The following is a 56035-nucleotide window of genomic DNA, read 5'->3' on the forward strand; positions in this document are numbered from 1 at the left end:
CTGTTCGACGACCCCGGCGCCGCCGCACCCGGAGCCCCGCCCCGGTAGTGCGGCCGGCCCTCCGGGGGCCGGCCCGCCTGGCCGGTGCTCACTCAACCTCCCTGTCACAGCCAGCCGTTGCGCCGGAAGACCCGGTACAGCAGTCCCGACCCGAGCAGCATCACGCCCAGCGCGCACGGGTAGCCGTAGCGCCAGTCGAGCTCCGGCATGTGGGCGAAGTTCATGCCGTATATGCCGGCGACCACCGAGGGGACGGCGAAGATGGCCGCCCAGGCGCTGATGCGGCGCATGTCGTCGTTCTGCCAGACGCCCACCTTCGCGAGATGGGCGTCCAGGACGGAGCCGAGCAGATCGTCCAGGGCGCGGACCTCGGCGTCGGTCCGGGCGAGGTGGTCGGTGACGTCGCGGAAGTACGGCACCATCTGCCTCGGCCAGTCGTCCCGCGCCCTGGTGAAGGGTTCCATGACCGGCACCAGCGGCTGCACGGCGTCGCGGAACTCCACCACCTCGCGCTTGAGCGAGTAGATCCGCTCGGTCAGGTCCTCGCGGGCGGGCGAGAACACGCACCGCTCCAGTTCCGTCAGGTCCGTGCGCACCTGGACCGCTGCCTGGGCGTAGGCGTCGACGATCACATCGGTCACCGCGTGCAGGACGGCGGCGGGACCGAGCCGGGCCATCTCGGGCTGTTCCGCGAGCCGGCGCGCTGCCTCCACGGTCGGATCGTCCGCACCGTGCCGCACGGTCAGCGCGAAGGACGGCCCGAGGAAGATCATCACCTCGCCGGTCTCCACGTCCGCGGTCCGCTCGACGAACCACAACGTCTTCACGGCGACCGCCAGCACGTCGCCGTACCGCTCCTGCTTCGGCCGCTGTCGGGCCTGCACCGCGTCCTCGATGGCCAGTGGGTGCAGCGGCACGTACTTGCCCAGTCTGCGCAGCTCCTCCTCGCCGGGTTCGTCCATACGGATCCAGGCGAACTCGTCCGGCCTCAGCTCGGCCAGACGCTCCAGAGCGGCCTCGCCCCCGCCGGCCGCCCGCCCGCAGTCGATGTTCTCGCCCTCACCCGTCTTCTCCTGGTAGATCACGCACTCCATGCCCCATCGAGTGCTTCCGCCGCCGCATTCCATGCGCCCGGAGCGGAATCTGACTCAAGATCCTGTTGTCGTGCGGGAACGGGTTCGAACAGGCTCGCGGCCATGAGACCTCTTCGACACATCGCCCGGGGCGCAGGCCTGGCCACGGCCACGGTCGCCGCGCTGGCCACGCCCGCGTCCGCGGCCACGACCGACCTCGGCACCCTCCCCGGCGGGACGCAGAGCAGCGCCACCGGGGTCAACAGCGCGGGCCTGACGGTGGGCTGGGCCCGTCTTTCCGCCACCACCTACGCCACCCGGTGGAACGCGCAGGGCGCGATCACCCGGCTGACCGGCCCGCGGGGGAGCACCGGAAGCCAGGCGTTCGCCGTCAACGACGCCGGTGTCGTCGTCGGCGACGCGACCGGCGGCAACGGCAAGGTGCCGGTGCGCTGGAACACCGACGGCACGGTCACGGAGCTCGGGGCGCCACCGGGCGGCAAGGGCGGCGTGGCCCGGGCCGTCAGTGGCAACGGGGTGATCGTCGGCGAGACCTACGACGCGACGAGCGGTCTCACCCGGGCCGCGCGCTGGAACCCCGACGGAAGCAGCGCCGTCCTGCCCGCGCTGCCGGGCGACAGACAGGCATGGGCCCTCGGCGTCAACGGCTCGGGCGTGGCCGTGGGCGTCTCCTTCAGCCCCGACCTCCGCCTGCGAGCGGTGCGGTGGGATCCCGACGGCACGGTGCGCGAGTTACCCCCACTGCCCGGCGACACGGCCGGCCGGGCAGGCGGCATCAACGACGACGGGGAGATCGTCGGCATGTCCGGGCTCAGCACCCCGATGGGACCGACCCGGCGGACCCCGGTGCGGTGGAAGGCAGACGGAACGGTCACCGCCCTGCCGGTGCTCAGCGGCGACGACGGCGGCGAGGCACACGCCGTCGACGACCTCGGAGCCGTCGTCGGCGAGTCCACGAGCGGCGGTCTCCACCCACGTGCCGTGCGATGGAGTTCCGGCGGCACCGCGACTTCTCTCGGCGCGCCGGCCAACAGCAAGAACGCGTGCGTACCGGCCGCGGTCGATGCGGGCGGCGGCACGGTCGGCCAGTGCGGCGTCAACGACCCCGAGGACGCGAGCCTGTTCCACGCCGTCCGCTGGAACTGACGGCGCACGCGGCGCACCGCTCGGCGTCTCCCCGAGCGGTGCGCCACGAAGGTCCCCCGCCTCCCTGAGCTGCTGACCCAGCTTCTCCGGTGGCGCGCCCTCACCGTACGCGTCTTGGGCGGCGCCATCCGCCGTGAGACCGAGGCAGGAGCGCGCCGGCCCGACCGCTCGGGACAGCGGCGCTCTAGCTCCTCCACACCGTGGCCCCGCCGGCGAGCCTTCTGGATGACGGATACACCGCCGTCCTCATGCTGTGCGCCCTGGCTCAACGCCTGTGCCTGAGCCGCTCCAGCGTGCAACCTTCGATGTCCTCGACGTCCTCGTGTGAGGCGAGCGGCCCACGCTGATCCCCGCTGTGGCGTGAGCCCCGCCTACGAGCCGCGCCCGCGGGCGTAGCTCCCGCTCGACCACCGGCACGCAGCAGGTGGCGTAGGTCGTCCCCCTGGCTTCGAGGGCCGGGCCGGTGCGAGGCTGCGCGGGACCCCTCGTTGGTGTGATCAGCTCGCAGATGCTGCCGTCGAGTCAGCACTTCCAGCCGTGGTCGCGTCACTCTGCTGGGCTTGCCGGCGGGCCTCTGCGAGGCGATAGCGCAGTTGGATCTCGATCACGCGCTCGCCCACCAGCATCCACGGTGCGTTCATCAGCCGGTACATGGGGAACGAGGCGACAGCGACAGCGCCCGCTCCAACGACGAACAGGCAGGCACTTGCATGTCCTGGGTCCGCTGGGCGCTTCGGGTCCGCAAGCCACGCCAGACAGATGATCGTGACCGCCGCCTGAGCCACCATGATCGCCGCCCAGAGGAAGCCGGCCGCCCATCGGACCGCCACTTTCATCATTCCGAGTCCGATGCCTACGGCGTGGGTCTCCACCACCCTTCGTATCGTCGCTCGACGGTCGTCGACGGAGAGATCCAGCAACGGCAGCAGTTCCGGCTCAAGTTCCCGCACCAAGTGCGCGACCCACCCCTGAATGGCTCTCTGGTAGGCGGTGACCTCCAGGGCTGCGGCGATCAGGATCACGGGAGCTACGGCGGCGGTTGTCGTGGCGAACGGCTCAGTCATCTGCACGCCGCTGATCCTGCTCGTCACCACCGGATGGACCAGCGGTCTTTACGAAAGGCTGACCGTCCGGGCTGTGGGTCGATCACGGCCCCACGGACGACCGATATGGGGCGCCCCGCTGCATCGGTGCCTGTTCGGCGTCTTGGCCGGCTACAGCTCGAACTCCAGGTTGAGGAGATCTGTGAGTTCGACTTCGAGGCCGTGGGCGCGGCGGCCGTTGTCGCGGAAGTAGACCTCGCCGAGGGCTTCGGCGGCGATCTGGCGGAGCTGGTCCTCGGTGGATCCGGCTTCCCGGGCTTGAAAGAGGCGTGCGGCGTGATCGGGTGGCAGCGCGAGGGTGAGGTGCCGTACGCGCGCGTCGTCGGTGCTGCCGGGAGCGGCGGTGTAACCGAATCGGGCGCGCACGTCGATCATGATGCCGGCGGTGGTGGCCGCGGTCTTCTTCGCCTTGGCCCGAATCTGCGGCTGCCAGCGTGAGCGGACCTCACGCTCGAGGCGGTCGGCGAGTTCAGGGCGGGGCCTTTTGAGCTGGTTCTTCATGTAGCGTTCGACGGTCCGCTGGCTGATGCCGAGCAGCTCGGCCACGCGCCGAGTGCTGCGCTGATGCTGCTTGACCAGGTAGCGCATCTGCGCTCCTGCGGTCTTCGGGATGGGGCGCGTGAACGCGCCCTGGACCGCCTTGTCGAGTCCTTCGCCGATCGTGGCCATCGCCGTACTGCCCTATTCTCCGGTGTCCTTGGCGGTGATCTCGCCGGTCTTGATGTAGCGAGCGAGGTTGGCGACGTGGCCGTCGCCGGCCAGCTCCTCGAGCACGTTGGCTCCCCACAGCACGCTCTGGGTGCCCTCGTGCTTGACCATGCCGGGGGAGACGCCGAGCCGGAAGGAACCGGGCACAGTCTTGCCGGCGGCGTCGTAGGGCAGGACATCCAGCGGGCTGGGGCCGTCGGCGGCGTACACGGCGCAGTCCGAGAGGACCGCGACCGGATACCGTCCGGTGGCCGCGGCCAGATTCAGCATCTTGCGGTGCATGTTGATCCGGGCCCGGGAGATGACGGTGGCGCGGATGTCGGGACGCCACGTCGGCCGTGCGAGGGCGGGCCACGCCTGTCCGGGCTTCCATCCGCCGCCGCGTGCCTTCTCCTGCAGCTTGCCGATGCCGCCCTTGACGGTCATCTTGACGGCGCTGAGAACGAGCGCCAACTCCGGATCACGGGTCTTGTAGCCGTCCATCGCCTCCAAGAAGTCGGCGGGAGACAGCTTCTCCGAGACACCCAAATCCGCCATGGTCGCGACGTAGGCGTCCCGTAGCCGCGTGTACCAGCCGTCCAGGAACCGGCCGCTCTCGCGGCGCACCCATGCCTCGAGCGGAGCGACGTCGTAGCCCAGCTCGAGGGCATAGGCCACGGTGGGGGTGGCGTACCAGGCGGGGCCCTCGGGCGACTGGCCGGTCGGTGTGAACGGGCTGGGCAGCAGATCACCGTCGAGGTCGCGCCACTGCTTGCCGACCTTCACCCGGCCCAGGTCGACGTGGGAGAGGTCGACCAGCCACGAGCCGGGCAGCGCCGCATCGAAGGTCGGGTTGGTGACGTGCACGGGCGGCGACGCGAGGCCGACGACGGCGCCGTTGGCGGCCGCGCCGAAGGCGAGATTGACGTCGATGCCGACCAGGTGGCTTTTCATGCACTCCTCGTCGGTCAGGTCCCTGGCCCAGTCATAGGCCTCCTCGAACAGGCGCTCGCCGGGGCCCCGCACATGGAACCGCGGAAGGCCCGCGAGGACGGGGTGCCCGTCGGTTGCCTCGCACGGTGCCGGGTCCAGAGGCTCCGTACCCAGCGAGCCGGGCCGGTGCTCGCGGTGCCGCTTGCCGTCGGCGTCCGGTTGGCTGGCGCGGGTCGGCGGGTTGAGCGCGGTCATCAGCTGCAAGCCCGTCACCGCGGTGGACCCGACCGGCGTCATGACCCTGGCCGCGTAGACGCCCAGCACCCGGGCGAGCTCCGCGGGCTCCAACTGCGCGGCATGCCCCCAGGCGCGGTCGTCCAGGGCGTGCCAGGAGGGGATGCACAGCTGCACGCACCGTCGACGACCCCCTTGAACGGGCCGGTAGATCCGCGCCCACGGCCCCAGCCCCCGCTTGGTCAGCTGCCAATCCGCCCGTTGAAGCTGCTTGACGACCTTGTGCCCCTCCGGGAGTCGCCCGGCGAGCCGCTCCTCGTGCGACAGCGACGCAGGCAGACCGTAGCGTTCACACGCCGCCGCGGTGAGCACCAGCAGCGGATCGGCGTCCTTGCCCGAGCCGTGCAGCCGCTCCGCCCCGAGTTGCGCCTCGGTCAGCGTCCACTCAAGCAGGGCGGACAGGGACTTGGCGGGCACGTCCACGGTAAGGCCGCCGACACCGTAGCCGGTCACATTGCGCTCGGCGTCGGCGTCCAGAACCAGCAGCGGACCGTGCGCATACGCGCTGCCGGCCGCCGGCGAGTTCACCGGGGCCGCCTTCTTCGCGCCCGGGCGGCGCGACGTCGTCGACGGCCGGGCGGCAGGCGCCGGACGGGAGGTGGCTGCCCGGGCTGCATCGGACGCGGTCGGGGCCGCGGCCAAGGGCTCTGGGCCTGTCAGCGCGGTCGGAGCCTTCGACACTGCGCGGGGTGCGGTTGGCGCGGCAGCGGTGTCTTCCTGAGGTGCACCAGCGGGATAGAGCTGTGTGAGTTGCTCGAGCAGGCGCGCGTACGCCTCCCGCTGCGGGGGCCGAGGCTCCGTCTTGCCCGCCTCCCAGTCGCCGACGGTCGCGCGTCGCACGCCCAGGGCGGCGGCCACTTCATCAAGGGTGAGCGCGTGAGCCTGACGCAGCCGCCTACGCTCTGCCGGCGGCGGCAGCGGCGACCGAGACGCCACCAGTGCGTCCACCGCGTCGAACAACTCGGACATGAAGCACCTCCGGGCCCCACCTTAGACCTGGAACAGTCATCATGCGTCCATTCAGCGTACGAACACCGTGCATACGTGGTCGGCGGGCCGGACCGCAGCAGGGGACGGTCCGCGACGGTAGGAGCATGATGGCAACCGCCGCCCACACAGCCCCGCCGGCAGCTGCGACGTTGACGACTGAACCGGCGCTCTGCGTAACCGGTGCTCCGCGAGGCTGATCGGGTCGAGGAGCGGCTACGGTGGCCGGCCCCGCGCCACCGAGGCGGCCGCATGGACGAGCGGCCGTACGGCGCCGACGCCGACTATGACGCCCCGCGCATGGTCAGCGCGGTCCGCGCCAGCCCGCGCAGCCAGGCGTGGGCGAGGTCGGTGTCGTAGCGCTGATGCCACGACAGATAGACCGGTGCGAGAGGTAGTTCGAGCGGCAGGGGGAGCACGGCCAGGCCGAGGTCCGCGACCGTGGATCGCGTGGTGGCTTCGGGGACGCTGATCAGGAGATCGGAACCGCGCGCGAACTCCAGCGCGGCCGCTTCCGTGGGCGCGGTCGCCACCACCCGGCGGGTGAGGCCGAGCCGCTCGAGGGCGTCATCCAGGGCATTGCCGAGGTTTCCCCGCCGCGAAACGGTGACGTGCTCGGCGGCGGCGTACTGCCGGGCGGTGACGGTCCTGCCGCAGGTGAGGGGATGCCCCTGCCGCACGACGATCACGAGGGGGGACTCGCCCACCTTCTCGGCGCGGATGTCCGGTGCGCTCGGCCGGTTGGCGTTCGCCTCCAGGTCCACCTCACCGCGCCGCAACTCCGGGGTGTCCGTGCTCGACTCCGCGACGAAGCGCAACCGCGCGCCCGGCGCCTCCGCACGTACGGCCGCGAGCAGTGCGGGGCCGCTCAAGGCGACCAGGGAATCGTGCCAGCGGAGAGTGAAAGTGCGCTCCAGTGTCGCCAGATCGAGTTCACGGCTCGGCGCCAACACTCCCTGGACCTGGTGGAGCAGCTCGTGCACCTGCTCCCGGACGGAGATCGCGTACGGCGTCGGGGTCATCGTGCGGCCGGTGCGCACCAGGATCTGATCTCCCGTGGTACGCCGGATGCGGCCCAGGCTCCGACTCATCGCGGGGGCGGTGACATGGAGGCGTGCGGCCGCCCCGGCCACACTGCCTTCCTCCAGCAGCGCGTCGAGCGCGGCCAGCAGGTTCAAATCCAATTGCATGCGAGTAATCCTAGCCGTGCTTTACATGCATTTGCGGTTAATCAAGGGGCTGGATACCGTCGAGACCAGAGCGCAGAACAGCGCCCACCGCACGACCCGAACGACCTCATCACCCCCTGCTCACAAAGGAGTTCACCATGCCCGAAACACTTCGGACCGCAAACATCACCGCCACCGACGCCGACCTGCTGGACCAGACGGCGATCGCCGTGCGCACGGCCGGATCGGCGCTGCGCGAGCGCTTCGGGGAGGTGGTCAGCCACCAGAGTCGCGAGGAGTTGATGCGCGCGCTCGCCGCCAATGACGACACGGCCCTCGCCATCCTGCACCCCCGCCTCACGCACCTGCGCCCGGACGCCGGGTGGGTGGAGGACGAGCTGGACGGCGGGGCGCTGCCGCCCGGCGAATGGTGGGTTGTGGACCCGGCCGAAGGCAACGTCAACCACCTGCACGGCCTGCCGGAGTGGGCGGTGACCGCCACCCTCGTGCGCGACAACCAGCCGGTGCTCACCGCGGTCCACCTGCCGTTGACCGGCGAGACCTACACCGCGCTCACTGGCGCGGGCGCCTACTTGGACGGCCGGCCGCTGCGCGTCTCCCGGACCGCGGACCTCGCCCTGAGCATCGTGGCCACCAGCCAGGCCCGGCCCGACGAGGACGACGACGTCGTACGGCGTGTCGGCTCCTCGATCACCGCGATGCTCTTCGACGCACTCGTCGTCCGCACCTCCGTGCCCGCTACCCTGCACCTGCTGAACGTGGCCGCCGGCCGGATCGACGCCTTCTGGCAGTTCGCCGGTGCCCGCGCGGACCTGCTGCCCGGGGCGCTGCTCGTCACCGAGGCCGGCGGACAGATCTCCGACGCCGAGGGCCGCCCCTGGACCCCGCGCAGCGACAGCTTCCTGGCGGCCGCGCCCGGCGTCCATGCCGGGGCCGTCGCCACCCTCTCCCGCTGACCGCACCATGACCGCACGTTCGAAGGGACCAGACCGCCATGCGCACGATCGCAGTTCTCGGAAAGGGCCGCGTCGGCGGCAACCTCGCCGCAGCCCTCACCCGGGCAGGGCACGAGGTTGCAGTGGCGGACCGTACGCAGGGCGCCGCCGCCGACGCCACCCGCACGGCCCAGATCGTCATCAACGCAACCCCCGGCGCCGGCTCGCTGGACCGGCTCACCGCCCTGCGCGAGGAACTGCGCGGCAAGATCCTCGTCGACGTCTCCAACGCCACCCTCGACGGACCGGACGGACTGCCCGCAGACCTGCTCTACCCCGGCTCGAGTCTCGCCGAGCAACTTCAGGAAGCGCTCCCCGGAACACGCGTCGTCAAGACACTCAACACCATGCTCTTTCCGGTGATGACCGCACCGGCCACACTGACCCGGTCGCCCGACGCCTTCCTTTCCGGCGAGGACCCCCGGGCCAAGCAGGCCGTCCGCGAACTCCTCGTGAGCCTCGGCTGGCGCACGGAGTGGATCACCGATCTCGGCGGCATCCGGACCGCCCGCGCCACGGAGGCCGCGATCCTGTTCGTACCGCACGTGATCCGAGCCGGCGGATTCGCGCCTTTCGCGATCTCGATCGCCCGCTGATCCGCACGCAGGGCACCGCCCTCCAACCGCCGGGCCGGTCATGTGAGTTGTCGCCGCGACGAATTCCGGGCGACAGCCTTCCGTCCCAACCCCGTGCCACCGTGCCGAGTTCCTGCGGGAGCGAGGGACTCCCCGGCACCCGGCGCCGCGCCGCCCGGCGTTCACCGGGGCACGCGGTCCTGCGGTCGCCGCGACAGCCGGCGGCCTCGGGCGATGCCCCGGCCAAGCCCGCATGCATCCCGCTCCGTGGGCACAATGTCAGGAAAACACCAGTGCCCTCGGTCTCCGTACCGTCGCGATCAACGCGCTCACGGACGCAGGGACAGTGGTCGGCTGTCTTGATCGACGGCCCGGCCGGGTTTCACGCCTGGAACTCGGTGAGATCGATGGCGTGAACGCGCAGCGGGTAGCCGTACACCGGGTGTGCCGTCTCCCGCTCGGGGACCATGCCGAGCTTGCGGATGACGTTCTCGGAGGCGTTGTCACCCACCCGGTTGATGCTGATGACGCGGTCCAGGCCGCGGTCCTGGAGAGCGAACTCCAGCGTGGCGTGGGCGGCTTCGGAGGCGTACCCCTGGCCCCAGAACTGTGACCCGATCCGCCAGCTGATCGCCACAGCGGGCATCACCTCCGGCAGGAACTCGGGCACGGACAGTCCCGTGAAGCCGATCAGCTCGCCCGAGGCCAGCAGCTCGACGGCGAAGAGTCCGAAACCCTCCTCGTCCCACTCCTCCTCCCATCGCTCAATGTCCTCGGCCGTGTGGTCCAGGTCGCGCACCGAGCCGTCGTCGATCCAGCGCATGACCCGGAGGTCCGCGTTGATGTCCGCCATCGGCGCGAGGTCGTCGTCGTGCCAGCTACGGAGGAGGAGACGGGGTGTGCGGATCTCGGTCATGCGCCCATCCTGCCCAAGGCAAGCGCCCCACCGGTAATCCGGCGCTCACCCGCGCTGCCGCTTACACCCTCGACACGTTCAGCAAGCACACCCGGGGCAAGGAGATGCCAAGCTGACCACCGGCAAGGACGCACCGCCACACCCGCAGCCCAGACCGCCGTCACCCTCGCCGGCACCAAGACCCCCGCCCGCCCGCCGGCCACCGCACCGCCGCCCCCGGCCACGCCCCGCCGGCCGGTCACACCGACCGCGCAGCTCGGCCACACCGGCTCTCTGAACTCAGGAGGCGAGGCGCTCCCCGTGGCCGACTTCGTCACCCACGCCGGTGCGATGGTCCTGATCTGTCACCTTGCGTCGCCACTGCGGCCCGCACCCGCTGCTCCTCGCGAGCAGAGCCGACGTCCCGTTCCAGGGGGGTGCGGCTCACGGCTGTCGAGAGGTTGTCCAGGGCCCGTTTCTGCAGTTCCGCTTCGCGCCGCAGGACCGGGCTCCCGTTGCCGGCCGCGGCGTCCTCCCACGCGCGGAGCGCCTCCTCAACGCGTCCCCAGTCCGGATTCCTGTGCTCGCGCACGGCGACTGCTGCCTTCGCGGTGTCCGTCTCCAGGGCCTCGGCGAATCGTTCCGCTCCGGGGACGAAACGGCTGTCGGCCCGCGGGACGTGGCTCTCCATGAGCATCGCTGCCCGGCCGAACCCCTTGAGCGCCTCCTGCGCCTCCTGCGCCTCGCGCGACGTCAGACCCCTGGGGCGGACCGGTTCCTGCCTTGCCCGGTCGTATGCCTCCTGCCAGGCGGCACGTGCCTCCCTGCTCTCCAGCAGTGCCCTGCGCATGCCGGCGTGATGCTCCCGAGTCGGTTTGGCGTAGTTGCGGAGCACTGCGGCCGCGTAGCGGCCGTTGGCGGCGAGCCAGTCCGCAAGCCGACTCGGCAGTCGGGGTGTCTCCCATGCGGGGAACACCACGTACGCCAGCATTGCCAGGGCCCCGCCGAGCAGGGTGAGTACCACCCGCTCCGGGACCGTCTGCTCCCATGCCTGGCCGCCCATGCCGAGCAGGAAGACGACGTACGCGGCGGTGAAGCACTGGGAGTAGGCGTAGCCGGTACGGTTGAGCGTGTACGACAGGCCCGCCGAGACCACCGCCAGCGCGCCGGACACGTGGGCATCCGTGCCCAGGGCCCGCACCGTGCCGGTGGCGAGTGCGACCCCCGCCAGGGTCCCGGCGAAACGCGCCACTGCACGCGCGTACGTCCGGTGAAAGTCCGGCCGCATCACCATCACCGAGGCGATGGGCGCCCAGTAGCCGTGGCCCAGGGGTAGCCGGGCGGCGATCAGATAGCCGAGCGTGGCCACCGCCGCCAGGCGGACAGCGTGCCGGAACACGGGCGAGTCCCGGCGGAGCTCACGGCGGACCGCCCGGACGACGACCGGGACCAGCCGGAGCAGCGTCGGGCGCACCAGGAACTGGGCGTCGGCGGGGCCGGGCGGCGTGGCCGTCCTCCCGTGCGCGCAGCCGCTCCCGGCGATCTCCAACGCCTCGCCGAGCAGTTCCACGAGCCGCTCGGCGGCTTGCCGCGCGGGGCCCTCCAGCACCTCGTGTTCCTGGTCGACGCGCAGGACGTCCATGCTCTCGGGCCGTACCTCGGCGGGCGTGCCGCGTCGGATCGAACGAGCGGCCGCATCCAGGACGTCGGCGGCCGCGTCGAGCAACTCTCGCGCGCGGTCCCGCCCGGGTCCCTCCGCCGGGGCGCCCACGTCCGGGTCGGCGAGCGCCGCGACCACCGGCCGAATGCGCTCGGCGAGTCCCCGAGGGCCGTGCAGGACGGGGGGACGGGTGCGGGCCTGGGACGGCGTCACCGCAGCCGCGTCCCGGGCCGTCATCAACGGCTCCGGGTCGAACGGGGCGGTCGGGTCGTGCCGCAACCGGCGGGCGTAGTCCGCAACGGCGGCCAGGGCGTCGGCGAGCGCGTCACGATGCGCCCCCCAACGCCGGATCGGGAACAGCAAGATCAGCACGGCCTGCGTCACGCCCCCGAGTGCGATGACCCCGGCGTGCTCCAGTGCTCGCCCGACGCTCGTGGGCAAGGTGATGGTCACCAGCATGCTGCCCACGGTCGTCGCCGCGACGATCCCGGCGGTCGATCCGACGGCCCACGCCATTCCCGCGGCGAAGGCCCAAACGGCCAGCAGCGGCAGGAACGTCACGAGTCGCCCCGCCGCCAGGTAGCCCACGAAGGTGCTGAGCGCCAGACCCGCGCCCGCGCCGAGCGCGACCACCTTGCGCGGACGCCAGCTGCGCTGGAAGGTGGCTCCACCCGCGGAGTAGGCGCCGAGGGCGGCGGACGCGGCATACGCGGGGGAGATGAGCCACAGCGTCGGTCCGATGACGATCGCCACCCCAGCGGCCGTGCGCAGCGCGAGCAGGGGCTCCAGCCGCGTCTCCTCGATGGTGAGCGCGGATCGTACGACCTCCCCGAAGGTCCGCAGCCACGTCACGGGTGTCCGCCTGGCCGGACCGCTCTGCCGGGTTGCGTCGGCCTGGTTGAGGTGCGGCTACCGTCGGGCAAGGCAGGCTCCCACACGGCCCGCTCGCTGGCCGGCGGCCGCAGCCGTTGGAAGGGGGCTGCCATTGCGGACGCTGCTGAACGTCCACCGTCTGTCGTCCAGGCCTGAGCGCGGGCCCTCGTTGTTGGTTCAGGTCCGGCTGGAGTGCGGCGACTGCTCCAGCTCCGTCAGGGGACGGGTGGATTGCCACCCGTCCCCCAGACCGGACCAGGGGAAACAAGGGGCACGGCGGCCCCGGGTTTCTTACCGCTTGTGGCCGTTGCCGTGTCCGTCGGGATGCAGGACGACCTTGGTCCAGCCGTCGTCACGGGCGTCGAAGTGCTCGTAGGCGGTGGGGGCCTGGTCCAGGCTGAGTTCGTGGGAGACGACGAAGCTCGGCTTCGCCTTTCCGCCGGCGATCAGATCCCGCAGCGCCCGGTTGTACCTCTTCACCGGCGCCTGCCCGGTCCCCATGCGCTGGCCCTTGAACCACATCATGCCGAAGTCGATCGGGACCTTGCCCTGAGCCTCCAGCTCGCCCTGGGCCTCCGCGCCGCCGGGGTCCTGGGGCAGGAACACGCCCACCACACCGATATCGCCCGTGAACCGGACCGAGTCGATCAGACCGTTGAGCGTCAGGCTGGCGTCCTCGTGTCCCTGGGGATCGTGCGCCTGGTAGCCGACGCATTCGCAGCCGTTGTCGGCGCCCAGACCGAGGGTGGCCTCCTTGACGACCTCCGCCGGGTTCTGCTCGGCGGTGTTGATCGGGATGGCGCCGATCTCCTCCGCCTTGCGCAGCCGGTCGGGCTGGTGGTCGGCCGTCCAGACGCGCCCGGCGCCCTTGAGGAGGGCCGAGTAGGTCGCCATCAGCCCGACGGGACCGGCCCCGAAGACGATCGTCTGGTCACCCGGCTTGACGTGCGCCATCTCGGTGGCGTGATAGCCGGTCGGGAAGATGTCGGCGAGCATCACGTAGTCGGTCTGCCGCTCGGCGGCGTCCTCGCCCAGACGCAGCGCGTTGAAGTCGCCGTAGGGCACGCGCAGCAGCTCCGCCTGGCCGCCCTGGTAGGGGCCCATGTCGGCGAATCCGTAGGCGGCTCCCGCGAGGGCCGGCTCCGGCTGCATGGTCAGGCAGTAGTTGGTCAGACCCTGCTCGCACTGCTTGCAGAAACCACAGGCGATGTTGAAGGGCAGCACCACGTACTCGCCGACCTGGACCTTGCGGACGGCCGAGCCGACCTCCACCACCTGGCCCAGGTTCTCGTGTCCCAGGGTGCGGCCGGACTCGAACGAGGTGCGGCCCTCGTACATGTGCAGGTCCGAGCCGCAGATGTTGGTGGTGGTGATCCTCACGATGATGTCGCAGGGGTGTTCGATCTTCGCGTCCGGTACGTCCTTCACGGTGACCGTTCGCGGTCCTTCGTATACCGCTGCTTTCATGATGTCTTCTCTCGGTGCCACGGCGTGAGCGCGGCACGGCGCTGATGAGACGGCGCAACGAGCCTGTCTCTCGGAAGGTTGCGATGGCGGGGTCCGTGGCTCCGGCGCACTGCTGCGGGCCGTTCACCCGGATCAGGTGCAACGGTGCTTCCGCCGCCGACCTGCTCGGCGGAACTTCGGCACTCCGGCGGCGTGCGGTGCGGGTCCCCGTCGGCATGCCACCCGAAACGACCCTCAGCGATCGATCAGCGCGGAGCCTCCGGACCCGGACGACGCCCGAACGACGGCACATCCCCCACCGAGGTCATCAGCTAGTCGCCGCGGTCGTCCTGCAGCATGGTGCGACGCTCCTGTTCGCGCTTGGAATAGGCGGCCGCCCGGATCGCCTCGTCGCTCTCCAGGCCCGATCCCAGCGCGCCGCCCACCGTGGCGACGGAGGCGACGAACCAAGACAGCGTCCAGTACTCCGTGGCGTGCAGCGGGGCTCGTGTCGTGGAAGCGAACAGCCGGTCGTTGAGGATGAAGAGCGCCCACAGCAGGTTGATGACCACCAAACCCACGTAGCAGACGATCACCCCGATACCCAGGGTCACGACCGTCGAGGCGTTGTAGAGAGTCGCCCTCTTCCTCGCCTCCGGCGAAACCTCATCCGCTCGATGCCATAGGTTCGCGTCCACGATCAGCCAGCCGATCATGAGCACGACCGAGCCGACCGTGGCGATCACCAGGCGTGGGGTGCTCAGGGAGGTGGCCAGGTTCCAGATGGTGGAGTTCACGGTGGCGACCGCTCCCGTGGCGAGCGCGGCCGCCAACGCCTTGGACAGACCCGGCACCAACCGCCACGGCCGGTTGGCGCGGACCATACCGAGGAGCACCCTCAGGTAACCGCGCGGCCCACTGACGACGTATCGCATATCGGCGATCTCGTCCTCACCGACCTGGCCCGGATGGATGGGCGCGAGACGACGGATGAACGGCCCCTGCAGCGGCTGACTTCCCGCAGGCGGCCCCTCAGACCCAGTGGTCTTCGGGCCCGCCAAGCTGAGCACGGCTTCTTCCACGGCCTGCTGGGCCCTGGTCTGTAGCCGGAAGCCCCCCAGCGTGGGAAGGGACAGCAGTGCAATGCCGTGTTCGTGACTCAGATCCACCACGAGCTTGCGCCCGTGCGAGTGCAGCGGCAGGTCGGTGAGGGCCACGACGACGTCCCAGTTCCCCTCACTTCCGCGGTCCATGATCCGGCGCGTCAATGTGGACAGGTCCTCGGTTCCTGCGGTGAAGGGCTCAGTGACCACCTCGACGTCGAACCGTCGTCCCTGGTCCGACCTGTCGGTGAGCCGATCAGGAAGTTTCCGGGCCATGCGCTGCGCGATCTCCGTGGGCGCGTCCGGATCCGCCAGAAGAGCCACGACCGTAACGTCCTGAGACGACACCCGTATGACTCCCTCTCGTCGGCTACCCCGCGATCGCGAGTGCCCACAGGATGCCCCCGATGTGACGCCGACGCTGCGAGACACGCTGGCCCCTGCCAGCAGGTGAAGGGGTGCGCCACCGCGAACACCAGTTCCGCGCCAACCCGGGCGCCACCCGGGTTCGGGCAGGACGATCACCTCCTGCCGGGCGGGATCTCTCCCGGCCAAGACCGGCCGACCGGGGGAAATGGGGCGGGTGAAGGAGGTGAGTGAGTGGCTCCTGCCGGTTACCCGGGTGCCTCAGGATTTCCGGCCGATGGGGGAGAAGGGGCCATGACTCACAGTACGAGCGCCCGGGACGTCGTGGAGGCCATCAAGGATGTCGACTTCCCCGCGGGCAAGGACGAGCTGATTGAAGCGGCGAGCCGGTCGGGCGCCGCGCCGGATGTCGTCAAGGCGCTGCGTGGCATCCCGGCCGAGCAGTACGCCAACCGCGAGGAGGTGGCTCGGTCGGTCCGCGTGGACCCCGACTCCGACCTCGGGCTGAGCCCGGCACAGCGAGCCGAGCAGGCCCGGGAGGGCGGCAGGCCGGGACAGTCCCAGCATCTGCGCGAGGTGCCGAAACCACCGATCGAGGAGGAGCTGGACAGCTGACGGTCGCGCCCCTCAGCGGGCGTGCCGCGTCGCCGCCCGGTCGGCGTCGCCGCCGGCGCCGGGCGGCCCGGCCGGAGCGAGCTCCTCCGGCGCCCGCTCGCCGTAGCTGTGCAGCCCCGCGACGGTTTGACCGCAGGGGTGGCGGAAGGTGTTGACGGATGGAAAACGGTGCCTGCCTCGCGCCCCTGTTCCGAGGCGCCTGGCAGCCGGCCACACACCCCCTCGCTGTTCACCGGTCCTTCATCAGCGCACGCCCACTGAGATGGTCACAAAAGCGCTGCTGGAGTACTGAGAACTCTCGGACCTGAGACCACATCAGCCGCCGTGGCTTCAAGCCGCACTTCATGACAGCGGCCCACCCACCATGCCGTGCCGACGCGGAGGCTCGCGCGGTGACACGGTGACACGCCGCACTCAGGGCAAGCCGGGAAGTGATCGTCCTGTCCGCTGACTGGCGTCAACGAGATGGCCCGGGAGAAGGAACCGGCGAAACCGCCACCCGCTGGGGCGGGCGCGCCGCGGAATGGGCGTTTACCGTCGAGCGCGGAAGGCAAGGCATCCTCGGAATTCCCGTCATCATCCCCCCGCTCGTCATACCGCGGCCGAGTGGGAGGCCGCCCGTGGCAGCATCTTCGGCACCGTGTGCACCTTCTAGGCGCACCGCAGCAACCACGATCCGGCGGCGCCGCGTCCCGCCGGGCCTCCGCGTCCGGGGGCCCGTCTGCGCGCTCGCCTGCGCACTCCCGTCCGCCGCGCCGGGTCGACCTTCGTGCTCCGCACCCGTCGGAGCCAGAAAGAGAATCCATGGTGCTGCCTGCCCTGCTAACAGCCGCCGACCCGCCACAACTCCTCCCCGCGCGTGAGCAGATGGCGTTCACACTGGGCTTCCACATCATCCTGGTGCCCTTCGGCCTCGCATTCACCTTCATGATGTTGGTCTGCCACTACCGGGCGCTGCGCCGCGGCGATCAGCAGGCGTTGGTCCTGGCGCAGCGATGGTCCAAGGTGGCCGCCGTGCTGTTCGCGGTGGGGGCCGTGTCCGGCACCGTGCTGACGTTCGAGCTGGGGCTGCTCTGGCCTGGGCTCATGGGCAAGTACGGGCCGGCTTTCGGGTTCCCGTTCGCTGTCGAAGGTCTCTTCTTCTTCCTCGAAGCAATCTTCGTGGCCATCTACATCTACGGTTGGAAGAGGCTGCCCCCGTGGCCGCACTTCTTTACCGGCGTCGTGGTCACTCTGGCGGGCGTCGGCGGAACGGCCTCCGTCATTGCGGCCAACAGTTGGATGAACCAGCCCGCGGGAATCGCGGTGCGGAACGGGCGTGTGGTGGGCGTGATCCCGTCCCAGGTCTTCTTCAACGGCGCGTTCTGGTGGGAGATGGTGCACATGCTCCTCGCGGCGTACATCGTCGCGGGGTTCATGGTCGCGGGCGTGTACGCGTGGGGCATGCTCAAGGGGCGCCGGGACCACTACCAGCGGCTGGGGTTCGCCGTGCCGTTCACGGTCGCCGCGATCGCCATGCCGCTGCAGTTCCTCGTCGGGGACACGATCGCCCGCCAGGTCTACGAAAGGGAGCCGGCGAAGTTCTCCGCCATCGAACTCGTACCGACCACCGGTGATCACGTCCCGGAGACCGTCGGCGGCATCTTCGTCGACGGCAAGGTGCGCTACGGCATCCAGCTTCCCGACGTGGCCTCGATCCTCGCTGGTTTCACCCCGTCCACCACGATCAAGGGCTTCGATGCGATTCCCGCAGCGGTACGCCCCACGGACTCGGTCGTCAGCATCGTGCATCTCGCCTTCGACGTCATGGTGGCAACCGCATCGCTGCTGCTCCTGCTGGCACTCTGGTTCGCCTGGCTGTGGTGGCGACGGCGCGAGGTGTCGACCAACCGCTGGTTCCTGCGAAGCTCCGCGGTCTCCGGACTGGTCGCGCTCGTCTCCCTGGAGAGCGGCTGGGTGGTGACCGAGGTCGGCCGCCAGCCCTGGACTGTCGTGGGACTGCTGCTGACGAAGAACGCCGTCGCCACGCAGGGGAACCTGTGGCCCCTGTTCGCCACGGTCCTCGTGATCTACGCGTGCGTCGCCGTCGGCGCCCTGTACGTCCTGCGCACCTTGCGCCGCCGCTGGTCGGAGGAGGGCGCGGAGGCCGCCGTGGTCCCGTACGGCCCCCGGCCGGCGCCGGCCACGAACGGACGCCCCCTCCGAGGAGATGACGCATGAGCGATGTCATCGCCGTGGTCCTGTTCATCGGGGTGATCGCCTACGCCCTCTTCGGCGGCGCCGACTACGGGGCCGGCTTCTGGGATCTGACAGCCGGCGGCGCCGCGCGTGGACGTCCCGCACGGGAGCTGATCAACGTCTCCATCAGCTCGGTGTGGGAGGCCAACCACACATGGCTGATCTTCTGCTTCGTCACGATCTGGACAGCCTTCCCCCAGGCGTTCACCGCCATGACCACCACTCTGTACATCCCCCTGGGCCTGGCGGCGCTGGGGATCGTGGCCAGGGGCTCGGGCTTCGCCTTCCGGCACGCGCTGGCCCGAGGGCGGGGAGAATGGATCAGCGGCGTCGCCTTCGCCTGTTCGTCGGTGCTGACCCCGTTCTTCTTCGGCACCGTCGCGGGCGGGATCGCCTCCGGTCGCGTCCCCTCGGCCGGGCACGGCGACCCGCTGTCCAGCTGGCTCAATCCGACATCCGTTCTCGGCGGCGCTCTCGCGGTCACCGTCTGCGCCTACCTCGCCGCCGTGTTCCTCACCGGACAGGCCCAGCGCCGAGCGGACACCCTCCTGGAGGGGGCGTTCAGCCACCGGGCCTTCGGGGCGGGCATCATTGCGGGACTGGTGGCGCTCGTGGGCGTGTTCGTACTGCGTGCCGACTCCCCGCGCCTGTTCCACCAGCTGAGCACGGTGGGTGCACCGCTCCTGGTCGTCTCAGGTCTGTGCGGCCTGGCCGCGCTGCTCCTGCTGCGCAGGGGCAGCCCTCCTGTCGTGCGCACCCTGGCGGCCATCGCGATCACCACCGTCGTCGGGGGATGGGGAGTGGCTCAGTACCCGTACCTCCTGGGCACCCACCTGACCATCCACCAGGCGGCAGCTCCGACGGCCACCTTGTGGGTGCTGATCGCGGTGTCCTTTGTCGCGGTCATCCTGATCGTCCCCTCGCTCCTTCTGCTGTACAGCCTGCAACTGCGACGCAAGCTCGGCTGACGAGGAACTGCCGCCACCGGAACGCCGCGCGCGGCGTCGTCCCGGGGTCACCCTCCGTCGCGGAGGCGGTGAGGTGGTGCGACAGGATCCGTCTCGACCTGCACGGTCACCACCGTCCCCCGAGACGGCGCACATCGTCACCGCCGATGCCGACCCGGTGCATCATGGAGCCGCTGGATGCGCCCTTCCCCGACGATCCCGCCGGACACGCCATGGCATCGCCGGCGCAGCGGCTCAGCCGACTGTGGTGGCCAGTGCCTTCTCGGCTTGGCGGACGCGCCACTCCTCGATTTTTTCCTGCTGTCGCCGGGCTCGTTCGAGCAGCGTGTCGAGCCGGGCAGGGTCCAGGCGCTCGTCGGCGGCGCTGAGGCGGCGGAGGACCTGCCACCCGGCCGCCTTTCCCTCGACCCCCAGCCGTAGGGCCTCCAGATCCAGCATGGTGCCGAGCGGGGACGGGCGTAGCAGGTGGCCGTTGGGCTTCAGCCGTCCCAGCTTCTCGCCCGCCCAGCCCGCGCACACCTTGTAGCGGCGGACGGAAACGCTGAGATCCCCCATGATGTCCAGCAGTGCTGCCCGGTCCTGGGCGATCTCGGCTGCTACGGGCTCGATCGCGCGGCCGAGCGCGGACCCACGGGCGGCGCGTGCCAGGCGGGTGGCGCGTTCGGTCCCGGCCGTGGCGCCGGCGAGGTGGTCGTTGAGATAGATGCCGAGCAGCCTCATGTCGACACCTGGTCCCGTTCGGCGGCTCTGGGTCGCGGTGGAATGCGGAAGGGCGTTCATCTGCGGCCTCCGTCTTCGAAGTGTGCGTCGACATCGGTCCGGCGTCCCTCGGCCGGAGTTTCCGCGTGGCCCGCACCCAACCCTCGGACTGCGCACCATTTACGCCGGCATTCCGTTCACCGTTTCGGGCAATGCATGCGCGGTACCTGTGACACGTTGCAGGATTGGAGACGCCATGGACAGCGACGAGTTCATCCGGCTGGTCAGCCGGCGGGCCCACGTGCCCGAGGAGCAGGCTGGAGAGCTGACCCGGGCCACGATGCTGACGCTGGGCGAGCGCATCACCGGCGGCGAGGCCAGGCACTTGGCCGGCGTCCTGCCCGCCGAGATCGCCCCGCCGCTGATCCCACCGGAGGATGTCGCCGAGAAATTCGGCGTTGACGAGTTCGTCCGGCGAGTGAGTGAGCGTGTAGACGTCAGTGAGACCGTGGCGCGCCGGGGCGTTGCTGCGGTTTTCATGACTCTGGGAGAGGCCGTTCCCGGTGCCGAGTTCCAGGATGTGATGGCGCAACTGCCGAACGAGTTCCAGAACATCTAGCTCGCACACCCCCACGCCCCCCGGAGCGCCCGACGGTTCTGGACCGTTGCCCCGCACCGCCGGGCTCCTCGGCTCAATGATCGCCGCTCTCGTTGCTCTCGGTGATCCCATGTGGCGGGGTTTGGTGGCCTCCGCCTTGCGGACGGTGACCGTGAGCCCAACCAGCGGGGCTGACCACGCGGCAGGGGCCGCACCGGGTGGCTACGGGGGGCTGCTGGCGTTGCGCACGGAGAGTCTCGAGCACTCCCCAGGGTGACGAATCGGGTGGCTCCACGCCTACGTCTGGCGAGTAAGGAATGCACTGGTTCCGCTCGCCCCAGGAGCACGGGAGAAGCAATCCATATATTTCGGGTTTGCCGGCCCGGGAGCGGGTACGCGACACGCCGCTCGGCTCCTGAAGGCCTCGAGGGACGGAGTGATCCATGGTCGGCAGTCGGGCGCACAGCCTGTACCACCACAGCGCCGGGCGCCACCCCGTGGTCGCACGCAGAGGGCCCCGTCGGCCCGCTCGCCCCCCGGCCGACCATGCCCTCCACGAACTGATCGCGCTCTCCCGCACCCTGTTCGGCACTCCGGACGAAGTCGAGATTCTCCGCCTGGCCATGGATCACATAGCCGCCGCAGGACCCTACAGCGCGGAGGCCGGATACCTGAAGGTGGGCGGCGACCTGGTCCCCAGCCCGAGGAACGGGCAGATGCATGCCTTGGCCGTGAGCCGGAGGGTGCGGGAGCTGGCCGGGCAGGACGGTAACGTGACCGTACCCGGCAGGCCCTGGGGCCGGGCCCTGGGGCTACGCGGACCTGGGGGACTTTACGGCTACCTTGTCGTGACCTCCCGCTCCCGGCCCACCAAGGCCGAGCGATCTCTGCTGGCCACGTTCGTCCGGCACACCGCTGCCGCACTGTCAGTCGCCTTCGCAGAACGCCGCCGACGCGAGGACGCGCTGGAGCTGCGCCGACTGAGGGACGACCGCACAGCCCTCCAGCTGCAGCTGATCTCCGTGGTGGCTGAGCTGGGCTACGAGCGAGCCGTTCACGCTCTCATGGCCGACGTCGCTGCCTCGGGTGGCGGCGAGGAAGCTGTCACCCGCGCACTCCACCGAATCACTGGACTTCCCGCGCTGGTCGAGGACCGCTTCGGTCGGCTGAGGACTTGGACCGGCCCCGGCCGCCCCGACCCCTATCCCGAACCGGACCCCTTCCGTCAGGACGAAATGCTGCACGCCGTCGCGAGAGAGGCCGGGCCGGTGCGGATAAAGGACCGGCTGATCACCCTCGTCCGCCCGCACGGTGACATCCTGGGCGTGCTGGCGCTGGTCGATACCCGGGACGAGACCGACGAGCACACCGTACTCGCGCTCGGACACGCCGCCACGTCGCTCGCCTTGGAGCTGGCGCACCTGCGCAATCTGGCCGAAGTGGAGCTGAGGCTGCACCGTGAGCTGGCCGACGACCTTTTGGCGGGGACGGACGACGCGAGCGCCTACGCCCGGGCCGAGGCAATCGGACACGACCTGCACCGCAGCCACTACATCGCCGTGGTGCAGTGGTCGAACCGGGCTGCGGACAAATCCTTCACGCAGACCGTGGGTCGGGCGGCCTCTGCGGTGGGCATGCGCTCGCTGCTGACCCGCCGCTCCGACCACGTCGTCCTCATCGCCGACGACAGGCCGCATGCCCGCGCGTTGTACGAGGCGCTCGCCCGCGAGACCGGGACACGGTCCGGGACGATCGGGGTGAGCGGCCCTTGCGACTCCGTGGACGACATCCCCCACCGCTACCAGGAGGCGCTACGCGCCCTGGAAGCGCGCCACCATTCCCGCGAGCGCTACGGCACGTCGTTCTTCGACGAGCTCGGCCTCTATCGCATCCTGGGACCCGGCAGCGGTCGCCGGGAACTGGAGACGTTCGTCCAGGAGTGGCTCGGGCAGCTCATCGACTACGACTCCCGGCACCACGCGACCATGGTGGAGACCCTGTCCCAGTACTTCGACTTCGGCGGCAACTACGACGAGACGGCAGAATCCCTCGGCATCCACCGCAGCACGCTGCGCTATCGGCTTCAGCGTATCCGCGACATCAGCGGCAACGACCTCGCGAACGTGGAAGACCGGCTGAACCTCCAGGTGGCTACCCGAGTGTGGAAGATCATGCTGGGCGGGCCCGGCTGACGCCGGGGTCCGTCGCAACACAGCAGCGAAGGAGGACGACGCATGGATGAGCAGGAATTCGTACGTACCGTCGCCGAGCGCACCGGGTTGAGCCGGCAGGAGGCGGCGGACCTGACCCGGGCCACGCTCGAGACGCTGGCCCACAGGCTGAGCGCCGGGGAGGCCAGGGACCTGATCACCGAGCTCCCCGAGGGCCTCGCGGAGGCGGTGCGCCGGGGAGCCACGGACCGCATCGAGCGCTTCGGGCACCAGGACGGCGTGCGGCGCGTGGCCGAACGCACCATGCTCAAGGAGGAGGAAGCCGACCGGGGTGTAAGGACCGTACTGACCGTGCTCCGGGAGGCGATCAGCGAGAAGGAGTTCAACGACCTGATGTCGCAGCTCGGAACGGACTTCTCGCAGGCCATCGAATCCGCCGGGTGACCCCGGGCCCACCCGCGCGATCGCCATGTGGTCATGACGGCAGGCGTGACCGAGACGTCCTCCGGCAGAGCCGCGTGTTGTCCTGCGGCGTCTCCGACCGCGGTCCGCCGTCGGAGACGCCCGGACGTCACAGGCGGATGGCGTGCAGGTCCACCAGGTCGAGCAGCGCTCCCAGGGCCGAGGTGGGCCGCCGGGTCGACGACGTGCCGAGATGCATGCTCCAGCGGAGCGCGGTGCCGCGCACGTCCAGGACGTGCAGGCCGGGGGTGCGGGCCACGGCGAACTCGGGCAGGAAGGCGATGCCCAGTCCGTGCCGGACAAGTGCCGCCCCCATGTCGATGTCGGGCACTTCCAGTGCCACCCGGCGTACGACGCCCGCTGCCGCGAACGCCCGGTCGACCACCTCGCGGTTGCCGTAGCCCGGCGGGAAGTCCACGAAAGGCTCCCCCGCGAGGTCCGCGAGTGCCACCCTTTCCCGCTGCGCGAGCGGATGGCCGGCGCTGACCACCAGGACGAGCGGCACAGTGGTCAGCTCCCGTGCGTCGATCCCGGCAGGCTTGCGTTCGGGCAGCGACAGGAAGGCCACGTCAAGGTCCCCGCTGAGCAGCGCGTGCGCCAGTCCCGCCGAGCCGGTCGTCGCCAGCCGCAGCCGGACGTCGATCGCGGGATGCCGTGCGTGCAGCTGCCCCAGGAGCGCGGGCAGGTCCACCACCTCGACCGAGGCCATGGCGCCCACGTTCACCGTGCCGCGCAGCGTGTCCTGTGCGGCGCGCACGGCGTCCTGGGCCGCCTGGGCGGCGTGCAGGGTGGCCCGGGCCTCCGGCAGCAGCGCCGCGCCCGCCCCAGTGAGCCGGACCTGCTGCGACGTGCGCTCGAACAGCGCGCAGCCGAGCTCGCGCTCCAGGGAGCGGATCGCGGCGGACACCCCCGACTGCACCACATGCAGCCGACGGGCGGCACGCGTGAAACTCAGCTCCTCGGCGACCGCGATGAAGTGCTCCAACTGACGTAGCTCCACACCACAAGTATCACTCGCATTGCTGGAGACGAGCAAAAACATTCGTTGGCGCTGATTCTGGCTGGTGAGGAGGATGGAGGAACGCCATCCGCTTCCGCTCGAGGAGGGGTACTCCTGCCTGCCGTACCGACGCCGTTGAGCCGTCCCACAGCCGACGCTCCCGACAACCCGACCCACCGAATCCAAGCGCCCGCTCCCGACGGCCTGCCGCCGCGCGCCCCCGCCCGGCGCCGTGCCACGCACACGACCGGTTTCTGGTTCGTGGCGGTGGCCTTCACCGTGCTGATGGCCTTCGGCACCGCGCCTACCCCTCTGTGGCCGCTGTACGAGGCCCGGGACCACTTCGGCGCCACCACGGTCACGGTGGCGTACGCCTCGATGGTCGTGGGCGCAGCGGCCGCCTTCCTAGGACTGGGACACCTGTCGGACCGGCTCGGCCGGCGGCGCATCATCGTCCCGGCGCTGCTCGTCGGTATCGTCGCGTCGGTCGTACTGATGGTGTGGCGGGACCTGCCGGGGCTGATAGCGGGCAGAATCCTGAACGGTGCCGGACTGGGGCTCATGGCCTCGACCGCGACGACGTACCTGCACGACCTCCACCACGAGGCCCGTCCGGACCGGACGGGTTCGGTGCTGCCCGGCATCGTGGCCACCGCCGCCAACCTCGGCGGCTTGGCCTCAGGGCCCCTGGTCGCCGGAGCCGCCGCCGAATGGCTTCCCACCCCCCTGGTCACCGCCCAGGCGATCTTCACGCTCGCCATGGCAGTGTGCCTGGCGCTGGTGCTGTGCACCCCGGAGACCGTGGACCGGGAGCTGCCCGCGGCCGAACCGCCCACCCGGTTCGTCCTGCGCCCCGGCGCCCGGCGGGCCTTCGGCGCGGCCGGCGCGCTGGGTGCCTTCGCCTTCGCGATCCTTGGCCTGATCTCCTCCCTCGGGGCGAGCGTGCTCCACGGCACCCTGCACACCGACTCTCCCCTCATGGTCGGCCTGGCGGCCTTCCTCATGTTCGGTTCCGCGGCGGCCGCCCAGCTGGTGCTGGGACGCCTCCCGCTGCCTCGGGTCCTGACGGTGGGGGCAGTGGTCTTTCCGGTCGGCCTGGTCCTGTGCGCCGTCGCCCTCTACCACCCCGCGCTCTGGCTCTACCTGGTCGCCGTGTCTCTCTCGGGAGCCGGCTCCGGGCTGCTGTTCAAGGGAGGAGTCGAACGTGCCGGTTCAGTGGCCGAGCCCGCCTCACGCGCGGGGGTCCTCGCCGTGTTCTTCGTCGTCGCGTACCTCGGAATGGGCCTGCCCTCCGTCCTGTTCAGCATCGCCCTGCGGCACTTCGCCGTGCAGACCGCGATGATCGGCTTCGCGACGGTCCTCTCCTGCGGCGCCGTTGTGTCGGTGACCGTCGCGTTGCGCGATCGCCCACCGGGTCCCGGCGAGCTCTCGGCGCAGTCCGCTCGCCCCTCCTGACCTCCGTGTGGCGGATGCGGCACGGCTGTCTGGGAGGCGCGGACCTGGGCACTCGGTGCGGGTGCGCGTGACACGCATCCGCGGCGGACGGGAGGCCCGGGATGTCTGCGGAATCGGCCAGAACGATTGCGCTCCCCTCCGGTGAGGAGATCGCGGCGCTCGGGCAGGGCACCTGGTACCTGGGCGAGGACCCGGCCCGGCGTGAACAGGAGATCGCCGCGCTGCGGCTGGGCGTGGACCTGGGCATGACCGTCGTCGACACGGCTGAGATGTACGGCGACGGCGCAGCCGAGGAGCTTGTCGGGGAAGCCCTCGGGGGACACCGGGAAGAGGTCTTCCTCGTCAGCAAGGTGCTGCCCGGCCACGCCGACCGGAAGGGCACCGTCGCCGCCTGCGAGCGCAGCCTGCGGCGGCTCCGTACGGAACGGCTGGATCTGTACCTGCTGCACTGGCGGGGACGGTGGCCGCTCGAGGAGACCCTTGCGGGATTCACCGACCTGATGGAGGAGGGGAAGATCCGTTCCTGGGGCGTGAGCAATCTGGACGTCGCCGACATGGTCGAGCTGACCGCTCTCCCCGGTGGGGACGGCGCGGCCGTCGACCAGGTGCTGTACAACCTCTCCCGGCGCGGCATCGAGTGGGATCTGCTTCCCTGGTGCCGCGAGGCCGGGGTGACGGTCATGGCCTACTCTCCCATCGAGCAGGCCCGACTCGTGAAGGTCGAGGCACTGGGTGCCGTGGCCCGGGCCCTCGGAGCAACGCCGGCCCAGGTGGCACTCGCCTGGGTGCTGGAGCAGGGGATGGCCGCGATCCCGCGTTCCGGATCGCCCGGCCACGTTCGGGAGAACCGCGGCGCGGTGGACCTCCACCTTCCCACCGAGGCGCTCGACGCCCTCGACGAGGCGTTCCCGCCGCCCGGCGGGCCCACGCCCCTGGAGATGCTCTGAAGGAGTTGACAGGATGGCGCGCCCACTCGTCGTCGGAATGGGAGGTTCGTTGCGTACCCCGTCGACCAGCCTCACCGCACTGTGTGTTGCGGTCGAGGGGGCGGCCGCTGCGGGCGCCGACACCCAGGTGATCGACCTCAAGCGGCTGAATGTCCCGTTCTACACGTCCGAGCACGGGATCCCTCCGTCCGCCCGCCGGCTTGCGGACACCGTTCAGGCCGCCGACGCCCTGCTGTGGAGCAGCCCGACCTACCACGGGTCGGTCAGCGGCGCGTTCAAGAACGCGGTGGACTGGCTCGCCCTCCTGGCCGACAACGACCCGCCCTACCTCAGCAACAAACCTGTGGGGATGCTGACAACCGCCGGTGGAGTGCAGGGCCTGCAGGCGATCAACGCGATGGAGTTCATCGTGCGGTCGCTGCGCGGCTGGGCCGTGCCGCTGGTGTTCGCAGTCCCGCGGTCCTCCCGGGCCTTCGACGGCGACGGACGTCTCACCGACCAGGCGGTCGCGGATCAATTGCGCGGCCTCGGCGCGGAGGTGACCAGCGCGGCCCTGCAGTTCCGGGCGGAGGGCACGTGCGACTACGCGCAGGAGCGGCCGGCCGGGGCCGTCCGGGACTGAGTACACAGGGGGTGCGGGGTCGTGCTTGCTCAGGGTCCGGTTCGCTCCACGGGCCGCCGGTGCTCGCCGCGCGCGCCCAAATGCCCGGGCGGGAAGTGCGGAAGCACGTGTTCGGCCAGTTCGTCGATCACTTCGGCGACCGGACGTCGGCTGTGCTTGAAATTGATCATCAGCTGGTCGATGCCGATGTCCTGCCAGGCCCGCATCATCGCCAGGAACGACACCCGGCCCACCGAAAAGCCCTGGTGGATGCGCCGGGGCAGGGTCAGCGGGTCCTCGGTCAGGTCCAGATAGGTGGCCTGTGCGTACGGCTTGAACCCACCGCCGTCGCCTTCGGTCAGCTCTCGCCACCGCTGGATGTTCTCGGCCTGCTGCTGGAGCGGCGGGGTGTAGTACAGCCAGCCGTCCGTGTTGTCGGCGATCCACCGGACGTCCTGCCTGCCGCGTCCCGTCATCAGTACGGGGATCCGCCGGTACACCGGCTTGGGCAGCAGATCGGTGCCGCGCATCCGGCCGAGCGGCGATTCCACGTGCGGGAAACGGTGCTCGAGGACGACACGGAAGTACTCCAGCGACCGCCGGAACCTCTCGGCCCGGTCGCCCAGGTCCTGACCGACGGCCGGGAACTCCACGGGTCGGTCACCGGTGGCCACCCCGAGCAGGAGCCGGCCGCCTGACAGCTGGTCCACCGAGGCGGCCGCCTTCGCGGTGTGCAGTGGATGCCGCAGCGGCATGACGATGCTGGCGGTCCCCAGTGTGATCGAGGTGGTGCGGGCACTGAGCTGCCCCAGGTACACCCACGGGTCGAAGACCTGCCCGGCGTCCCCGAAGCTCGGGTCCAACAGCGGCACGTCGCGAACCCACACCGACGCGAAGCCGGCCCGCTCGGCCTGCTGGATCCGCTCGATGTGCCCGGCCAGGGACGGCACGGGCCCGTCGAATCCCTCCAGGGGCGTAATGGCGCCCACGGTCATCCTGCCGCCGGGATACGCCCTGGCCATAGCTGCGTGCTCGGAGAACGGCCGCTGCGTCGCGCCTTCGACGTCCACGGGTGCGTTGGCTGAGGGAACTGTCGGTTCTGTCATGCGAACCTCCGGTGAATCGGCCGTGTCCGGGTCCTTGTCCCGCCTCATCCGCCGCCACCGGCATGGGCGGCGCGCACCGCGGCAAGGATGGTGTGCGGGTTGGCCGGCACCGGTACGCCTTGGACCGCCACGGTCGGCGTTCCCCCTACGCCCCGCTGGACGGCGGTCGCCGTCACATAGGAGCTCCAGTCGAGGTAGACGCCCTGCCGGACGCACGCGGCGAACGAGCTGTCCCCAAGTCCCACCGCGCGGCCGAGCTCGATCAGTTCGTCGTCGGACAGGCCCGGCCCGCCCTCGGGGGGCTGGTTGGCGAACAGCGCGTACAGGTACTCCATGAAGTGGCCGCCATCGGCCGCGCAGCCCGACGCCGCCGAGGCACGGGAGGAGTAGCGGGTGGTGGACAGGCCGTCGAGGAAACCCATCGGGTGGTAGACGAGACGGATTGCCTCGTTCGCCGCCAACTCGTCAAGGATCGGCCCGCTCTTACCCTCGAACTGCTTGCAGAACGGGCACAGAAAGTCGATGAAGGCATCCACCTGTACCGGGCCGGCTGCGACGACGATGCCGTCCCCGCTCGGCGAGGAACTGGTCGGAACGCGCGAGGGCGAGCTGATGCGGGGCGTCTGAGTACTCATGCCGGATCCTCTGTCGTGAAGTCGATGGAATGGGTGTCATGACACGCGACGGGAACGGCGAGCAGGCCACGGGCCAAGAGCCCGCCGCATGCGTCGGGCCCTCGCATGCGGCACCGGGAAGACGCCTGTGCCGCGGCACTGCTTCGAGCCTCCGTGAGCACGGCCGATTCCGTCTTACGCCGATGGCGCCGGCCTCGTCGGTCTTGGCTCCTCCTAGCCCGGGGCGCCGACGAGAGCCTCGAAGTCCCGGGGAAGCTGGGACATCACCTGGCGGAACTCGCCCTCACTGACCGCGTCCCTCAGGGTGCTCAGCTCGGCACGTACACCCTCGCGGGCCTCGTCCGGGCTCACCTCTGCTCGCCTGCTCACCCGATTGATGAACTCGTCGAGTCCGAAGGCCTCGGCCTCCGGAGTGGGAGAGACCAGCGGTTCCTTCAGCGGCTTGGGCAGTTCGGACGCGAGGTCCTCCGCCTCACCCCTGGTGAGCCGCTCGGCCAGTGTTGCCAGGGTGGCGCGAGTGAGGGGCTCGGCCTTTTCCGAGGGGACAGGGGCACGCCGGGTGACCGTGTCGAGGAAGGTGTCGTAGTCCATGAGCGGTCCTTTTCCTGAAGCGGGCTGATGCGCGCCATGGTGCGGGCGCCTCAGCAGAGGCCGTCTCCATGCTCCGGATACGGGCCACACCATGCCTGCTCCCGGCGGGCGGAAAAGCCGCGGGAGCCATAGACCTCCGAGCACAAGTGCAGACGGCCTCCGCGGCGGCAAAGGGGACACCGGCGCCGGTCTGCCGGATGTGTGTCAGGGCGCCGTACGTGTAGGCGCGTCGGCTAGGTCGTGTCCGCGAAGTCGCGTCGTTCGCCCGCAGGGCGGGCGTCGCGGCGTCCGGTGCGTGCTCTGGGGGTCCCCCGGCCGAAGGCTGGGGGAGTGCCGGCCGGATGCCCTCGTACTGGGTGTACTCGGGCTTTCGGCCGGTGCGGCGAGAGTGCGTGCCGGGGCGTCGCGACGCAGACACGACTTTGCGGACACGGCCTAGCCCTTCCCCGCGTTTCCGGCCGACCCGTTCGGCGTCGAGAGCGTTCGACGGCGGGCTGTCGACCGATGTGCGTTGCCCGTCGGAGCGCCCTGGCACGGTCCCGCTTCGCCAAGTCGGCCATGCTGCTCTGCCAGGGTGGAAGGGGGTGTTCATTTTCGGCCTGGGATGCGGAGGCGCTCAGCAGGCGGGCTCTGCGAATCTCGACCGGTAACAGCCGATGGCGGCGCCGGCCGGAGCGCACGACGCCGTCCGGTTCCCGGTGAGGAGGCGAGAGGCATGACCGTGATGGCTGTGTCGAAGTTCGAGAGGTTCTTCCGCGCCGCCGCAGGGCTCGACGTGGACAAGAACGACCTCAAGCGGTACGGCGACTTCGTGGACGCCAAGCTCTACGACCTCTTGGTCGTCGGCCAGGCCTCGGCTCAGGCCAACGGCCGGGACACCGTCGAACCGTGGGACCTACCGATCACCAAGGGCCTCCAGGAAAGCATCCACCGGTTCCGGCGGCTCGACGAGGAGGTCGATCTGAAGCCGAACCTGGACCAGCTCGCCGCGCACCCTCCGCTCGACAGGACGCCCACCCAGGAGACCGAAGAGCGCTACCCCGAGATCATCGGCGGTCTCAGCGTCGCCCTCGCCGAGACGTTCAAGATCCTGTACCCGGATGTCAAGAACCCGCAGGCCAGCCACTGGGACGGCGTGACCGCGGTGTTCGACCGGCTGCTGTAGCAGTCGCGCCCCGGTGCATGTCACCGGTCCGAACCGACATGCCGAGGTCCTCGGCGCGCGTGTCGAAGGACCGGGGACTGCGAGCCGCGGCCGAGGGTGCCCTGAGCATGTATCAGCCGGAGCTGCCGTCCGGGTGACGGACGGGCCCTGCCGGGTGTCCCTGCCGCTCGCGTCGTACAACCAGCGACTCGTGAAGGGAGCCGTAACAATGACACAGGAACTGCAGGGGATGCGGGTGGCGATTCTGGCCACCGACGGCGTTGAGCGCGTGGAACTCGACCAGCCGCGCGGTGCGCTGCAGGGCGCAGGGGCGAAGACCGAGATCGTCTCGCTCCATCCCGGCGAGATCCAGGCCCGCCAGTTCGACCTCAACGCGGCAGGAACCTTCCCCGTGGACCGCCTGGTCGCCGACGCCTCCGTCGACGACTACCACGCCCTGCTCCTGCCCGGCGGCACCATGAACCCCGACCAGCTGCGCATGAACCGCGACGCGGTGCAGTTCGTCAGGGACTTCATGGCCAGCGGGAAACCGGTCGCATCGATCTGCCACGGTCCGTGGACGTTGGCGGAAGCCGACGCCGTGCGGGGCCGCCGCCTGACGTCCTGGCCCAGCATCCGCACCGATCTGCGCAACGCCGGCGCGGAGGTCGTCGCCGACGAGGAGGTGGTCGTCGACGGGCAGCTGGTCACCAGCCGCGGTCCGGCCGACCTGCCTGCCTTCTGCGCCGCCGTGGTGGAGCAGTTCGCCCGGGCGCACCATCCCATGCCCGGCTGAACCACGGGCCAGTCGCACCGGAAAGAGCAGCCCCTCTCCCGAACCGCGACCCCGAATCGTCCTCCCGCCTCCTGTCCTCGCAGACCGACCGCCGGTGCCACTTTTCGACTCGCTGGGCGCAGGCGGGGTGACCGGGCGAACAGCCATTCTGGGGCTTGTCGGGACCGCTCGGCGGTCCGTCGGCGTAAGGAGTGGCCATGACCGAGCAAGCCCCGCAGGGCCGTTGCCTCGTACTCGACGCACCAGGAAGCCGTCCGTGCCGTCGATCACCTCGCCGACCAGGGTTTCCCTGACGTCGTGGTGGACGAGGACGTCGCCGATGAGGCCGTCCTGCTGGTCGCTGGGCTGGACAGCGGGGCCGCCGCGAACAGGGAGAGAGCCTCCTCCAGGGGTGGCCGCGCGCGCAGCGTCCCCGCCCCCAGCTGAACGAGTTTCGAGGCCGGGCGGACAGGGCCCGGCGGATGAACGGTCGCCGACGGACGTCGACCGCCGCGGAAGGAGTTCCTCATGGCCAAGGCAGTGGGCATCGACCTGGGCACCACCAACTCGGTGATCGCCGTGTGGGAGGGCGGCGAGCCGTCCGTCGTGCCCAACAGCGAGGGCAACCGTACGACACCGTCCGTGGTGGCCTTCACCGACACCGGGGAACGCCTGGTGGGCCAGCTGGCCCGGCGCCAGGCAATCCTCAACCCCAAGGGCACCATCTACTCGGCCAAGCGGTTCATCGGCCGGCATTTCGACGAAATCCCCGACGAGGCCAAGGCCGTCACCTACGACGTCGTCCCGGGAGACAACGGCGAAGCCCGCTTCAAGGTGCGTGACAAGCTGTACGCGCCTGAGGAGATCAGCGCCTTGGTGCTGCGCAAACTCGCCGACGACGCCTCCAAGCAGCTGGGGGAGCGGGTCACGGAGGCGGTCATCACGGTGCCCGCCTACTTCAACGACGCCCAGCGCACCGCGACCCGGGATGCCGGACGGATCGCGGGACTGGAAGTGCTGAGGATCATCAACGAGCCGACGGCGGCCGCCCTCGCGTACGGCATGGACAAGAAGCAGCACGAAACCGTCCTCGTCTTCGACCTGGGCGGCGGCACCTTCGACGTGAGCATCCTCGATGTCGGCGACGGCGTGGTCGAGGTGCGTTCCACGGCGGGTGACAGCCATCTGGGCGGCGACGACTTCGACCGGCGTCTGGTCGACTACCTCGCGGACGACTTCCAGAAGGAGAACGGCATCGACCTGCGCAAGGACCCGCAAGCGCTGCAACGCCTGTTCGAGGCGGCGGAGAAGGCCAAGACCGAGCTCAGCTCCGTCACCCAGACCCAGGTCAGCCTGCCGTTCATCACCGCCGACGCCTCCGGGCCCAAGCATCTCACCGACTCGATCATGCGGTCCACGTTCGAGCAGATCACCGGGGACCTCGTGGAGCGCTGCCTCGGTCCGGTCCAGCAGGCCATGGCCGACGCCAAGGTCGGCGAGGGCGACATCGACGAGGTCATCCTTGTCGGCGGTTCCACCCGCATCCCCGCCGTCCAGGCACTGGTGCGCCGGCTGACCGGCGGCAAGGAACCCAACATGAGCGTGAACCCCGATGAGGTCGTGGCCCTGGGCGCCGCGATCCAGGCCGGGGTGCTCAAGGGCGAGGTCAAGGACGTCCTGCTGCTCGACGTCACCCCCCTGTCGCTGGGCGTGGAGACGCGCGGCGGAGTGATGACGAAGATCATCGAGCGGAACACCACCATCCCGGTGCGCCGCAGCGAGACCTTCTCCACCGCCGAGGACAACCAGCCGGCCGTCGACATCGTCGTCCTGCAGGGCGAGCGCGAGCGGGCCGCTGACAACCGGGTCCTCGGCCGGTTCCAGCTCACCGACATCCGGCCGGCGCCGCGGGGCGAACCGCAGATCGAGGTCACCTTCGACATCGACGCCAACGGCATCCTCAACGTCAGCGCGCGCGACAAGGACACCGGTAAGGAACAGGGCATCACCATCAGCGAGAGCTCCAACCTGGACCGGAGCGAGGTCGAACGCATGGTCCAGGAGGCTGAGACCAACCGGGGCCAGGACCAGGCACTCCGCGAGGCCGTCGACGCCCGAAACGAACTTGACGCGATCGCCTACCAGGTCGAGAAGCGTCTGAACGAACTGGCCGACGCCGCGCCCGCGCACGAAAAGGCGCGTGCCGAGATGCTGGTGGCAGAGGCCCGCGACGCGGTCAAGAACGAGGCCGGAGTGGACAAGGTCAGGCCGCTGATCTCCGAACTCCAGCAGGTCTACGCCGGGCTCGCCGCCCACCAGGCCGAAGCCGCGGCGGCGAGTGGTCCCTCGGACGCCTCCGGGCCGGACGCCTCCAGGCCGGGCGGTGCCGGCGCCGACGAAGACGTGGTTGACGCCGAGTTCGACAAGGGCTGAGGTACCCGCCATGCCGATCCCTCCCCAGGACCGATCGTCCGACCTGCCGCCCGAAGGCGCCGCACAACCGCCGCAGGGCCACCCGCCAGAGCCCGCGCCGCCGACCACGGAGGCCGAACCGGGGCCCGACGCGGCCACCGGTCCGGCCGGCGGCGAGGACGAGTACGCGGCCGCGCTTAAAGAGGTCGAGGACCGCTGGCGGCGTGCTCTCGCCGATCTGGACAACCTGCGCAAGCGACACGCCAGGGAACTGGACCGGGAGCGCGCGGTCGAACGCGCCCGCACGGCCGCGGCCTTCCTTCCCGTCATCGACAACCTGGAACTCGCCCTGACCCACGCGGGCTCCGATTCCGGGGCGATCGTCGAGGGGGTGCGCGCCGTGCGCGACCAGGCCGTGTCCGTCCTTGAACGCCTCGGTTTCGAGCGTCACGCCGAGACCGGCGTCCCGTTCGACCCGTCCCGGCACGAGGTCGTCGGCGTGGTCCAGGACCCCGACGCCGAACCGAACACCGTGGCGCAGGTGCTGCGCCCCGGCTACGGCGAGGCCGAGCGGCAGCTGAGGCCGGCCGCCGTGACCGTCGCCAAGCGGGAGTGAGCGGCCATGGCACGCGACTTCTACGAGGTTCTCGGGGTCCCGCGAGACGCCGACAAGGATGAGATCCAGCGGGCGTATCGCAAGCTGGCCCGCAAGTACCACCCAGACGTCAACAAGGACCCCGCGGCGGAGGAGCGGTTCAAGGAGATCAATGAGGCCTTCAGTGTCCTGTCCGACCCCGACCAGCGGGCCCGTTACGACCGCTTCGGCGAGGACTTCCGGAAGGTTCCAGAGGACTGGGAGGAGCGGGTCGGTGCCGGTGCGGGGCCCGGCGGCGGCTTCCGTTGGTCCACCGGGGACGGCCCCCGGGTCAGGTACGCCACCAGCGGCTTCGGCGCGGAGGGCGTCGACGTCGACGACCTGTTCGGCTCGTTCTTCGGGGGCGCAGGACGGGTGCGTGTCCCCGGAGCCGACCAGGAGGCCGAACTACCGCTCACCCTCGAGGAGGCCTACCGGGGAGGCCGTCGCACCGTCACGCTCGCCGATCCCACAGGGCAGCCGCGGCGGTACGAGGTCGACGTGCCACCGGGTGTCACCGACGGGCAGCGTATCCGGCTGGCGGGCGAGGGCGGCCGCGGCAACGGTGACGCCCCCGCCGGGGACCTGTACCTGCGGGTGCGGATCCAACCGCACCCCCAGTTCCGCCTCGACGGCCGGGACGTGTATGTGCAGCTTCCGGTCACCCCCTGGGAGGCCGCGCTGGGTGCGACGGTTCCGGTGCCCACACCGGGCGGTGAGACGGCGAAGGTGAACGTGCCCGCCGGCTCGTCCAGCGGCCGGCGGCTGCGGCTGCGCGGTGAGGGCATGCCGAACCCGCGCGGCACGAACGGCAACCTCTACGCCGAACTCCGGATCATGGTGCCGCCCAAGCTCGGCGACCGGGAGCGCGCACTCTTCGAGGAGCTCGCCGCCGTCTCCTCGTTCGACCCCAGGAGGACACGATGAGTGACCCACGCGCCGAGGCGCGCCAGGCGTCTCGACTGACGGCTCCCGCGTCGGCACGCGTCCGGTACGCGATCGTGCCGGTGCCCAGGCTCTCTCTGCAGACCGTGGCCCGCCTCTCCGGGGTCCATCCCGACCTCATACGTCGGTTCGTCGCTCTGGGCCTGGTCGAGGCCGAGCGCGACGGCTCCGGAGGGCTGGTGTTCGAACCCACGGCACCGGCCGCCCTCGCCCGTGTCCAGCGGCTGCGCACCGGGCTGTGCCTCAACTACGCATCCATCGGCCTGGTGCTCGACCTGCTGGACCGCATCAGCATGCTCGAAGCCGCCCTGCGCCGCGCCGGTACGAGGAGTGAAACACCCCCATGGACATGAACCGTCTCACCCAGAAGTCCCAGGAAGCCCTCCAGGAGGCCCAGAGCGCGGCCGTCGGCATGGGGCAGACCGAGGTCGACGGGGAACACCTGCTGCTCGCGCTTCTCGATCAGGAGGACGGTCTGATCCCACGGCTGCTGCAACAGGCCGGCACCGAGCCGAAGGAGCTGCGCGCGGCCGTGCGCGAGGAACTCTCCCGCCGCCCGAAGGTCACCGGTCCAGGCGCGGCACCCGGTCAGGTCTTCGTCACCCAGCGCCTGTCCCGCCTGCTCGACGCTGCCGAGCGAGAGGCCAAACGCCTCAAGGACGAGTACGTGTCCGTGGAGCACCTCCTGCTCGCCCTGGCCGAGGAGGGCTCGGCGACCGCCGCCGGACGCCTGCTCAAGGAGCACGGCGTGACCCGGGATTCGTTCCTGAGCGCGCTCACCCAGGTCCGCGGCAACCAGCGCGTCACCTCCGCCAACCCTGAAGTGGCCTATGAGGCTCTGGAGAAGTACGGCCGGGACCTCGTCCTGGAGGCTCGGTCCGGGCGGCTGGACCCGGTCATCGGCCGTGACGCGGAGATCCGCCGCGTGACCCAAATCCTCAGCCGCAAGACCAAGAACAACCCCGTCCTCATCGGCGATCCCGGCGTCGGTAAGACCGCCATCGTCGAGGGCCTGGCCCAGCGCATCGTTCGCGGCGACGTTCCCGAGGGCCTCCGCGACAAGACGGTGTTCGCCCTCGACATGGGCTCCCTGGTCGCCGGCGCGAAGTACCGCGGCGAGTTCGAGGAACGCCTCAAGGCCGTGCTGTCCGAGGTGAAGGCCGCCCAGGGGCGCATCCTGCTCTTCGTCGACGAACTCCACACCGTCGTGGGCGCGGGTGCCGCCGAAGGGGCCATGGACGCGGGCAACATGCTCAAGCCGATGCTCGCCCGCGGCGAACTTCACATGATCGGCGCCACCACCCTCGACGAGTTCCGCAAGCACATCGAGAAGGACGCCGCCCTCGAACGCCGCTTCCAGCAGGTGCTGGTCGACGAGCCGAGCGTGGAGGACACCATCTCCATCCTCCGCGGACTGCGCGAACGCCTCGAGGTCTTCCACGGCGTGAAGATCCAGGACACCGCGCTGGTCTCCGCGGCCACCCTCAGCCACCGCTACATCACCGACCGGTTCCTGCCCGACAAGGCCATCGACCTCGTCGACGAGGCGTGCGCCCGGCTGCGTACCGAGATCGACTCGATGCCCGCCGAACTCGACGAGATCACCCGCCGCGTCACCCGCCTGGAGATCGAGGAGGCGGCCCTGTCCAAGGAGACCGACGCCGCCAGCAAGAACCGCTTGGAGGAACTGCGCAAGGAACTGGCCGACCTGCGCGGCGAGGCCGACGCCAAACGCGCCCAGTGGGAGGCCGAACGGCAGGCCATCCGCCGCGTACAGGAACTGCGCCAGGAACTGGAGCAGGTCCGCCTCGAGGCGGAGGAGGCCGAACGCGCCTACGACCTCAACCGCGCCGCCGAACTCCGCTACGGCCGCCTCCAGGACCTGGAGCGTCGGCTGAAGGCCGAGGAGGAACAACTGGCCGCCAAACAAGGGCAGAACCGGCTGCTGCGCGAGGTCGTCACCGAGGAGGAGATAGCCGAGATCGTCGCAGCCTGGACCGGCGTCCCCGTCGCCCGTCTCCAGGAGGGCGAACGCGAGAAACTGCTGCGCCTCGACGAGATCCTGCGCGAGCGCGTCATCGGCCAGGACGAGGCCGTCAAACTCGTCGCCGACGCCATCATCCGTGCTCGCTCCGGCATCCGCGACCCGCGCCGCCCCATCGGCTCGTTCATCTTCCTCGGTCCCACCGGCGTGGGGAAGACCGAGCTGGCCAAGACCCTTGCGGCGGCCCTGTTCGACTCCGAGGAGAACATGGTTCGCCTCGACATGAGTGAGTACCAGGAGCGGCACACCGTCAGCCGGCTCATGGGCGCGCCACCCGGATACGTCGGCTATGAGGAAGGGGGCCAGCTCACCGAGGCCGTACGCCGCAAGCCGTACTCGGTCGTGCTGTTCGACGAGATCGAGAAGGCGCACACCGATGTCTTCAACACCCTGCTGCAGGTCCTCGACGACGGCCGCATCACCGACTCCCAGGGCCGCACCGTCGACTTCCGCAACACCGTGATCATCATGACGTCCAACATCGGCTCCGAGCACCTCCTCGACGGCGCCACCGCCGAGGGCGAGATCAAACCGGACGCCCGCGCCCTGGTGATGGGCGAGCTGCGCGGGCACTTCCGCCCGGAGTTCCTCAACCGCGTCGACGACATCGTGCTGTTCAGGCCGCTCGGTGAGCGGCAGATCGAGCGGATCGTGGAGCTGCAGTTCGACGAGCTGCGCCGCCGACTCGCCGAACGGCGCATAGCCGTTGAACTCACTCAAGCGGCGCGTGAGTTGATCGCCCACCAGGGCTACGACCCGGTGTACGGGGCCCGGCCGCTGCGCCGCTACATCTCCCACGAGGTCGAGACGATGATCGGGCGCGCCCTTCTGCGCGGTGACGTCCAGGACGGCGCGACGGTCCGCGTCGACGCCGAACACGGAGAGCTGGTGGTCACCTACGACCAGCCCGAGGACGTGAAGGGAGCGCAGGCGGCATGAGCACGATGCAGGCGACGACCGTCAAATGTCCCCACTGCGGGCGCACCAACCGGGTGCCCGTGGCCGCGGAGGGCCGCCCTAAGTGCGGCCACTGCAAGCAGCACCTACCGTGGATGGTGGACGCGGGCGACGACGACTTCACCGAGGTCGCCGAGCGGGCCGACATCCCCGTCGTGGTTGATCTGTGGGCCACCTGGTGCGGCCCCTGCCGCATGGTCAGCCCCGCACTGGAGAAGGTCGCCACCGATCTCGCCGGCCGGATCAAACTCGTCAAGGTCGACGTCGACAAGAACCCGCGGCTGTCGCAGCGTTTCGAGGTCCAGGCCGTACCGACACTGTTGATCCTCGACCAGGGCGAGACAGTCGCCCGGCAGGCGGGGGCGGCGCCCGCCCCCGCTCTGCGCCACTGGGTGGAACAGTCGATCACCGCCCGGAAAGGGTGATCCGGATGACCCTGCATGCAGACCCCCACCTCGCGCTTGTCCGGCCGGTCCAGCCGCTGACCCCAGAAGGGTGTCAGGAGTGTCTGATGATCGGCGCCCCGTGGGTCCACCTGAGGCTCTGCCTGACCTGCGGGCACGTCGGCTGCTGCGACTCCTCGCCGAACAAGCACGCGCGCAAGCACGCGGCTGCCGTCGCCCATCCGGTCGTGCAGTCGTTCCAGCCCGGCGAGGAATGGCGCTGGTGCTTCGTTCACGAGGCGTTCGTCTGATGCCCGGCGACCAGTCGCTGCCGGGCGAAGAACCGGTGCCGGAGAAAGCGGACGAGGCCGCCTTCCGGGAGACCCCGGACATCAACGGCGCGTACCCGCGCCTCACGGAGGACCAGATAGCACGTCTGGCGGAGCACGGGCAACGCCGGACCATGGCTCCGAACGACGTGCTGATCCGGGAGGGGGAGCGCTGCGAGACGTTCTTCGTCGTCCTCAGCGGTACCGTCGCCGTCGTCGAGGACCACGGCACTCCCGAGGAGCACGTGCTGCGCGTGCACGGCCCCGGTCGCTTCATCGGCGAACTCGGCCTGCTGTACGGACAAGTGGCCTTCTACACCGCTGTCGCCAGGGACCCGGGCGAGGTCCTCGTCGTCTCCTTGGACCAGTTGCGCCACCTGGTGTCCCAGGACTCCGCCATCGGGGACATTGTGCTGCGCGCCTGTCTGTGCCGTCGCGCACTGCTCGTCGGCCAGGGCGCCGGCTTCCGCATCATCGGCTCGCGCTACTCGCCCGACACCAGACGGCTGCGCGAGTTCGCCGTCCGCAACCGGCTGCCGCACCGCTGGATCGACCTGGAGACCGACGAGGAGGCCGAGGAGCTGCTGCGCCGCTTCGGCGTCGGCCCGGCGGAGACACCACTCGTCATCTGGCGGGACACCACCCTGTTGCGCAATCCCAACAACGCGGAACTGGCCCGGCTCATCGGCCTGCCGTCACTGCCCGCCGGAAACCGACACGGCGACGTCCTCATCGTGGGCTCCGGACCCGCCGGCCTCGCCGCCGCGGTGTACGCCGCCTCCGAGGGCCTGAGCACCACGGTGGCGGAGGCGATGGCCACCGGAGGCCAGGCCGGCACGTCGTCCCGCATCGAGAATCTGCTCGGCTTCCCCTCCGGCATCTCCGGTGCCGAACTCACCGAACGCGCTGTGCTCCAGGCTGAGAAGTTCGGCGCCGGGATCAGCCTTCCACTGGAGGCGACCGGTCTGCATCGCAAGGACGACGACCACTACGTCGTGGCGTTCGCCGACGGCGGCGAGATCGCTGCCCGTGCGGTCGTCCTGGCCATGGGCGCTCGCTACCGCCGGCTCCAGGTGCCCGGCATCGAACGCCTGGAGGGAACGAGCGTGCACTACTCGGCGACCGTCTACGAGGCCCAGCAGTGCGGCGCCGATCCGGTGGCCGTCGTCGGCGGAGGCAACTCCGCGGGCCAGGCGGTGCTGTTCCTCGCCGGGTACGCGCCGAAGGTCCACCTGCTGGTCCGAGGAGCCAGCCTCGAGGCCAACATGTCCCGCTACCTGATCGACCAGGTCGAGCGCCACCCGCGGGTGGAGGTCATGCTGCACACCGAGGTCACCGAGGTCATCGGCCAGGAAGTGCTGGAGGAGCTCGACGTGGTCGACAACCGCACGGGCGGGCACCGCCGGCTCGCGGTACGGAGCCTGTTCGTCTTCACCGGCGCCGAACCTCACACCGAGTGGCTCGCCGGCACCATCGCTCTCGACTCCCGCGGCTTCGTCCTCACCGGGCCGGAGGCCCAGGAAGCCTGCGCCCACCCCGAGGTGTGGCACGGCCGTGGGCGCTCGTGCATGACCCTGGAGACCAGCCTGCCCGGGGTCTTCGCGGTAGGGGACGTCCGTAGCGGCTCGGTGAAGCGGGTGGCCTCCGCGGCCGGTGAGGGCGCGATGGCCATCCACTTCGTGCACCGGCACCTGGGGCACTCGGCCGTACCCGGCACCACGGGCACGTCCGCTGTCGCGGGCCACTCGGACGTCTCCCCACGGATACGTCACAAGGAGTCCGCATGGCTCGCATGACGCATGACGCGTGACGCATGGCGCCCGTCCGGCGCCACGGCGGTGGCGCGCTGCCGGGTGGACACTCCGCGGACGCTACATGCCTTGGGCTGCGTGTCGAGTTGCGTGGGTGGCCACCGGTGGCGGCGTAGGCGCTGATGCCGAGCAGCGTCCAGCAGCGAGCTGGCCAGCGGCGAGCAGCGGGGTGACGGTGGCGCCTAACCACTCCGGAGCGCGTGGACGAGATCCTCGAACGCGGCGGCCTGGAGGCCCTGGTGGAGGCGGCACGGGAGCGTGGGGATTGGTTCTGTGCTGCGGGTGCGGTGCGGGGGTCGTGCGCGGTGGGGGAGTTCGGACGAGTCGTTCGCGGCTACTGATTGGCAGCCGGCGTTGCGGGCGGGTGCCGACGTCCTGTTGCGGTGGGGCCGCGTCGACCAGGCGCTGGAGCTGGCACACCCGAAGGGTCCGCAGGAGAACCTGGTCGAAGCGTGGCGGGACTACGCCGAGGCGCTGGTTCGGGCGGGGCGGGTGGACGACGCGCTCGGCGTACTCGGCCCGCACCTGCGCGGCGGGCGCGTGATGGGGCCCCTGGTGGACATGGCACCGGGGGCCGGGCCGTGCGGCTCAGTCCCCCGAGGTCTCACCGTGGTTGGTGTTTTTCGGCCGTTGGTGAACGTCGGACTCCGGCAGGACTGTTCCGCATATCGTCCGGAACATGGTTGATCAACGCTCGGTTGACGTGGGAGGGGTCCGGCTGGCCTATCAGGTGTCGGGTCCGTCGGATGTTCCGCCGCTCGTCCTGTTGCACGCGCTGGGCGAGGATGCCACCGACTGGGAGACGGTGGTGCCCGTCCTCGCCCGCAGCCGACGGGTGTACGCCCTCGATCTTCGCGGTCATGGCCGAAGCGACTGGCCGGGGGACTACTCGCTCGAACTCATGCTGGCCGACGTGCTTCGGTTCCTCGACACGCTGGGGCTTGGCCAAGTGGAACTCATTGGGCACTCCATGGGCGGGATCGTGGCCTACATGCTCGCGGAGGACCACCCGCAGCGGGTGAGCCGGCTCGTCCTGGAGGACGTTCCGATCCCGCGCCCCCGGAAGCAGACCACCCCGACCAGGCCGGACGGGGACCTGACCTTCGACTGGGAGATGGTGCTGGCCATCAGGCGCCAAATCGACATGCCTGACCCCGGGTGGCTGGAGCGACTCAGCGAAATCACCGCCGAGACCCTGGTGGTGGCCGGCGGCCCACGCAGCCATGTGCCCCAGGACGGTATCGCCGAGCTGGCCCGGCGTATCCCCGGCGGGCAAACGGTCACCATCCCGGTTGGCCACCTGATCCACCGCGCGGCGCCGGAGGCGTTCTTGGAAGCGATTTCAGCGTTCCTGCTGACGGAGCAGGAACGCCGCCCATGCCCGCCGACCAAGGACGCACAGTGACAGGCCGTGACGTGGAGACACCCGCACGGGTTCTTCGGGTGTGAGTACCAAGTGGGCCCGTGCGGCCTTGTCCCATCCTGTCTTCACCGGCATCTCCCGTGCACATCTCGGCGGTTCGAGGAGTTGGCTCCTGCCTGGCGGGCCCGTCGGGGTCCGCACTGCGTGAGCGTCGGGGCAGCGAGCGGCGCCGTGCCAATCGAGTCCTCCCAGCGCCTGGGCCGTCACCGATGGACCGTGGAACGCACGGTGGCCTCGCTTGCCGGGTGCCGCCGTCTGCACCGCCGCTACGAGTGCATGGCCGAACATTCCTCGCCTTCGCCGGCATCGCTGCCGCGCTCGTCTGCTACCGGCGTCCGGCTGCGTGAGCCGGTTCATGCGACTCCGAGGAACCCCGGGTCGACGCCATCGAGCTGCAGGCACGAGTCGCGGCTCAGCCCCAGGAGTTCCGCCATGGGCACCGCACGGCGACTGGTCGCCAGCAGGTCCTGGCGGGCCTCGGCCGACCACAACGGCGGGAAGAACGACAATCCCTGCCGGCCGTTCAGCACGGACACCTCGCTGCGCCAGCCGTCCCACCGCAGGCCCCCGTAGAACTCCTGGAGCCCTCCGGAGAGAATCCAGGACAGCCAGGCCGAGTGCCCGGCGCCCAGCGCCTCCCAGCCAAGGGAATCGGGGGCGAAGTAGAGGATTTCGCCCGGCTCGCCGGGCCGGCCGGCCTCACGGGGGTTTCCCCCGTTGAGGGCGAACACCCCACCCAGCACATCGTGCGCAACCACGAGTCCCGCCCCTGGCCGCCAGGCCGGATCGAAGGTCGAGGGCATCGCGTTGATCTCCGCCAGGCCCGGCAGCCTCTCGGCGTGGGCGTCACCCGGGCTTCCGAAGATCCGCAACCAGCCGCTGTCCACCAGCAGACCGCCGCTATTCACGACAATCCCGCCCAGATTCGACCGGGCCGAGACCTGGAGCTGCAACAGCGAGGCACGGCCTGTCTCGGCATCGCCGGGCAGCACCTCGACTGGTACGTCAGTGCCGGACAGCTCCTGGAGAAGGAGCGGCCAGGCTGGATCATCGACGTTGAGCAGCTCATCGGCCTCGCGCATCCCCGCATCGTCGCACCAGCACTGAAGACGCAGTTCGCCGGGGCACCTTGACTTCGATCCACCAAACGAGATGATCTCTCAGACTCACGGAAGGGCGCAGTCCCGAATTCCTGGAGGGGGGCCGTGGCCGCTGCCGTGGCGGCGGGCGGTGCACGGAGCCGTGCGTTGGCTCGGCGGGTCGGGCGACTGCCTGCGCCGCCGGGTCGGTTCCGGCCGGAGTTTTGGCGCAGTCCGATCCGTGGACCCTGGCTTACGTCGGTGTTCGGCCTCGTCCTGGCGGGTGGCTGCTCTCGCGTGCGCGGCGGCGTGTGCGGCGGCCGCCAGAGGTGACTTCCACGCCGGACAGTATCGGGAGCCGTCAGCGTCGTCGCCACGGCGGGAGCAGCGGTGCGGCCCGGCAAGTCAACTGCTTTCGCCAGGTAGGAAGCGCAGTTCTAGGGTACCTGCGCTGACAACAACGTTTGCGATACGGCAACTCATGCTGCGCCCCTGGGAGAACAATGACAGCCCCTGTGGATACCCCGATCCCTGAGCCCTCGCAGGCACCCAGGCTCGGAGGTCGGTACGAGCTGGGGGAACATCTGGGGGCCGGCGGTGCCGCGGACGTCTACCGCGGTACGGACCTACGGCTCAGCCGTCCGGTGGCGGTCAAGGTCTTCCGGTCGGGCACCGGCACGGGCCTGAAGGACCGGTTCGAGGACGAAGCCCTCGTACTGGCCCGCCTGCACCATCCGGGACTGGTCACCGTCTTCGACGTCGGCCGCCACGACGGGCAGGCCTTCCTCGTGATGCAACTCGTCGAAGGCAGCACCCTACGCAGGCACATCACCGAATCGACCATGACCGTTCCCGCTCTGGTCGAGCTCGGGATCCGGCTGGCCGAGGCCCTCGGACACGTACACCGGGCTGGAGTCCTGCACCGGGACGTCAAACCGTCCAACATCCTCTTGGACGCGCAGAACCGGCCCTACCTCACCGACTTCGGCATCTCCCGGGCGCTCGACGCCACCGCGTCCACGCAGGACGGCGCCCTCGTGGGAACCGCCGCATACATGGCCCCCGAGCAGGTCACCGGCCGTCGCGTCGAACAGAAAGCCGACGTCTACGCTCTCGGTCTCGTACTCCTGGAGTGCCTGACGGGACGCCTGGAATACGAGGGCGCCCCGCTGGAGTCCGCGGTCGCCCGGCTGCATCGGCCGCCGCGGATACCCAGGCGGCTGCCGGCGGAACTACGCGAGCTCCTGGGCGCCATGACCGCGATCGAGGCAGCGGACCGGCCTGATGCGCAGACTTGCGCGGCAGCCCTGTCGAGATTGCAGCGCCGGGCAGAAGCTGCCAGCGCTGCGACGACAGCAGGCGGCCTGTCAGACGACCTACAGCCCGACTGCGGCACCCTTCGCGCAGGGAGCCGATCGGCTTCCCCACGTCACAGGAGGACGCTCGCCGCGGCCGGAGCGCTGGTCACCGCGACAGTGCTCGGGATGACTGCGCTGACCTGGGGCTCCGAGGGTCCTACCGAGCATGAGTCGTCAGCGATCCCCTCCACCCTTCAGAAGGCCTCGGCGTCCGCCGGCAGCAGAGACCACAGGCATGCGAACAGGGCCACCGACCCTGCTCGGACAGGAAAGCCGGTGCCCGCAGTCGCCGTAGCCGCGTCCGTCGCGCGCGGGGCTGCCACGCCTGCCCGAACGGGGAAGTCGAGGCCTACAGTCTCCGTAGCGGCCGAGCACGTGATGCGGACTTCGGCGGCGCCCCCCTCGGGTCGGCTGCCGCAGCCGGCTGGCAACAGAGCCCACCACCACGCCGAAAAGGGGACCAGGGACAGGGACGAGGCTTCCGGATCCAGCGGTGAGAACGTAGCCAAGCGTGGGCCGAAAGCACAGAAGGAAAAGCTGGACAAGGGCAGAAGCCGAGGCAAACGGCGCCAGTAGCGACGGGTGGGAGGGCCGTTTTGCTGTGCCGAGTGAGGAGGGGTGGTGGAGGGCCTGTAGTCCCTCACTCTGCCCAAGGCCACGGCCCAAGCCACCTGGCGGGTCCACGGGGATGCCCCCCCCGAACACGGTGCAGTGAGTCCTTCAGCGTTGCCACCCCCCTCGACTTCCGGGTTGGCGGGATTGCTGGGGGAAGGTGTCGAAAAGGTACTGACCGACCAGCTCATCCCAGGTCCGCCCGGTCACCGCGTAGAAGGCCGCGTTGGCATCGGCGACTACCAGGTCCGTGCCGAGCGCCAGGCACCGGCTCGGAAGGGCGGCGAACCCCCGGGGGAGTCGATGTCGGGTTTCACACCATTCCCTGCCAGTGGCTCGCTCCTCGATCTACGAAGGGCCCGGCTGGATCCGCTCGGTGTGCTCGCGCAGCGCCCCGGAAGTGCGGCCCGCAGTCCACGGCTTCACATCCGCATGCCCGGTCCTAGCTAGGGGCTTGTGTAGGGGTCACCATGATTCGGCCTGCAAGAACAATCTGATCACCTCCACGAAGATCCATATGGAGAACCCCAGACAGGCAAGCCACAGGCCCCACAGGATCCAGCGGGCCTCTCGTCGCATATGCATGAGCCGATCATCCTCACTCCTGGCGCTGTCGTCGGCCGGTTTCACAGCCACACGGCAGCAGTGGGTGTCACCCTGTAGCACTGGTTCGGGAGATCGTGGATGCGGATGGCGGTTGACCTGGTGAGACGGCAACCTGCCTGTTTGTGAGGGGCTTGCCGTGGTTCCCCGCACATCTGCGACTGCCCCTCCATGCGTTGCCCTTGACCGCGCTCCGGTGGTCAGGCGTCGTGGCCCGGCCCGCCGTATCGGAGCTGCTCCACAAGGGCGAGGAAGAGGAAGAGATTCGGGATCTTTTTGACCGGCATCTTTGCCCAGGGCAGTTTCTTGCCGGCCTTGCGCAGCACCAGCACTCCCTGTGAGAGCTCGGCCTTCTCGATCTGCGGCCACGTCAGGCTGTTCTTTGAGGTGGCCACACCGCCGAGGCTGACCGAGAGCTCCCCGTAGGTCAGGGTCCCGCCCTGCTCCAGCCTGGCGAGCAGTCCGGGGAGCTGTGCGCGGGTGATCTCCTGCTGCAACGCCGGGCCCCAGCGCTCGGGCTGGTCGTAGAAGCCGGTCACCTTGAGCGTCGTACCGTCCGCGCGACAGAGCGTGTAGACGTAGGTGGTGCCGACATATATGCCGTTTGCGTACCGCTCGGTGATCTCCTGAAGCACCGTCATCGTGTCCCAGCGGAAAACGGATACTTCGCCGCTTTTCCCCACCTCGGCCAGGCCGTGTTCGAAGAGGTGCAGTCGGCGAGCAGCCTGCTTGCGCGAGAGATTGGGCGTCTGGGCAGCCATCCAGAGGAAGTAAGCGCCCAGGGGAGGAAGGATCAGGGAAACGGTCCCCATGAGCAGAAGGGCAGCGACCCGCACAGGGCCGACACGCTTGGGCAGGAACGTCTCACGCAGTTGTCCGAGCCCTTCGGTCCCCAGAGGTGCCGCCTGGGGAGCTGATGTCTGCCCGGAGTCTTGCTGAGCAGGGGATTTCGCCATGAGTTGTGCTCCATACTTGGTGGTTCAGAAATGCAATGACCATTGTGCGGTCGGACCCGACAGCGGTACGCGTCGGGGGGGGGGCTTGGCGGCCACCGGAACCGGCACGCCGACGAAAAGCCAGCTTTCGCAACACGATCTGACATAGATTTTGCTCAACCGCCTGACCCCCCGTGAGGTCGCGAAAACTGAAGGCGCTTCAGCGGGAGTCCCAGGGTCTGACGCCCCGATGTGACGGGGTGGACCTGTGGGCTCACGGTGAAGCCGCGGTTCACTTCACCCGGCGACCAAGTACGGTCTGAGTGGATCTTTCAAGGCGTCCCGTTACGTCCTGTTACGTAGGGTCGGGCTTGATGAATTCCTGCCGGCTGAACGCGAGCAGCTCACGTACCCCGGGGCTGTGCGCGCTCTTCCAGATCAGGGCGAGCACTGCGGGTTTATCGACGTCATCGATGATGCGGGCGGTGATCCGGTCACGGTAGCGCGCGGCCATGGAGTCGCTGAGGATGGCTACGGCGAGCCCGCGGGCGGCGAGATCGGCAATGGCATCGGCGGCGCTGGCTTGAAGTGCGATCATGGGTTGGAGGCTCTGTGCGGCGCAGGCACGGTCGAATACCGTGCGTATGCCGGTGCCGCGCGGCATGCACACGATCGGGTGTGCAACCAGGTCACGCAAGGCGACCCGTCGCTGTTGCGCCAGGGGGTGACCGGCCGGGACTGCCGCGACGAGCCGCTCGCTGATTAGGGTCAGCGCGTCCAGCCCGTCGGGGGTGGCGGTTGCGGTCCCGATGAGTGCCAGGTCGATCGTGCTGGCGCGCACCTTCTCGATGAGCCGGTCGGAGCTGTCCTCCACCAGTGAGATCTCCACGCCGGGATGCGCTTGGTGAAACGCGGCGAGGGCGTCGAACAGCGGGGTGAGGGTGCAGCCGACGACCATTCCGACGGTGAGCCGACCGCGGATCAGGTTGGTCACCTCGCCCACCGCCTGGCCGACCGCCCCAGCGGCGGCGAGCGCGGAGCGGGCGTGTTCGAGCGCGGCCTTTCCCGCGACCGTGAGGGTGACGGTGCGGGCCGACCGGTCGAACAGCTCGGCGCCGAGTTCCCGTTCCAGCTGGCGGATCTGGGCGCTGACGCCGGACTGGCTGATGTGGACCCGTTCGGCCGCCCGGGTGAAGTTCTGTTCCTCGGCGACCGCGACGAAGTATTCCAGCTGCCTGAGATCCATGACTGCAGATTGTAGCTGGCAGAAGATCCATCTGTTGGACTTCTGATCAGGAGGAGGCGACGCTGGTAAGGCCGAAGCCCGACGTCAGGAGGAATCCATGCCGGAGTATGAGAAGGCCATGCGCCCCGAAGACATCACCCGATTGTTCGTCGAACGATCCAATGCCGGTGACGCGGCCGGGGTCGCCGCACTCTACGAAGAGGATGCAGTGATGGCCTTTCCGCCCGGCGACCGGACGGTGGGCCGGGAGGCGATCCGTATGCTGTGGGAGAAGGTGCTGGCCGACCGTCCCCACTTTGAGCGGGAACAACCGCTGCCGACGCTGATCAGCGGCGACATCGCCCTCACCTCGACCCCGCCGAAGGACGGGGCCGGCGCCCGGGCACAGGTCGTCCGGCGTCAGCCGGACGGAAGCTGGCTGCGTCTGCTCGATCAGCCCGAGTTCACGCCGCCCACCCGTTGAGTGCCTCCCCCCGTGTAGGCGACACCGGCCACGGTTGCGGGCAGGGCGACGACGAGTCCCGTGCGCCAGTTCCTTCGTGGTCTGTCCACGTGGCTGACTCCGTTCAGCTGGGGAACTGGCCCAGCGAGTCGCCGACGTTCGCGACCATGCCGAGCGTTGCCGGGCCGAAGGAGAAGGAACCCGCGGCTGTGGCCCCCGATGAGGTGGTACGGAACACCCACACGGCACCGACGCCGTGGTTCTCCCCGGGCGCTGCCACGACGGGCTCCGCCCGGCCGTCGCTGTCACCGTCGACGAGGTGGACGCCACGGCCGAATAGGTCGACGGATTCGGCGGTGCCGGGGACGTTCGCGGTGTTCTGGCTGAAGACCTTGGTGCCGGCACCGGTCGGCCCCTGCGGGCCGCCCGGGACCACGGCGAAGCTGCCCGCCCAGGCCTGCGTGCCGACGGCCTCCTGCCCATTGCCTGCCAGGATGTCCCCGTACCCGTCGCCGTCGACGTCCCCGATGGAGAGCGCGGAGCCGAAGCTGTCGTCTTCCTCCTGGGTGCCGGGAACACCGGGGGTGTCCTGGTCGATCACCCGGGTCGTGGTGCCCGGGCCGGTCGCGGTGCCGTAGTTGATGTGGAGCGAGGTCCCGCCGACGACGAGGTCGGCTCGGCGGTCGCCGTTGAGGTCTCCGAGGCCCACCTGGGTGCCGGGCGCGAGGAGTCGTCCCTTCCCGTCCTTCAGGGTGACGGGCGGCAGCAGGCCGTCGCGGCTGCCGCGCAGGTAGTTCAGGTGGGACGGCGTGTACTCCTCGTCGTCCGGTGCGATCGCGCTGACGCCGGCGACGAGGTCGGTGATCCCGTCGCCGTCCACGTCGCCGGCTGCCGCGGCGTAGAGGGGGTCGTAGCTTCCGGCGACTTTGATCCCCTGGATCGAGGCGGCGCTGCCGTCCCGTCCGAAGGGGCCGTACTCCACGCGGTCGGGCCGGACCAGGTCCTGGTGCCCGTCGCCGTTGAAGTCACCAATGGCGGACACGCTCTCGCGGTACGCGTCACTGCCGGCAGCCCGCAGGACCGTCCCGGAGACGAAGCCGCCGGGGGCACCCCACAGCACGGTCCTGCTGCCCTCCAGATCGACGCCGTCCTGTGTCCAGTTCTCGGAATTGGCCGTGACCACCAGGTCGGTGAACCCGTCCCCGTCCAGGTCGGCTGCGTCGAGCCGGGACCCGAAGTGGTCGTTCACCTCGGGCGAACCGGGAACACCCGCGGACGCCTGCGAGTACACCTGCTTCCCACGGGTGCCGAGTCCGCTCGCGGACCCGTACAGCACGGCGACGTATCCGGCCCCGGACTTGCCGCTCACCGTACCGGACGAGGCGGCGACGGCCAGATCCGCGTACCCGTCCCCGTTGAAGTCCTCCCGCACCCGGATGGTCGCGGGCGCGGCATGAGCGGCCGGCGCGGGAGCGACGGCGGTGGCGGACAAGAGGGCGAGGGCGACGACGAGGGTACGTCGCATTCCGGGTGCTGCGGGCTGGGACACACGAACTCCGTTAATTGAAGAGGGACTTGACGACGGAGAGGATCAAGGTCCCTCCATGTTGTCCAGTACGACTCGCCACGTCACCGGTTGGTTGCCCTGGTGGGTGCCGGAAGTTTCCATGGGATTGACCTCCCCGTTTCACTTCAAGTCGTTGAGCTGGGGTGAGGGCGGAGGACTTGTTGTCGGCCCCTGGTCGTTGAGGTCGTTCGTCCAGTGGCACGCTCCACTGGACGCCATGAGCCAGGCCCTGTTCCACGGTGTGTGGATCGACGGAGACGGGAGGGGGCTGGGGGTGCTGAGGTCGGGGGGTGCTGGCCCGGCAGTAACCAGTGGTGGCCTTGGAAACGAAGGGGGCACGCAGCCCACGGGAAGGCAACATGGCTGCGTGAGCCAGGAACAAAGGGCAGACGGAATGGGGGCAGCGCTGCGTGACGCCGAGTCGGAGGCGTGGCCTCGCAGAGCTGCAGGCAGGCAGCTTGCGGCGATGGCAGGCCAGGAAGAAGTCGCGCTGGTTCTTGAACGGCTTCTGTTGGACCCTACGGGGCCTCTAGGAGTCCTGCTCCGTGTGCGTGGCTGGGCTGAGGGGCTAGCTGCGTGACAACCACGGCGCACAACCGTGAACGCCCCCATACGCCAGTGCACCATCAGCGCAGGTCAAAGGAGCAACAGTGCAAGGAGAGCGACCGTCCCGAGTTGCTTCAGGACGAAGATGTCCTGAGTCAGAGGCTGCCGCGCTCGATGAGTGAGCCGTCAGGGCCGAGAGAGAAGAAGCGCGGTGGGCCCATGGCTTCCATGGCCCTTTGCAACGCCGCTTCCCGCACCGCGGGGTCAATGCCGTGCGGGTCCTGAAGTCGGAAGCCGTGCAGTCGGATGCTGTCCGCGTCGATGTCGTCCGGCTCGGGGCGGCCCTCCAGCACGAAGCCGCAGAGCGCGCGCAGTGCGTCTTCGCCCAGCTCCAAGGGGTGGAACGGCAGGGGGTACGGGTCCTCATCCTCGTCCGGCCAGGGAATGACGTCGGCCGGGCGGTCTCCAGCCCAGTAGGGCAGCTCGAAGGAGAGCGGTTCGCCGATGTTCTCGATGATGCCGCTGTCCGGGGACAGGCTCAGAGAGCGTACGAGTCGGCCGTCCTCCCACATGGCGAACGCGAGCCAGTCCACGACGCTGTGCATGGCGTGCATTACGAGCCGCCGGCTGATGCTCGCCGCCACGAGGTGTTCCGGGAGCTGGGAAGGAAAGTCGATCATCACCCTCTGGTCGCCGATGATCTCGAGGCCGGGCCAGCTCGGGCACGTAGCCCTTGGCGGCGGCCATGTCGAGCCGGTAGGTCGCCTTATCGATCGCGATGACACCACCAGGTTCGACAAGCTCCCGGTCCGCTTCGAGGCCACCGTCCTGATCACTGCGATCGGCGATGGGCTATGACCGGGCAGGCTGTCGGTTCCCCATGCCATGCTGCCCGCAGGGTGAACGGGGCAGGGGAGAGGCAGCGATGGGCGCGACACCGTCCGCAACGAGCACAAGGTCACCACGGCGACCAGCATCAACGACATCGCTCGTGACCTCACCATCTGGATGGCTGGCCGCGACTTCCCCGGACGGCCCACCAGACAGATCAGTGCGTTTCGAAAGACGGCCTAACGGCTGTCCCGTCACGGCTGTGACGCTGGTGGAGGCTGCATATTGAGGTGTCGGGTAGCGGCGGCTGGGGCCGCACCCCATGGCGCTGGGTAGGAGTCAGGGGCAGTCAATCGCAGTCTGGGATGATCGCGCGGTGAGTGATGTAAGGCTGCTGGCCGCAGAAGCAGTTGAGTCACACGTCCGGGCATTCTTCATGGGGCACACCGTGGAGGTCGTGGACTACGACCTCGGGTCAGATCGGCGAGAGGTAGTGCCCGATCTGCGAGTTCTCGTTGTGGAGCCCGGCCCCCGCAGCGACAGCTGGGCCTTTGTGACCGCCGGGTGCTGGGCCTCGATGGAGAGGCACGGTCGCGGACTTGAGTTCGTTATGACCGCTCACGTCCGCGACCAGCGGTTCATCGAGCTTATGGCGATGATTGCCTACTACCACTGCGGAGGGCATCAACTCGACCTGGAGCACAGCATGCCGATCGGTGAACCGTGGGTGCCGGGTTCGACCTGCGATCACCTGCTGATCAGCCTGCCCTATCTCCATGGCCCCGACCTTGAACACTGCCCGCTGCCTGGGGGACACGCCCGCATTCTGTGGACCTTGCCGGTGACCACCGCCGAGATCGAGTTCCGCAGGCGTCACGGGCACGAGGCGTTGGAGCAGCTCCTCGACGAGGCAGAGATCATCCCCACCGATCCCTTCCGGACATCGGCCGCATGAGCTCCGGGTTTCGGGCGGTCGTCGCTCGTAATGTGTGGGGAAGGTCCGGAGACCCCGACGTCAGACCTTCCGGACGTGGACCAGCCGGCCGGGCCGGACATCCTCGGCTGAGGGATAGTGCGATCAATTACAGTGGCGCGATGTTCGAAGGAAAACTGGTGAGGCTGCGTGCGCTGCACTCCGACGATGCGGAGCAGCATCTTCGGTGGCGCAACGACCCGGAGGTGGCGCGCTGGGCTACGGCCAGCCACCCTTCTTTCGGCCCGGTCACGGCGGAGGCGATCGGTCTCGGCTTCGAGACCATGTTGCGCCTGGACCCGAGGGAGTCGGCCGTGTTGACGGTCGAGGACCTGGCGAGCGGAAGCGTGATCGGCATGACCGATTACCGGGACCTGGACCCGTACGCCGGCGTGGCCACGCTGGGAGTGACCATCGGCGAGCGGGAGTTCTGGGGTCGCGGCCACGGCAGTGACGCGCTGCGGCTGCTCGTGGACCACCTGTTCGGCGCGTATTGCCTCAGCCGGCTGGAGCTGGATACCTGGAGCGGCAATGAGCGTGCTGTGCGCGCCTTCACCAAGCTGGGCTTCCGTGAGGAGGGTCGCCGCCGGTCGTCCGTGTTGCTGGACGGGAAGCGCTACGACAGCGTGCTCTTCGGGATGCTCCGTGAGGAGTGGGCGAGGCCCTGTGACGGCGTAGATGATTTCCGGGGACTGCCTGCGGACATGTGACTCGGGCGCCCAAGATCATCGTGTGACGAGCGACCGGACATCCTCGCCACAGCGCTCATGTGACGACCGGCGACCTGTTGAAGGACCGTTCGGACTGGCACCAGGGCGACCGATCGTGGGGGATCGCGCCCCAGGTCACCGATGCCCAGCTGGTCACCTCTTCGTCGGAGTCGAGAGGGCTTACCAGAGCCCGCCGAGCAGGCCCGGGCCGCACTTCGGATGGAACTCCCCAGGCAGTGCTCACTCTCCACACTGCTCAGGACGAGGGCGTGAAGCCGGCGGACTGGTCGAGGTGGAACGCGGAGCCCGATGCCTTCGGTGTCCAGCCTTCACGCAGGGCAAGGCGAACAGCCGCGGCAACACGGGGCGGCAGCACCGGCTCAGCCTCGCGGCCGATCCAGTTGCTCGCATGCGGCCGGTCGATGGTGACCACGAGCGTCATGCCCGGGGTGACCGCATGCTCGACCGCGAACGTGCACGGCGACCAGCCCAGCCCCTGGAAGTAGGTCGGCCTGCCTCGCAGCCGCCAGCGATAGGCCGTACCGTCGACAACGATCCGTCGTGATCCCTTGCGGACTAGTGCCATGACACCCCCTTCAACAGGGAAGATGCTAGCGAGCCCGGCCCCGCCATCCCTCTCAATTTCCGGCTCATATAACGCCGTTCACGGCCGTTCAGAGGGGAGCGCACGATGGTCTCCCCCCACCGTCCAGCCGCCGATGAACGCAGGTGAACGGCCCTGTCCGAGGCCCCGAGGCCACCACCACAGTTGGAAAGCGCGTAGGCCGACAGCTCCATACTCTTCGCCGGTCGGCCGCAGCCCCCGTATGGTCACCCATCGGGGACGAGTCGCTGAAGCACGACGCGAACGGGCCGGGAGCAGGGGGACTGTGAGCAGGAGACGCTACGTGGCCCGGGGTGTGCCAGGTGGATACCGGATCTGGGACAACCGAGGACGTCGATGGTGGGGTGATCTCTACGAGTTGTGTCCTGACGATCTCGTGGCTGAGCTCAACGGCCAGGCGGACCACACACGGATCACTGCCCTCACGAAGCGCTACAGAGCGCAGAAGCGATAGGTGCCGCCGAAGTGTGGGACCACGCATGCGCGCATCACAAGTGCGGCGGGGGGCGGAGGGAACCTAGCCATTGCGGGACGGCCCTTAAGGGCCGTCCCGCAATGTCCATGAGGAAAGCGTCGGGGGCGATTGCCGGACTGGGGTGAAGTCAATCCAGGCCGGTCGCCCATTCCGTGAGTGCGGCGAAGTCTTCGATGGCGAGGCCGCAACGGGGGTCGAACAGCAGTGATCACCGCGCCGGAGCCGTCTTGGATAGCCCCCGTTCAGCGGACTGAATCCGCGCGCCTTATGCAAGCTCATCACGATGCCGCGCCGCGAGGGAGCGAAGCGCTGCGGCAGGGACGCCCGTGGTCGCTGTCACGCGCCCGGCTCACCACCACCCGCACCGCACAGCAGGGCGCCGGGCCCGGGGCGGCTGCCGAACCGGGTGGTGAACGCGATGCCAGCGACGTACTCGTTCGCTGCGCACTGCCCCTTGTAGTCGCCCTCGGCGAAGTCACCGCCCGGCGCCCCACCCGGACGGTTGTCGGACCGGTCGAACCACACGGTGCGGACGGCTCCCGTGAGCGCGGTACGGCCCGGCGCGCACAGCGCCGCCGACACCCGCTCCCCGCGCACGCTGTAGCCGGTCAGGAGCGCGCCTGGCGGGCACTGCAGCTTGGAGTACCCCGACGCCCAGTCGCCCCCGGCAGGCACGTACCGCTCGTCGGTGACGACGGTCTGTCTCGCGTCCGTGGCCGGAGTCGCCGTGCCGGCGTCGGTGCACAGGCCGCGGCCGCTGGTGTGGCCCAGGCCGATCAGCCGCAGCCCGTCCGGACAGGCGGCCTTGCGGGCCCCGGGGTCCCAGTCGCCCGTGGCCCGTGCGCGCAGCGACTCCACTGCGTCGCCGTGGTCGGTGGCGAGCATCCGCCAGACGGGCACGGACGCCACAGGTCCGGTCGTGCTGGGCGCAGACATGAGATGCCGCCAGGCCGTGCCGCGCCAGTCGGCGCCGTCCAGCACACCGGAGCGGTGCCCGGCGCCGTCGTAGCGCAGTAGCGCCCAGTCGTCGTGGCCCTCGAAGCCGACCAGCGGCCAGTACGCGAAGTCGGCGTCACGGCCGGCGAGGTAGTCGGTCATGTTCCCGAACCAGGTGCGGGCCACCGGGTTCGTCTCGCCGCTCCCGACGCCGAACTCACTCACCCAGACGGGCGCGGTGTAGTGCCGGCCGCTCTCCTCGACGAAGAACGCCTCGTCGTCCAGCGCCGCGCCCAACTGCTCGCGGGTCATGTCCTGGTAGCGCGCGTCGTGCGTCTCGCCGATGCCGGTGGCGCCGCTGTGGTGCGGACCGGTGTAGCCGTAGAAGTGGGCCGAGTACACCAGCTTGTGGGCGTCCACGAGGGTGTGCGAGAGCATGCGTACGGGAGTGAGCTGCGGCCGTCCGTGTGGGAGGCCGTCCACGGGCAGGCCGGTCCAGTTGATGCCCTCGACGACGATGAGCAGACGGGGGTCGCCCTCGGTGAGGATCCGGTCCGCGGCGAGCTGGGCGGCCGCGTACCAGTCGTGGTCGTCGCCCAGGCCCCAGTTGGGGTCGTCCAGGACGTTGCGTCTGACCTCGTTGTACAAGTCGGCGCCCACCACCCCCGGAACCCGGGCGTAGCGGCGGGCCATGAAGACCCAGTCGTCGGCCCACTGTCGCGTGGACTGGCCGGTGTTCCACCGCTCGTTGCCGTCGACTCCGCAGCACCAGCGGGAGGTGTTGGTGTGGTTGTTGAGAATGACCGC

51 protein-coding genes and 1 pseudogene (2 of these 52 only partly in view) are annotated in these 56035 nt (G+C 69.8%); 30 read left to right on the forward strand and 22 right to left on the reverse strand.

The window, feature by feature from the left end; translation table 11 throughout:
• Positions 1-48: the 3' portion of an ATP-binding protein gene (locus tag ACFYU0_RS06735; RefSeq protein WP_389298913.1), read on the forward strand. 441 nt of this gene lie to the left of the window's left edge; only the last 48 of its 489 coding nucleotides appear in the window; the start codon falls outside the window, past its left edge; the stop codon is at positions 46-48.
• Between the two features lie 56 nt (positions 49-104).
• Here the strand turns inward: ACFYU0_RS06735 and ACFYU0_RS06740 are convergent, their stop codons facing one another.
• Positions 105-1094, reverse strand: a complete 990-nt coding sequence (locus ACFYU0_RS06740) for a magnesium and cobalt transport protein CorA (protein ID WP_351669367.1) — start codon at positions 1092-1094, stop codon at positions 105-107.
• Between the two features lie 102 nt (positions 1095-1196).
• On the opposite strand from ACFYU0_RS06740, the gene ACFYU0_RS06745 reads away from it, so the two are divergent.
• Positions 1197-2240: a hypothetical protein gene (locus tag ACFYU0_RS06745; RefSeq protein WP_389298309.1), complete on the forward strand. Its 1044-nt coding sequence runs from the start codon at positions 1197-1199 to the stop codon at positions 2238-2240.
• 497 nt (positions 2241-2737) lie between these two features.
• On the opposite strand, the gene ACFYU0_RS06750 is transcribed toward ACFYU0_RS06745, so the two are convergent.
• The 4 genes from ACFYU0_RS06750 to ACFYU0_RS06765 form a co-directional block, all read right to left on the reverse strand.
• Positions 2738-3310, reverse strand: a complete 573-nt coding sequence (locus ACFYU0_RS06750) for a hypothetical protein (RefSeq protein WP_351669370.1) — start codon at positions 3308-3310, stop codon at positions 2738-2740.
• Between the two features lie 144 nt (positions 3311-3454).
• Complete coding sequence (gene tpg, locus ACFYU0_RS06755; RefSeq protein ID WP_389298311.1) at positions 3455-4012, reverse strand: telomere-protecting terminal protein Tpg; 558 nt, start codon at positions 4010-4012, stop codon at positions 3455-3457.
• Positions 4013-4024: 12 nt separating this feature from the next.
• The gene (gene tap, locus ACFYU0_RS06760) at positions 4025-6226 is read right to left on the reverse strand and encodes a telomere-associated protein Tap (protein WP_389298313.1); all 2202 of its coding nucleotides are present in this window, start codon (positions 6224-6226) and stop codon (positions 4025-4027) included.
• A gap of 302 nt (positions 6227-6528) precedes the next feature.
• Positions 6529-7434: a LysR family transcriptional regulator gene (locus tag ACFYU0_RS06765; protein WP_389298314.1), complete on the reverse strand. Its 906-nt coding sequence runs from the start codon at positions 7432-7434 to the stop codon at positions 6529-6531.
• 137 nt (positions 7435-7571) lie between these two features.
• Between ACFYU0_RS06765 and ACFYU0_RS06770 the strand changes: the two genes are divergently transcribed.
• Together ACFYU0_RS06770 and ACFYU0_RS06775 are read left to right on the forward strand one after the other, a co-directional pair.
• Positions 7572-8390, forward strand: a complete 819-nt coding sequence (locus ACFYU0_RS06770) for an inositol monophosphatase family protein (RefSeq protein ID WP_389298315.1) — start codon at positions 7572-7574, stop codon at positions 8388-8390.
• Positions 8391-8428: 38 nt separating this feature from the next.
• A complete protein-coding gene (locus tag ACFYU0_RS06775; RefSeq protein WP_389298317.1) occupies positions 8429-9025 on the forward strand; it encodes an NADPH-dependent F420 reductase in 597 nt (198 codons plus the stop codon).
• Between the two features lie 361 nt (positions 9026-9386).
• Here ACFYU0_RS06775 and ACFYU0_RS06780 read toward each other — a convergent pair whose 3' ends face one another.
• The 4 genes from ACFYU0_RS06780 to ACFYU0_RS06795 form a co-directional block, all read right to left on the reverse strand.
• Positions 9387-9920 (reverse strand): GNAT family N-acetyltransferase, encoded by a 534-nt coding sequence (locus ACFYU0_RS06780; protein WP_351669383.1) that lies wholly within the window; start codon positions 9918-9920, stop codon positions 9387-9389.
• A 313-nt stretch (positions 9921-10233) separates the two neighbouring features.
• Positions 10234-12411, reverse strand: coding sequence for an FUSC family protein (locus tag ACFYU0_RS06785; RefSeq protein WP_389298321.1), 2178 nt, complete (start codon positions 12409-12411; stop codon positions 10234-10236).
• Positions 12412-12723: 312 nt separating this feature from the next.
• The gene (locus ACFYU0_RS06790; RefSeq protein ID WP_389297924.1) at positions 12724-13899 is read right to left on the reverse strand and encodes a glutathione-independent formaldehyde dehydrogenase; all 1176 of its coding nucleotides are present in this window, start codon (positions 13897-13899) and stop codon (positions 12724-12726) included.
• Between the two features lie 311 nt (positions 13900-14210).
• Positions 14211-15305, reverse strand: coding sequence for a hypothetical protein (locus ACFYU0_RS06795; RefSeq protein WP_389298323.1), 1095 nt, complete (start codon positions 15303-15305; stop codon positions 14211-14213).
• A 336-nt stretch (positions 15306-15641) separates the two neighbouring features.
• Here ACFYU0_RS06795 and ACFYU0_RS06800 point away from each other — a divergent pair, with 336 nt between their 5' ends.
• The 3 genes from ACFYU0_RS06800 (at position 15642) to ACFYU0_RS06810 (ending at position 19168) form a co-directional block, all read left to right on the forward strand.
• Entirely contained in the window at positions 15642-15962 is a 321-nt protein-coding gene (locus ACFYU0_RS06800; protein ID WP_389298325.1) for a DUF2795 domain-containing protein, read from the forward strand.
• Positions 15963-16766: 804 nt separating this feature from the next.
• Positions 16767-18182, forward strand: coding sequence for a cytochrome ubiquinol oxidase subunit I (locus tag ACFYU0_RS06805; RefSeq protein ID WP_389298327.1), 1416 nt, complete (start codon positions 16767-16769; stop codon positions 18180-18182).
• Entirely contained in the window at positions 18179-19168 is a 990-nt protein-coding gene (locus ACFYU0_RS06810) for a cytochrome d ubiquinol oxidase subunit II (protein WP_389298328.1), read from the forward strand. Before ACFYU0_RS06805 ends, ACFYU0_RS06810 begins: the two co-directional genes overlap by 4 nt.
• Before the next feature lie 234 nt (positions 19169-19402).
• Here the strand turns inward: ACFYU0_RS06810 and ACFYU0_RS06815 are convergent, their stop codons facing one another.
• The gene (locus tag ACFYU0_RS06815) at positions 19403-19948 is read right to left on the reverse strand and encodes a hypothetical protein (protein WP_389298330.1); all 546 of its coding nucleotides are present in this window, start codon (positions 19946-19948) and stop codon (positions 19403-19405) included.
• A 175-nt stretch (positions 19949-20123) separates the two neighbouring features.
• On the opposite strand from ACFYU0_RS06815, the gene ACFYU0_RS06820 reads away from it, so the two are divergent.
• The 3 genes from ACFYU0_RS06820 to ACFYU0_RS06830 all read left to right on the forward strand — a co-directional run bounded on the left by ACFYU0_RS06820 (position 20124) and on the right by ACFYU0_RS06830 (position 23080).
• Positions 20124-20486: a DUF2267 domain-containing protein gene (locus tag ACFYU0_RS06820; protein WP_389298331.1), complete on the forward strand. Its 363-nt coding sequence runs from the start codon at positions 20124-20126 to the stop codon at positions 20484-20486.
• A gap of 422 nt (positions 20487-20908) precedes the next feature.
• Complete coding sequence (locus tag ACFYU0_RS06825; protein ID WP_389298332.1) at positions 20909-22657, forward strand: PucR family transcriptional regulator; 1749 nt, start codon at positions 20909-20911, stop codon at positions 22655-22657.
• Positions 22658-22699: 42 nt separating this feature from the next.
• Positions 22700-23080, forward strand: coding sequence for a DUF2267 domain-containing protein (locus ACFYU0_RS06830; protein WP_389298333.1), 381 nt, complete (start codon positions 22700-22702; stop codon positions 23078-23080).
• Between the two features lie 127 nt (positions 23081-23207).
• Here the strand turns inward: ACFYU0_RS06830 and ACFYU0_RS06835 are convergent, their stop codons facing one another.
• Entirely contained in the window at positions 23208-24098 is an 891-nt protein-coding gene (locus ACFYU0_RS06835) for a LysR family transcriptional regulator (RefSeq protein WP_389298334.1), read from the reverse strand.
• A 135-nt stretch (positions 24099-24233) separates the two neighbouring features.
• Here ACFYU0_RS06835 and ACFYU0_RS06840 point away from each other — a divergent pair, with 135 nt between their 5' ends.
• From ACFYU0_RS06840 to ACFYU0_RS06850, 3 genes are all read left to right on the forward strand, one after another.
• Positions 24234-25553 carry an MFS transporter gene (locus tag ACFYU0_RS06840; protein WP_389298336.1) on the forward strand — a complete coding sequence of 440 codons (1320 nt, stop codon included), beginning with the start codon at positions 24234-24236 and terminating at the stop codon, positions 25551-25553.
• A 101-nt stretch (positions 25554-25654) separates the two neighbouring features.
• A complete protein-coding gene (locus ACFYU0_RS06845) occupies positions 25655-26500 on the forward strand; it encodes an aldo/keto reductase (RefSeq protein WP_389298338.1) in 846 nt (281 codons plus the stop codon).
• Between the two features lie 37 nt (positions 26501-26537).
• Complete coding sequence (locus ACFYU0_RS06850) at positions 26538-27122, forward strand: NADPH-dependent FMN reductase (protein WP_389298916.1); 585 nt, start codon at positions 26538-26540, stop codon at positions 27120-27122.
• Between the two features lie 29 nt (positions 27123-27151).
• On the opposite strand, the gene ACFYU0_RS06855 is transcribed toward ACFYU0_RS06850, so the two are convergent.
• The 3 genes from ACFYU0_RS06855 to ACFYU0_RS06865 all read right to left on the reverse strand — a co-directional run bounded on the left by ACFYU0_RS06855 (position 27152) and on the right by ACFYU0_RS06865 (position 29433).
• Positions 27152-28123, reverse strand: coding sequence for an LLM class oxidoreductase (locus tag ACFYU0_RS06855; RefSeq protein ID WP_389298339.1), 972 nt, complete (start codon positions 28121-28123; stop codon positions 27152-27154).
• A 128-nt stretch (positions 28124-28251) separates the two neighbouring features.
• Positions 28252-28842 (reverse strand): DsbA family protein, encoded by a 591-nt coding sequence (locus ACFYU0_RS06860; RefSeq protein WP_389298341.1) that lies wholly within the window; start codon positions 28840-28842, stop codon positions 28252-28254.
• A gap of 213 nt (positions 28843-29055) precedes the next feature.
• Entirely contained in the window at positions 29056-29433 is a 378-nt protein-coding gene (locus tag ACFYU0_RS06865) for a DUF2267 domain-containing protein (protein ID WP_389298343.1), read from the reverse strand.
• Positions 29434-30148: 715 nt separating this feature from the next.
• Here ACFYU0_RS06865 and ACFYU0_RS06870 point away from each other — a divergent pair.
• The 12 genes and pseudogenes from ACFYU0_RS06870 to ACFYU0_RS06925 all read left to right on the forward strand — a co-directional run.
• Positions 30149-30598: a DUF1931 family protein gene (locus ACFYU0_RS06870; protein ID WP_389298345.1), complete on the forward strand. Its 450-nt coding sequence runs from the start codon at positions 30149-30151 to the stop codon at positions 30596-30598.
• 208 nt (positions 30599-30806) lie between these two features.
• Positions 30807-31373 carry a type 1 glutamine amidotransferase domain-containing protein gene (locus ACFYU0_RS06875; protein ID WP_389298346.1) on the forward strand — a complete coding sequence of 189 codons (567 nt, stop codon included), beginning with the start codon at positions 30807-30809 and terminating at the stop codon, positions 31371-31373.
• A gap of 507 nt (positions 31374-31880) precedes the next feature.
• Entirely contained in the window at positions 31881-33785 is a 1905-nt protein-coding gene (gene dnaK, locus ACFYU0_RS06880; protein WP_389298348.1) for a molecular chaperone DnaK, read from the forward strand.
• A 10-nt stretch (positions 33786-33795) separates the two neighbouring features.
• Positions 33796-34380, forward strand: a complete 585-nt coding sequence (locus ACFYU0_RS06885) for a nucleotide exchange factor GrpE (RefSeq protein WP_389298349.1) — start codon at positions 33796-33798, stop codon at positions 34378-34380.
• Positions 34381-34386: 6 nt separating this feature from the next.
• The gene (locus ACFYU0_RS06890; RefSeq protein WP_389298351.1) at positions 34387-35325 is read left to right on the forward strand and encodes a DnaJ C-terminal domain-containing protein; all 939 of its coding nucleotides are present in this window, start codon (positions 34387-34389) and stop codon (positions 35323-35325) included.
• Positions 35322-35696, forward strand: a complete 375-nt coding sequence (locus tag ACFYU0_RS06895) for a chaperone modulator CbpM (protein WP_389298353.1) — start codon at positions 35322-35324, stop codon at positions 35694-35696. The genes ACFYU0_RS06890 and ACFYU0_RS06895 overlap by 4 nt, the downstream gene beginning before the upstream one ends.
• Positions 35687-38326, forward strand: a complete 2640-nt coding sequence (gene clpB, locus ACFYU0_RS06900) for an ATP-dependent chaperone ClpB (protein WP_389298354.1) — start codon at positions 35687-35689, stop codon at positions 38324-38326. The genes ACFYU0_RS06895 and clpB overlap by 10 nt, the downstream gene beginning before the upstream one ends.
• Positions 38323-38769: a thioredoxin gene (gene trxA, locus ACFYU0_RS06905; protein WP_389298356.1), complete on the forward strand. Its 447-nt coding sequence runs from the start codon at positions 38323-38325 to the stop codon at positions 38767-38769. Before clpB ends, trxA begins: the two co-directional genes overlap by 4 nt.
• 5 nt (positions 38770-38774) lie before the next feature.
• Complete coding sequence (locus ACFYU0_RS06910) at positions 38775-39038, forward strand: UBP-type zinc finger domain-containing protein (protein WP_351669387.1); 264 nt, start codon at positions 38775-38777, stop codon at positions 39036-39038.
• Entirely contained in the window at positions 39038-40852 is a 1815-nt protein-coding gene (locus tag ACFYU0_RS06915; protein WP_389298358.1) for an FAD-dependent oxidoreductase, read from the forward strand. The genes ACFYU0_RS06910 and ACFYU0_RS06915 overlap by 1 nt, the downstream gene beginning before the upstream one ends.
• Positions 40853-41546: 694 nt before the next feature.
• A complete protein-coding gene (locus ACFYU0_RS06920; RefSeq protein WP_389298359.1) occupies positions 41547-42272 on the forward strand; it encodes an alpha/beta fold hydrolase in 726 nt (241 codons plus the stop codon).
• A 195-nt stretch (positions 42273-42467) separates the two neighbouring features.
• A pseudogene (locus ACFYU0_RS06925) lies at positions 42468-42637 on the forward strand (transposase); the annotation flags it as partial.
• 6 nt (positions 42638-42643) lie between these two features.
• Here the strand turns inward: ACFYU0_RS06925 and ACFYU0_RS06930 are convergent.
• Positions 42644-43372 carry a DUF2625 domain-containing protein gene (locus ACFYU0_RS06930; RefSeq protein ID WP_389298361.1) on the reverse strand — a complete coding sequence of 243 codons (729 nt, stop codon included), beginning with the start codon at positions 43370-43372 and terminating at the stop codon, positions 42644-42646.
• A gap of 500 nt (positions 43373-43872) precedes the next feature.
• On the opposite strand from ACFYU0_RS06930, the gene ACFYU0_RS06935 reads away from it, so the two are divergent.
• The gene (locus tag ACFYU0_RS06935) at positions 43873-45303 is read left to right on the forward strand and encodes a serine/threonine-protein kinase (protein ID WP_389298363.1); all 1431 of its coding nucleotides are present in this window, start codon (positions 43873-43875) and stop codon (positions 45301-45303) included.
• Positions 45304-45447: 144 nt separating this feature from the next.
• Here ACFYU0_RS06935 and ACFYU0_RS06940 read toward each other — a convergent pair whose 3' ends face one another.
• From ACFYU0_RS06940 to ACFYU0_RS06950, 3 genes are all read right to left on the reverse strand, one after another.
• Positions 45448-45687, reverse strand: coding sequence for a PAS domain-containing protein (locus ACFYU0_RS06940; protein WP_389298919.1), 240 nt, complete (start codon positions 45685-45687; stop codon positions 45448-45450).
• 455 nt (positions 45688-46142) lie between these two features.
• Positions 46143-46898, reverse strand: a complete 756-nt coding sequence (locus ACFYU0_RS06945) for a DUF6585 family protein (RefSeq protein WP_389298365.1) — start codon at positions 46896-46898, stop codon at positions 46143-46145.
• Between the two features lie 334 nt (positions 46899-47232).
• A complete protein-coding gene (locus tag ACFYU0_RS06950; RefSeq protein WP_389298367.1) occupies positions 47233-48123 on the reverse strand; it encodes a LysR family transcriptional regulator in 891 nt (296 codons plus the stop codon).
• Between the two features lie 97 nt (positions 48124-48220).
• Here ACFYU0_RS06950 and ACFYU0_RS06955 point away from each other — a divergent pair, with 97 nt between their 5' ends.
• Positions 48221-48586 carry a YybH family protein gene (locus ACFYU0_RS06955; RefSeq protein ID WP_389298368.1) on the forward strand — a complete coding sequence of 122 codons (366 nt, stop codon included), beginning with the start codon at positions 48221-48223 and terminating at the stop codon, positions 48584-48586.
• A gap of 103 nt (positions 48587-48689) precedes the next feature.
• Here ACFYU0_RS06955 and ACFYU0_RS06960 read toward each other — a convergent pair whose 3' ends face one another.
• Positions 48690-50090 (reverse strand): FG-GAP repeat domain-containing protein, encoded by a 1401-nt coding sequence (locus tag ACFYU0_RS06960; protein ID WP_389298370.1) that lies wholly within the window; start codon positions 50088-50090, stop codon positions 48690-48692.
• A gap of 743 nt (positions 50091-50833) precedes the next feature.
• Positions 50834-51664 (reverse strand): DUF6928 family protein, encoded by an 831-nt coding sequence (locus ACFYU0_RS06965; RefSeq protein WP_389298372.1) that lies wholly within the window; start codon positions 51662-51664, stop codon positions 50834-50836.
• 302 nt (positions 51665-51966) lie between these two features.
• On the opposite strand from ACFYU0_RS06965, the gene ACFYU0_RS06970 reads away from it, so the two are divergent.
• Positions 51967-52464, forward strand: a complete 498-nt coding sequence (locus ACFYU0_RS06970) for a suppressor of fused domain protein (protein ID WP_389298373.1) — start codon at positions 51967-51969, stop codon at positions 52462-52464.
• A gap of 140 nt (positions 52465-52604) precedes the next feature.
• Entirely contained in the window at positions 52605-53192 is a 588-nt protein-coding gene (locus ACFYU0_RS06975; protein ID WP_389298375.1) for a GNAT family N-acetyltransferase, read from the forward strand.
• A gap of 256 nt (positions 53193-53448) precedes the next feature.
• On the opposite strand, the gene ACFYU0_RS06980 is transcribed toward ACFYU0_RS06975, so the two are convergent.
• Positions 53449-53778: a hypothetical protein gene (locus tag ACFYU0_RS06980; RefSeq protein WP_389298377.1), complete on the reverse strand. Its 330-nt coding sequence runs from the start codon at positions 53776-53778 to the stop codon at positions 53449-53451.
• Positions 53779-54082: 304 nt separating this feature from the next.
• Between ACFYU0_RS06980 and ACFYU0_RS06985 the strand changes: the two genes are divergently transcribed.
• Complete coding sequence (locus ACFYU0_RS06985; protein WP_351669410.1) at positions 54083-54271, forward strand: hypothetical protein; 189 nt, start codon at positions 54083-54085, stop codon at positions 54269-54271.
• A 357-nt stretch (positions 54272-54628) separates the two neighbouring features.
• Here ACFYU0_RS06985 and ACFYU0_RS06990 read toward each other — a convergent pair whose 3' ends face one another.
• Positions 54629-56035: the 3' portion of a glycoside hydrolase family 5 protein gene (locus tag ACFYU0_RS06990; protein ID WP_389298379.1), read on the reverse strand. 519 nt of this gene lie beyond the right edge of the window; 1407 of the gene's 1926 nt are visible here — the last part of the coding sequence; the start codon falls outside the window, past its right edge; it ends in the stop codon at positions 54629-54631.

The sequence above is a fragment of the Streptomyces sp. NPDC003720 genome (genome assembly GCF_042875075.1).
Taxonomy (GTDB): domain Bacteria; phylum Actinomycetota; class Actinomycetes; order Streptomycetales; family Streptomycetaceae; genus Streptomyces.

Excerpts from the sequence above, each read along its gene's own strand:
- ACFYU0_RS06910 (WP_351669387.1), top strand. The coding sequence starts at position 38,775 with ATGACCCTGCATGCAGACCCCCACCTCGCGCTTGTCCGGCCGGTCCAG.
- ACFYU0_RS06945 (WP_389298365.1), bottom strand. The coding sequence starts at position 46,898 with ATGGCGAAATCCCCTGCTCAGCAAGACTCCGGGCAGACATCAGCTCCC.
- dnaK (WP_389298348.1), top strand. The coding sequence starts at position 31,881 with ATGGCCAAGGCAGTGGGCATCGACCTGGGCACCACCAACTCGGTGATC.
- ACFYU0_RS06805 (WP_389298327.1), top strand. The coding sequence starts at position 16,767 with ATGGTGCTGCCTGCCCTGCTAACAGCCGCCGACCCGCCACAACTCCTC.
- ACFYU0_RS06830 (WP_389298333.1), top strand. The coding sequence starts at position 22,700 with ATGGATGAGCAGGAATTCGTACGTACCGTCGCCGAGCGCACCGGGTTG.
- ACFYU0_RS06780 (WP_351669383.1), bottom strand. The coding sequence starts at position 9,920 with ATGACCGAGATCCGCACACCCCGTCTCCTCCTCCGTAGCTGGCACGAC.
- tap (WP_389298313.1), bottom strand. The coding sequence starts at position 6,226 with ATGTCCGAGTTGTTCGACGCGGTGGACGCACTGGTGGCGTCTCGGTCG.
- ACFYU0_RS06820 (WP_389298331.1), top strand. The coding sequence starts at position 20,124 with ATGGACAGCGACGAGTTCATCCGGCTGGTCAGCCGGCGGGCCCACGTG.
- ACFYU0_RS06950 (WP_389298367.1), bottom strand. The coding sequence starts at position 48,123 with ATGGATCTCAGGCAGCTGGAATACTTCGTCGCGGTCGCCGAGGAACAG.
- ACFYU0_RS06765 (WP_389298314.1), bottom strand. The coding sequence starts at position 7,434 with ATGCAATTGGATTTGAACCTGCTGGCCGCGCTCGACGCGCTGCTGGAG.
- clpB (WP_389298354.1), top strand. The coding sequence starts at position 35,687 with ATGGACATGAACCGTCTCACCCAGAAGTCCCAGGAAGCCCTCCAGGAG.
- ACFYU0_RS06740 (WP_351669367.1), bottom strand. The coding sequence starts at position 1,094 with ATGGAGTGCGTGATCTACCAGGAGAAGACGGGTGAGGGCGAGAACATC.
- ACFYU0_RS06775 (WP_389298317.1), top strand. The coding sequence starts at position 8,429 with ATGCGCACGATCGCAGTTCTCGGAAAGGGCCGCGTCGGCGGCAACCTC.
- ACFYU0_RS06860 (WP_389298341.1), bottom strand. The coding sequence starts at position 28,842 with ATGAGTACTCAGACGCCCCGCATCAGCTCGCCCTCGCGCGTTCCGACC.
- ACFYU0_RS06960 (WP_389298370.1), bottom strand. The coding sequence starts at position 50,090 with ATGCGACGTACCCTCGTCGTCGCCCTCGCCCTCTTGTCCGCCACCGCC.
- ACFYU0_RS06980 (WP_389298377.1), bottom strand. The coding sequence starts at position 53,778 with ATGGCACTAGTCCGCAAGGGATCACGACGGATCGTTGTCGACGGTACG.
- ACFYU0_RS06810 (WP_389298328.1), top strand. The coding sequence starts at position 18,179 with ATGAGCGATGTCATCGCCGTGGTCCTGTTCATCGGGGTGATCGCCTAC.
- ACFYU0_RS06955 (WP_389298368.1), top strand. The coding sequence starts at position 48,221 with ATGCCGGAGTATGAGAAGGCCATGCGCCCCGAAGACATCACCCGATTG.
- tpg (WP_389298311.1), bottom strand. The coding sequence starts at position 4,012 with ATGGCCACGATCGGCGAAGGACTCGACAAGGCGGTCCAGGGCGCGTTC.
- ACFYU0_RS06770 (WP_389298315.1), top strand. The coding sequence starts at position 7,572 with ATGCCCGAAACACTTCGGACCGCAAACATCACCGCCACCGACGCCGAC.
- ACFYU0_RS06890 (WP_389298351.1), top strand. The coding sequence starts at position 34,387 with ATGGCACGCGACTTCTACGAGGTTCTCGGGGTCCCGCGAGACGCCGAC.
- ACFYU0_RS06815 (WP_389298330.1), bottom strand. The coding sequence starts at position 19,948 with ATGAACGCCCTTCCGCATTCCACCGCGACCCAGAGCCGCCGAACGGGA.
- trxA (WP_389298356.1), top strand. The coding sequence starts at position 38,323 with ATGAGCACGATGCAGGCGACGACCGTCAAATGTCCCCACTGCGGGCGC.
- ACFYU0_RS06930 (WP_389298361.1), bottom strand. The coding sequence starts at position 43,372 with ATGCGCGAGGCCGATGAGCTGCTCAACGTCGATGATCCAGCCTGGCCG.
- ACFYU0_RS06745 (WP_389298309.1), top strand. The coding sequence starts at position 1,197 with ATGAGACCTCTTCGACACATCGCCCGGGGCGCAGGCCTGGCCACGGCC.
- ACFYU0_RS06800 (WP_389298325.1), top strand. The coding sequence starts at position 15,642 with ATGACTCACAGTACGAGCGCCCGGGACGTCGTGGAGGCCATCAAGGAT.
- ACFYU0_RS06965 (WP_389298372.1), bottom strand. The coding sequence starts at position 51,664 with ATGTCGTTGATGCTGGTCGCCGTGGTGACCTTGTGCTCGTTGCGGACG.
- ACFYU0_RS06870 (WP_389298345.1), top strand. The coding sequence starts at position 30,149 with ATGACCGTGATGGCTGTGTCGAAGTTCGAGAGGTTCTTCCGCGCCGCC.
- ACFYU0_RS06790 (WP_389297924.1), bottom strand. The coding sequence starts at position 13,899 with ATGAAAGCAGCGGTATACGAAGGACCGCGAACGGTCACCGTGAAGGAC.
- ACFYU0_RS06885 (WP_389298349.1), top strand. The coding sequence starts at position 33,796 with ATGCCGATCCCTCCCCAGGACCGATCGTCCGACCTGCCGCCCGAAGGC.
- ACFYU0_RS06875 (WP_389298346.1), top strand. The coding sequence starts at position 30,807 with ATGACACAGGAACTGCAGGGGATGCGGGTGGCGATTCTGGCCACCGAC.
- ACFYU0_RS06825 (WP_389298332.1), top strand. The coding sequence starts at position 20,909 with ATGGTCGGCAGTCGGGCGCACAGCCTGTACCACCACAGCGCCGGGCGC.
- ACFYU0_RS06915 (WP_389298358.1), top strand. The coding sequence starts at position 39,038 with ATGCCCGGCGACCAGTCGCTGCCGGGCGAAGAACCGGTGCCGGAGAAA.
- ACFYU0_RS06865 (WP_389298343.1), bottom strand. The coding sequence starts at position 29,433 with ATGGACTACGACACCTTCCTCGACACGGTCACCCGGCGTGCCCCTGTC.
- ACFYU0_RS06895 (WP_389298353.1), top strand. The coding sequence starts at position 35,322 with ATGAGTGACCCACGCGCCGAGGCGCGCCAGGCGTCTCGACTGACGGCT.
- ACFYU0_RS06935 (WP_389298363.1), top strand. The coding sequence starts at position 43,873 with ATGACAGCCCCTGTGGATACCCCGATCCCTGAGCCCTCGCAGGCACCC.
- ACFYU0_RS06845 (WP_389298338.1), top strand. The coding sequence starts at position 25,655 with ATGTCTGCGGAATCGGCCAGAACGATTGCGCTCCCCTCCGGTGAGGAG.
- ACFYU0_RS06975 (WP_389298375.1), top strand. The coding sequence starts at position 52,605 with ATGTTCGAAGGAAAACTGGTGAGGCTGCGTGCGCTGCACTCCGACGAT.
- ACFYU0_RS06920 (WP_389298359.1), top strand. The coding sequence starts at position 41,547 with ATGGTTGATCAACGCTCGGTTGACGTGGGAGGGGTCCGGCTGGCCTAT.
- ACFYU0_RS06850 (WP_389298916.1), top strand. The coding sequence starts at position 26,538 with ATGGGAGGTTCGTTGCGTACCCCGTCGACCAGCCTCACCGCACTGTGT.
- ACFYU0_RS06855 (WP_389298339.1), bottom strand. The coding sequence starts at position 28,123 with ATGGCCAGGGCGTATCCCGGCGGCAGGATGACCGTGGGCGCCATTACG.